The organism is Pandoraea capi (genome assembly GCF_902459735.1).
In the GTDB taxonomy this organism is placed as follows: domain Bacteria; phylum Pseudomonadota; class Gammaproteobacteria; order Burkholderiales; family Burkholderiaceae; genus Pandoraea; species Pandoraea capi.
Genome location: NZ_CABPRV010000006.1, coordinates 230687 through 288224, shown reverse-complemented (window position 1 = coordinate 288224; position 57538 = coordinate 230687). Strand labels below are relative to the sequence as shown.

The 57538-nt window shown below is 63.5% G+C and carries 54 protein-coding genes, 1 tRNA gene and 1 other RNA gene (1 of these 56 only partly in view); 36 read left to right on the top strand and 20 right to left on the bottom strand.

Annotated features, from left to right (window positions below):
- The 5 genes from PCA20602_RS14895 to PCA20602_RS14875 form a co-directional block, all read left to right on the top strand.
- A protein-coding gene (locus PCA20602_RS14895; protein ID WP_150721888.1) for a PQQ-dependent sugar dehydrogenase crosses the window boundary here: on the top strand, positions 1-867 show its 3' portion. Its footprint begins 261 nt before the window's first position; 867 of the gene's 1128 nt are visible here — the last part of the coding sequence; its start codon lies off the left edge, out of view; its stop codon occupies positions 865-867.
- Between the two features lie 214 nt (positions 868-1081).
- Positions 1082-1888: an META and DUF4377 domain-containing protein gene (locus PCA20602_RS14890; RefSeq protein ID WP_174981161.1), complete on the top strand. Its 807-nt coding sequence runs from the start codon at positions 1082-1084 to the stop codon at positions 1886-1888.
- 9 nt (positions 1889-1897) lie between these two features.
- Positions 1898-2347: a TM2 domain-containing protein gene (locus tag PCA20602_RS14885; protein WP_069341764.1), complete on the top strand. Its 450-nt coding sequence runs from the start codon at positions 1898-1900 to the stop codon at positions 2345-2347.
- Positions 2348-2359: 12 nt separating this feature from the next.
- Positions 2360-3292, top strand: coding sequence for a Rossmann-like and DUF2520 domain-containing protein (locus PCA20602_RS14880; RefSeq protein WP_150721886.1), 933 nt, complete (start codon positions 2360-2362; stop codon positions 3290-3292).
- 191 nt (positions 3293-3483) lie between these two features.
- Positions 3484-4653 carry a PA0069 family radical SAM protein gene (locus PCA20602_RS14875; RefSeq protein WP_174981158.1) on the top strand — a complete coding sequence of 390 codons (1170 nt, stop codon included), beginning with the start codon at positions 3484-3486 and terminating at the stop codon, positions 4651-4653.
- Between the two features lie 108 nt (positions 4654-4761).
- Here the strand turns inward: PCA20602_RS14875 and PCA20602_RS14870 are convergent, their stop codons facing one another.
- Positions 4762-5250, bottom strand: coding sequence for an Lrp/AsnC ligand binding domain-containing protein (locus PCA20602_RS14870; RefSeq protein WP_069341766.1), 489 nt, complete (start codon positions 5248-5250; stop codon positions 4762-4764).
- Between the two features lie 104 nt (positions 5251-5354).
- On the opposite strand from PCA20602_RS14870, the gene PCA20602_RS14865 reads away from it, so the two are divergent.
- From PCA20602_RS14865 to PCA20602_RS14825, 9 genes are all read left to right on the top strand, one after another.
- On the top strand, positions 5355-6641 hold the full coding sequence (locus PCA20602_RS14865) for a D-amino acid dehydrogenase (protein ID WP_150721885.1): 1287 nt from the start codon (positions 5355-5357) through the stop codon (positions 6639-6641).
- 96 nt (positions 6642-6737) lie between these two features.
- Positions 6738-7871 (top strand): alanine dehydrogenase, encoded by a 1134-nt coding sequence (gene ald / locus PCA20602_RS14860; protein WP_150721884.1) that lies wholly within the window; start codon positions 6738-6740, stop codon positions 7869-7871.
- A 345-nt stretch (positions 7872-8216) separates the two neighbouring features.
- On the top strand, positions 8217-8915 hold the full coding sequence (gene ubiG / locus PCA20602_RS14855; protein WP_150721883.1) for a bifunctional 2-polyprenyl-6-hydroxyphenol methylase/3-demethylubiquinol 3-O-methyltransferase UbiG: 699 nt from the start codon (positions 8217-8219) through the stop codon (positions 8913-8915).
- A gap of 1 nt (position 8916) precedes the next feature.
- The gene (locus tag PCA20602_RS14850; RefSeq protein ID WP_150721882.1) at positions 8917-9645 is read left to right on the top strand and encodes an HAD-IA family hydrolase; all 729 of its coding nucleotides are present in this window, start codon (positions 8917-8919) and stop codon (positions 9643-9645) included.
- Between the two features lie 114 nt (positions 9646-9759).
- On the top strand, positions 9760-13770 hold the full coding sequence (locus PCA20602_RS14845; protein ID WP_174981155.1) for a DUF748 domain-containing protein: 4011 nt from the start codon (positions 9760-9762) through the stop codon (positions 13768-13770).
- A gap of 30 nt (positions 13771-13800) precedes the next feature.
- Positions 13801-14171, top strand: a transfer-messenger RNA (tmRNA) gene (gene ssrA / locus PCA20602_RS14840).
- A 158-nt stretch (positions 14172-14329) separates the two neighbouring features.
- Positions 14330-14899 (top strand): TetR/AcrR family transcriptional regulator, encoded by a 570-nt coding sequence (locus tag PCA20602_RS14835; RefSeq protein ID WP_150721880.1) that lies wholly within the window; start codon positions 14330-14332, stop codon positions 14897-14899.
- 56 nt (positions 14900-14955) lie between these two features.
- The gene (locus PCA20602_RS14830) at positions 14956-15801 is read left to right on the top strand and encodes an SDR family NAD(P)-dependent oxidoreductase (protein WP_150721879.1); all 846 of its coding nucleotides are present in this window, start codon (positions 14956-14958) and stop codon (positions 15799-15801) included.
- Positions 15802-15852: 51 nt separating this feature from the next.
- Positions 15853-16572 (top strand): Rossmann-fold NAD(P)-binding domain-containing protein, encoded by a 720-nt coding sequence (locus PCA20602_RS14825; protein WP_150721878.1) that lies wholly within the window; start codon positions 15853-15855, stop codon positions 16570-16572.
- On the opposite strand, the gene PCA20602_RS14820 is transcribed toward PCA20602_RS14825, so the two are convergent.
- Positions 16569-17657: a linear amide C-N hydrolase gene (locus PCA20602_RS14820; RefSeq protein ID WP_150721877.1), complete on the bottom strand. Its 1089-nt coding sequence runs from the start codon at positions 17655-17657 to the stop codon at positions 16569-16571. The two genes, PCA20602_RS14825 and PCA20602_RS14820, sit on opposite strands and share 4 nt — an antisense overlap.
- An 84-nt stretch (positions 17658-17741) precedes the next feature.
- Positions 17742-18341 carry a LysE family translocator gene (locus tag PCA20602_RS14815; protein WP_150721876.1) on the bottom strand — a complete coding sequence of 200 codons (600 nt, stop codon included), beginning with the start codon at positions 18339-18341 and terminating at the stop codon, positions 17742-17744.
- A gap of 355 nt (positions 18342-18696) precedes the next feature.
- On the opposite strand from PCA20602_RS14815, the gene PCA20602_RS14810 reads away from it, so the two are divergent.
- Both PCA20602_RS14810 and PCA20602_RS14805 read left to right on the top strand, forming a co-directional pair.
- Positions 18697-19596, top strand: a complete 900-nt coding sequence (locus PCA20602_RS14810; RefSeq protein ID WP_150721875.1) for a LysR substrate-binding domain-containing protein — start codon at positions 18697-18699, stop codon at positions 19594-19596.
- A gap of 79 nt (positions 19597-19675) precedes the next feature.
- Positions 19676-20977: an MFS transporter gene (locus PCA20602_RS14805; protein ID WP_150721874.1), complete on the top strand. Its 1302-nt coding sequence runs from the start codon at positions 19676-19678 to the stop codon at positions 20975-20977.
- Between the two features lie 28 nt (positions 20978-21005).
- Here the strand turns inward: PCA20602_RS14805 and PCA20602_RS14800 are convergent, their stop codons facing one another.
- The 6 genes from PCA20602_RS14800 to PCA20602_RS14775 all read right to left on the bottom strand — a co-directional run bounded on the left by PCA20602_RS14800 (position 21006) and on the right by PCA20602_RS14775 (position 28823).
- Positions 21006-21473 (bottom strand): hypothetical protein, encoded by a 468-nt coding sequence (locus PCA20602_RS14800; RefSeq protein WP_150721873.1) that lies wholly within the window; start codon positions 21471-21473, stop codon positions 21006-21008.
- A gap of 233 nt (positions 21474-21706) precedes the next feature.
- Positions 21707-23113 (bottom strand): c-type cytochrome, encoded by a 1407-nt coding sequence (locus PCA20602_RS14795; RefSeq protein ID WP_425495670.1) that lies wholly within the window; start codon positions 23111-23113, stop codon positions 21707-21709.
- 11 nt (positions 23114-23124) lie between these two features.
- Complete coding sequence (locus tag PCA20602_RS14790) at positions 23125-24900, bottom strand: GMC family oxidoreductase (protein WP_069341780.1); 1776 nt, start codon at positions 24898-24900, stop codon at positions 23125-23127.
- Positions 24901-24903: 3 nt separating this feature from the next.
- Positions 24904-25626: a gluconate 2-dehydrogenase subunit 3 family protein gene (locus tag PCA20602_RS14785; protein WP_150721872.1), complete on the bottom strand. Its 723-nt coding sequence runs from the start codon at positions 25624-25626 to the stop codon at positions 24904-24906.
- A 438-nt stretch (positions 25627-26064) separates the two neighbouring features.
- Positions 26065-27678 (bottom strand): hypothetical protein, encoded by a 1614-nt coding sequence (locus PCA20602_RS14780; RefSeq protein ID WP_174981152.1) that lies wholly within the window; start codon positions 27676-27678, stop codon positions 26065-26067.
- Positions 27679-27908: 230 nt separating this feature from the next.
- On the bottom strand, positions 27909-28823 hold the full coding sequence (locus tag PCA20602_RS14775) for a helix-turn-helix domain-containing protein (protein ID WP_069341895.1): 915 nt from the start codon (positions 28821-28823) through the stop codon (positions 27909-27911).
- 392 nt (positions 28824-29215) lie between these two features.
- On the opposite strand from PCA20602_RS14775, the gene PCA20602_RS14770 reads away from it, so the two are divergent.
- The 6 genes from PCA20602_RS14770 to PCA20602_RS14745 all read left to right on the top strand — a co-directional run bounded on the left by PCA20602_RS14770 (position 29216) and on the right by PCA20602_RS14745 (position 35563).
- Positions 29216-30271 (top strand): porin, encoded by a 1056-nt coding sequence (locus tag PCA20602_RS14770; protein WP_150721870.1) that lies wholly within the window; start codon positions 29216-29218, stop codon positions 30269-30271.
- Between the two features lie 206 nt (positions 30272-30477).
- Complete coding sequence (locus tag PCA20602_RS14765) at positions 30478-30801, top strand: hypothetical protein (protein ID WP_150721869.1); 324 nt, start codon at positions 30478-30480, stop codon at positions 30799-30801.
- A gap of 223 nt (positions 30802-31024) precedes the next feature.
- The gene (locus tag PCA20602_RS14760; protein ID WP_246182175.1) at positions 31025-32173 is read left to right on the top strand and encodes an MFS transporter; all 1149 of its coding nucleotides are present in this window, start codon (positions 31025-31027) and stop codon (positions 32171-32173) included.
- A gap of 93 nt (positions 32174-32266) precedes the next feature.
- On the top strand, positions 32267-33226 hold the full coding sequence (locus PCA20602_RS14755) for a dihydroorotate dehydrogenase electron transfer subunit (protein ID WP_150721867.1): 960 nt from the start codon (positions 32267-32269) through the stop codon (positions 33224-33226).
- Positions 33219-34169 (top strand): dihydroorotate dehydrogenase, encoded by a 951-nt coding sequence (locus PCA20602_RS14750; RefSeq protein ID WP_150721866.1) that lies wholly within the window; start codon positions 33219-33221, stop codon positions 34167-34169. The genes PCA20602_RS14755 and PCA20602_RS14750 overlap by 8 nt, the downstream gene beginning before the upstream one ends.
- Positions 34170-34249: 80 nt before the next feature.
- A complete protein-coding gene (locus tag PCA20602_RS14745; protein WP_150721865.1) occupies positions 34250-35563 on the top strand; it encodes a hydantoinase/carbamoylase family amidase in 1314 nt (437 codons plus the stop codon).
- Between the two features lie 143 nt (positions 35564-35706).
- Here the strand turns inward: PCA20602_RS14745 and PCA20602_RS14740 are convergent, their stop codons facing one another.
- The 9 genes from PCA20602_RS14740 to PCA20602_RS14710 all read right to left on the bottom strand — a co-directional run bounded on the left by PCA20602_RS14740 (position 35707) and on the right by PCA20602_RS14710 (position 43972).
- A complete protein-coding gene (locus PCA20602_RS14740; protein ID WP_150721864.1) occupies positions 35707-37167 on the bottom strand; it encodes a M20 family metallopeptidase in 1461 nt (486 codons plus the stop codon).
- 203 nt (positions 37168-37370) lie between these two features.
- The gene (locus PCA20602_RS14735) at positions 37371-37742 is read right to left on the bottom strand and encodes a hypothetical protein (RefSeq protein ID WP_150721863.1); all 372 of its coding nucleotides are present in this window, start codon (positions 37740-37742) and stop codon (positions 37371-37373) included.
- Complete coding sequence (locus PCA20602_RS25665) at positions 37727-37894, bottom strand: hypothetical protein (protein WP_157112269.1); 168 nt, start codon at positions 37892-37894, stop codon at positions 37727-37729. Before PCA20602_RS25665 ends, PCA20602_RS14735 begins: the two co-directional genes overlap by 16 nt.
- A gap of 1250 nt (positions 37895-39144) precedes the next feature.
- On the bottom strand, positions 39145-39438 hold the full coding sequence (locus PCA20602_RS14730) for a hypothetical protein (protein ID WP_150721862.1): 294 nt from the start codon (positions 39436-39438) through the stop codon (positions 39145-39147).
- A 102-nt stretch (positions 39439-39540) separates the two neighbouring features.
- Complete coding sequence (locus tag PCA20602_RS14725; RefSeq protein WP_246182167.1) at positions 39541-40488, bottom strand: DNA/RNA non-specific endonuclease; 948 nt, start codon at positions 40486-40488, stop codon at positions 39541-39543.
- A gap of 51 nt (positions 40489-40539) precedes the next feature.
- On the bottom strand, positions 40540-40698 hold the full coding sequence (locus PCA20602_RS25660; RefSeq protein WP_174981149.1) for a hypothetical protein: 159 nt from the start codon (positions 40696-40698) through the stop codon (positions 40540-40542).
- Between the two features lie 188 nt (positions 40699-40886).
- Positions 40887-41531 (bottom strand): FMN-binding negative transcriptional regulator, encoded by a 645-nt coding sequence (locus tag PCA20602_RS14720; RefSeq protein ID WP_150721861.1) that lies wholly within the window; start codon positions 41529-41531, stop codon positions 40887-40889.
- Positions 41532-41711: 180 nt separating this feature from the next.
- On the bottom strand, positions 41712-42131 hold the full coding sequence (locus PCA20602_RS14715) for a DUF2501 domain-containing protein (protein WP_425495671.1): 420 nt from the start codon (positions 42129-42131) through the stop codon (positions 41712-41714).
- A gap of 218 nt (positions 42132-42349) precedes the next feature.
- On the bottom strand, positions 42350-43972 hold the full coding sequence (locus PCA20602_RS14710) for a restriction endonuclease (protein ID WP_150721860.1): 1623 nt from the start codon (positions 43970-43972) through the stop codon (positions 42350-42352).
- A 363-nt stretch (positions 43973-44335) separates the two neighbouring features.
- Between PCA20602_RS14710 and PCA20602_RS14705 the strand changes: the two genes are divergently transcribed.
- The 5 genes from PCA20602_RS14705 to PCA20602_RS14685 all read left to right on the top strand — a co-directional run bounded on the left by PCA20602_RS14705 (position 44336) and on the right by PCA20602_RS14685 (position 48088).
- Positions 44336-45055: a phosphatase PAP2 family protein gene (locus tag PCA20602_RS14705; RefSeq protein ID WP_150721859.1), complete on the top strand. Its 720-nt coding sequence runs from the start codon at positions 44336-44338 to the stop codon at positions 45053-45055.
- 139 nt (positions 45056-45194) lie between these two features.
- Positions 45195-45956 carry a sulfite exporter TauE/SafE family protein gene (locus PCA20602_RS14700; protein ID WP_150721858.1) on the top strand — a complete coding sequence of 254 codons (762 nt, stop codon included), beginning with the start codon at positions 45195-45197 and terminating at the stop codon, positions 45954-45956.
- A 144-nt stretch (positions 45957-46100) separates the two neighbouring features.
- A complete protein-coding gene (locus PCA20602_RS14695; protein WP_150721857.1) occupies positions 46101-46763 on the top strand; it encodes a phosphoribosyltransferase in 663 nt (220 codons plus the stop codon).
- Positions 46764-46953: 190 nt separating this feature from the next.
- Complete coding sequence (locus PCA20602_RS14690) at positions 46954-47484, top strand: glycine cleavage system transcriptional repressor (RefSeq protein WP_150721856.1); 531 nt, start codon at positions 46954-46956, stop codon at positions 47482-47484.
- On the top strand, positions 47453-48088 hold the full coding sequence (locus PCA20602_RS14685) for an SRPBCC family protein (RefSeq protein ID WP_150721855.1): 636 nt from the start codon (positions 47453-47455) through the stop codon (positions 48086-48088). The genes PCA20602_RS14690 and PCA20602_RS14685 overlap by 32 nt, the downstream gene beginning before the upstream one ends.
- A gap of 111 nt (positions 48089-48199) precedes the next feature.
- Here PCA20602_RS14685 and PCA20602_RS14680 read toward each other — a convergent pair whose 3' ends face one another.
- The gene (locus PCA20602_RS14680) at positions 48200-48958 is read right to left on the bottom strand and encodes an IclR family transcriptional regulator (RefSeq protein ID WP_069341796.1); all 759 of its coding nucleotides are present in this window, start codon (positions 48956-48958) and stop codon (positions 48200-48202) included.
- 324 nt (positions 48959-49282) lie between these two features.
- Positions 49283-50200, bottom strand: a complete 918-nt coding sequence (locus PCA20602_RS14675; RefSeq protein WP_069341797.1) for an NAD(P)-dependent oxidoreductase — start codon at positions 50198-50200, stop codon at positions 49283-49285.
- 286 nt (positions 50201-50486) lie between these two features.
- Between PCA20602_RS14675 and ybgC the strand changes: the two genes are divergently transcribed.
- From ybgC to PCA20602_RS14630, 9 genes are all read left to right on the top strand, one after another.
- Entirely contained in the window at positions 50487-50969 is a 483-nt protein-coding gene (gene ybgC / locus PCA20602_RS14670; RefSeq protein WP_150721853.1) for a tol-pal system-associated acyl-CoA thioesterase, read from the top strand.
- A gap of 39 nt (positions 50970-51008) precedes the next feature.
- Entirely contained in the window at positions 51009-51683 is a 675-nt protein-coding gene (tolQ, locus tag PCA20602_RS14665; protein WP_150721852.1) for a protein TolQ, read from the top strand.
- 21 nt (positions 51684-51704) lie between these two features.
- Positions 51705-52139, top strand: a complete 435-nt coding sequence (tolR, locus tag PCA20602_RS14660) for a protein TolR (protein WP_046291400.1) — start codon at positions 51705-51707, stop codon at positions 52137-52139.
- A complete protein-coding gene (gene tolA / locus PCA20602_RS14655; RefSeq protein WP_150721851.1) occupies positions 52136-53182 on the top strand; it encodes a cell envelope integrity protein TolA in 1047 nt (348 codons plus the stop codon). The genes tolR and tolA overlap by 4 nt, the downstream gene beginning before the upstream one ends.
- A 101-nt stretch (positions 53183-53283) precedes the next feature.
- Complete coding sequence (tolB, locus tag PCA20602_RS14650; protein ID WP_150721850.1) at positions 53284-54576, top strand: Tol-Pal system beta propeller repeat protein TolB; 1293 nt, start codon at positions 53284-53286, stop codon at positions 54574-54576.
- Between the two features lie 30 nt (positions 54577-54606).
- Positions 54607-55107: an OmpA family protein gene (locus PCA20602_RS14645; RefSeq protein WP_069341801.1), complete on the top strand. Its 501-nt coding sequence runs from the start codon at positions 54607-54609 to the stop codon at positions 55105-55107.
- Positions 55108-55117: 10 nt separating this feature from the next.
- Entirely contained in the window at positions 55118-55861 is a 744-nt protein-coding gene (gene ybgF, locus PCA20602_RS14640) for a tol-pal system protein YbgF (RefSeq protein WP_242559588.1), read from the top strand.
- Between the two features lie 321 nt (positions 55862-56182).
- A complete protein-coding gene (locus PCA20602_RS14635; RefSeq protein ID WP_150721849.1) occupies positions 56183-57298 on the top strand; it encodes a YeeE/YedE family protein in 1116 nt (371 codons plus the stop codon).
- A 106-nt stretch (positions 57299-57404) separates the two neighbouring features.
- A tRNA-Lys gene (locus PCA20602_RS14630) sits at positions 57405-57480 on the top strand.
- Positions 57481-57538: the final 58 nt, after the last annotated feature.

Here is a 57538-nt window from a genome sequence, read left to right as displayed (position 1 = left end):
GTCCGCACGATCGCATCGGGACTGAACATGCCGGTAGGCGTGGCCATGCGTAACGGCACACTCTATATCTCTGCCGTCTCACGCATCCTCAAACTGGATGATATCGAGAACCGGCTGGACAGCCCGGGCAAGCCGGTCACGATCTACGACAAGCTGCCGACTGAAACCCACCACGGATGGCGATACATTGCCTTTGGCCCCGACCAACGCCTCTATGTCGGCGTCGGCGCACCGTGCAACGTCTGCAAGCGAGATGAAAATCGCTACGCCATGATCGGCAGCATGAAGCCAGACGGCACCGATTGGCGCGTCATCGCGCGCGGCGTGCGCAACTCGGTCGGATTCGACTGGCAGCCGGGCACCAATGCCCTCTGGTTCACCGACAACGGCCGCGACCTCCTCGGCGACGATGTGCCCGACGATGAACTGAACCGACTTTCCAGCGTCGGCGAGCATTTCGGATTCCCTTACTGCCATGCGGGCAACGTGTCGGACCCCGACTTCGGGCGCGAAAAGCCCTGCCGCAGCTTCACGCCGCCAAGAGCGAAACTCGGCGCACATGTCGCAGCGCTCGGCATGCGCTTCTATATAGGTAAACAATTCCCGGAGGAGTATCGCGGCAATATCTTCATCGCCGAGCACGGCTCCTGGAATCGCAGCAGCAAAGTGGGTTACCGAGTCGTACGCGTCGTTCTCGATGCGAAGGGTAACGTTGCAAAGCAGGAGGTCTTTGCACAGGGCTGGCTGGACGATGGCGAGACCGTCTGGGGACGCCCCGTCGACCTGCTGACGTTGCCCGATGGCTCTCTGCTCATCAGCGACGACCACGCGGGTGCGATCTATCGCATCACATATCGAAAGCCATGATCTCGCTGCGCACGCTCTCGCGCCGAAACCTCATGCCACATGGGGCGGCCGACCTCGATTGGGAAACATCCCCAACCCTACGCAAGGAACTGACCCTTTGTGCGCTAGGTCAACAACTCATGGTACTCACGGCACCGTTAGAACACACCATCCCCTGTTCAACGCGACATTCCGCCGTCCCTGCCCTCTCCGCAACTACCACCACATAACGATCATGACTCAACGCCTACTCTCGTTCCTACCCTCCTCGCTCGCTACTTACCTGGCGACACTTATCGTTCCGGCGGCTCTGCTGGCCGGCTGCGCCGCACCGTCGGGCGGTGGCGCCAATCCGTCTTCGGGCGCCGACAACACAGCGGCTGCGACCGCCCCAACCGACATTCTGGGCACGTGGCAATTGGTGAAATGGGAAGGTGCAAGCGACGCCCCGAGTCTGCCGGAAGGCCGCGCAATCAACCTGACGTTCAACGATAAGGGAGCGTTTTCCGGCACCGGCGGCTGCAATCGCATTTTCGGTCAATACACGATCGGGCCGGGCAAGGGTCAGGTCAGCCTTCAAGCCCCCGCAGCGACGCGAATGGCGTGCCCGGATTCGATGGCCTTCGAATCCCGCTATTTGAAGACGCTCGCGAGCGTCACCCGCTTCGAGCGCCGCGACACACAACTGACGCTGAGTACGTCGAATGGCGAAACGCTGACCTACGCATCGCAGACACTGCTCAATCGCCCCGTGGCTAACGCAGGAGCAGTGAAGACGGAAGACCGCATCCTCGATGTCGACTCGCAGATGGCCGATTGTGTAGGCGTCGCGCCGCGCAAGTGCCTGCGCGTGCGGACTGCCGACGATTCGGGCAAATCGCAGTGGGAGCTTTGGTACGCCCACATCGATGGCTTCGAGTGGAAGCCGGGCGTAGAATACCGCGTGAAAATTCATGGCGAGCCTGTCGCCAATCCGCCCGCCGATGCTTCGAGCATGCGTTGGACGCTGGTCGAAGTCATTCGCGAAACGCCTGCCCGATAACCATTCCCAATGAACGCAGTCGCCTATAAATCCAAAACCCTGACCGCCGGCCTTGCCATGCTGTTCGGCACGCTTGGCCTGCATCGCTTCTATCTTTATGGTGTTCGCGATCGCTTCGGCTGGGCCCATATCGTGGGCTCGGCCTGCGGCCTGGCGGGTTGGGGACTTCTGGTCACCAGCGAACTGCATTCGCTCGCGGGATGGGTACTGACGATTCTTGGCGCCATCTCGCTGTTTTCGGCCTTTCTCGCCGCCATCGTTTATGGCTTGCGTCCGGACGAGCGCTGGAACGCGCAATTCAACCCTCGTGCCGCAACCCAGTCCCGTTCGGGCTGGATTGCCGTCATCATCGTCAGCCTGTCGCTGTTTGTCGGCGCCATGCTGATGATGGTCGGCTTCGCCGTGGCGTTCCAGACTTACTTCGAAATTCACGACACGCCGAATCGCCTGTCGCAGTAACCCCGGATCGCGATGCCCAACGCCATATCCTCCAACGTCTTGCCAACGCTCGGTTTTGTCGGCGCCGGTCGTGTGGCGCGCGCGCTGGCGATCGCCGCATCTCGCGCCGGATACCACGTAACGGTCGTGGCAAGCCGGAATATCGCCAAAGCGCAACACATCGCGACGGCATTGCCGAAATGCAGCGCACTGTCCATTGATCAGCCCGACGGCATGAATGCCGTTTTCTCGCACGCGGGTCTGGTGTTTCTCACGGTGCCGGACGACGCCATCGCCGACTGCGCGACGCATCTCGCGCCGCGTGCCGGACAAGCGCTTGTCCATTGCAGTGGCGCATCCGAAGTCGGGTTGCTGGATCCGTCGACGAAAAGCGGCGGGCATATCGGCGGGTTTCATCCGCTTTTTCTTTTCGCAGGACTGGACGATGACGCGACCCGCATGCGGGGCAGCGCCATCACCATTGAAGCCGAAGCGCCGCTGAACGAAGTCCTTCAGCGTTTCGCCAGCGATATCGGATGCCGCGCGCTGTCCATTGCGCCGGGCGAACGCATGCGTTATCACGCGGGCGCCAACTACGCGGCCAGTTTCCTGCTTTGCCTGCTCGACGAGGCAACGCACCTCTGGAAGGCCATTGGCATGAGCGAGACCGACGCGCGCGACGCCATCTGGCCGCTCGTCATGGGCACACTCGAAGCAGCTCGCGAGCGCGGGCTTTCCGGCGCGCTTGCCGGCCCCGTATCGCGCGGCGACGTCGGCATTGTCCAACGCCACACCGAGGCCCTGGCGGCCATGGGCGGCAACCATGCGACGCTCTATTCCTTGCTGACGCTTCGCGCCATTCACCTGGCCCGCCAGCGCCCGAACATCGACATAGCGGCGCTCGATACCATCGCCCGGACGATCGCCCCGTACGTGCCGCCGGTCATGCCCCCGCGCGACGCATGACGTCAACCACGACGTCCAGCCCGCCCAGCACATTGCCGCTACGCTGACGGACAAACTGGCAAGTTCGTCAAATACGTATCTCACTGCCGCTCTCCTTGGTCGAAATACTGTATAAAAACACAGTATAATGACAACAACTCCCTGCGCCTGCCCGGCGTTTCTTTCAGGGGGCGTTATTCAGGAGACGCGTCATGGCATCCTCGTTCGTGCCGCCCCCATCCCGTAAGGGCCGGGGCGCTATCGCCAACCTCGAATCCCGCTTCTCCGAATACCGGAGAGAAAGCGACGAGACCCGCCATGAATCGGACGCTGCCCAAGAATGCGAGGTCAAGTTCGTCACGCAGGTCGCGCTGGAGAACGCGCGAACGATCATCTCCCGCAATACTTCCGCGGATATCCCGTTCGATCGCTCGATCAACCCCTACCGCGGATGCGAGCACGGATGCACCTATTGCTTCGCGCGTCCGACGCATGCCTATTTGGGCCTCTCTCCCGGCCTCGACTTCGAAACCCGGCTCTACGCCAAGCACAATGCCGCAGAACGCCTGGACGCCGAGCTACGCAAGCGTGGCTATCAGCCCTCCCTGCTCGCACTGGGCGCAAACACCGATCCCTACCAGCCGATCGAGCGGGAATACGGCATCACACGCAGCGTGCTTGAGGTCCTGGAGCGCTTCGGCCATCCGGTGGGCATCACGACCAAATCGGCCCTCGTCACGCGAGACATCGACATCCTCTCGCGCATGGCGCAGCGCGGACTGGCGAGGGTGTTTATCTCAGTAGGAACGCTCGATGCGGAAATCGCCCGCAAGATGGAGCCACGCGCGAATACGCCACCCAAACGCATTGAAGCCATACGCAAGCTGACGGATGCCGGTATTCCCACGGGCGTTATCGTGGCGCCGATCGTGCCCGCGCTCACCGATTTCGATATCGAGCGGGTGCTGACGACAGCCGCCGAGGCCGGTGCAACCTACGCCGCCTACGTGATGCTGAGATTACCGAGAGAGGTTCACGACGTTTTCGTCGAATGGCTGGAAGCGAATTACCCGATGCGGGCACGTCATGTGATGAGCCTGATCGAGCAGGTTCGTGACGGGAAACATAACAGTTCGGAATTTGGCACCCGCATGCGTGGCACTGGATTGCATGCTGAGCTGATTCGGCAGCGATTTCATCTGGCTGCCCGTAAGTTGGGGCTCAATCAGGCAAGACCACCGCTAAGGAACGACCAGTTTTGCGTGCCCGCGCCGGATCCATCCGAGCAAGGAAGTCCTGCAAAACAACGTATGCCACAACGAGTCAGCACTCCAGCCGCGGAGCCTACGGGAAAGGTCGACCCGCAAATGCCGCTTTTCTGAGTCGCCGAATAACGTACCCGTACAACGCTTGTCGGGTAGTCAGCCCCCCCCCTGCCGCCCTGCAAGACTTGCCGCGACAACGCCACAGGGCGGACGTCCGCCGGCCGCTCACTCCTCGACGTGGACCGTGAGCGTTTCCTTGATTTCCTCCATCACGACATAGCTTTTCGACTGCACGGCACCCGGCAGTTGCAGCAGGATATCGCCGAGCAATTTGCGGTACTCGGACATTTCCCGGATTCGCGCCTTGATGAGGTAGTCGAAGTCACCGGAAATCAGATGACACTCCATGACTTCGGGAATTCGCAGCACCTCCCGACGGAACTGATCGAACATGTTGCCGGACTTGTGATCCAGCGTGATCTCGACGAACACCAGCAACGCCGCCCCCAGGGCTGCCGGATTCACCCGGGCGAAGTAGCCCATGATCACGCCGTCGCGCTCCATGCGCTTCACGCGTTCGATACACGGCGTAATCGACAGGCCGACCTGCTCTGACAGGTCTTTCATCGACATCCGTCCGTCCTGCTGGAGCAACGTCAGGATGCGCCGGTCAAGCCGATCCAGCGTCCGGACCGATTGCTGCTGCACTCTCATGATTTATTCCTGAATTCAGCCCATATACATTAACTAAACCTACGATTCCGAGAATAGCATGCGAATTATTACTGCATAACTATGGTTTTACAGGAGTCAACGCAATGAAGGTCATCGTTCTCGGCAGCGGCGTCATCGGCGTTACCAGCGCCTACTACCTGGCAAAGGCCGGGCATGACGTCACGGTGCTCGATCGTCAGGCTGGCCCGGCGCTCGAAACCAGCTTCGGCAACGCCGGCCAGATTTCGCCTGGATACGCGTCGCCGTGGGCGGCACCGGGGATTCCTACGAAGGCCATCAAGTGGTTGTTCCAGAAGCACGCCCCGCTCGCGATCCGCCCGGATGGCACACTGACGCAGCTCAAATGGCTTTACCAGATGCTGCGCAACTGCACGCCCGAGCGTTACGCCGTCAATAAAGAACGCATGGTGCGGATCGCGGAATACAGCCGCGACTGCTTCCGTGAGCTGCGTGCAGAAACGGGCATCGCATACGAAGGCCGTCAAGCGGGCACGTTGCAACTGTTCCGCACGGAAGAGCAATTGGCGAACGCCGCTCGCGACATCGCCGTGCTCGAGGAAGCCGGCGTGCCGTTCGAACTGCTGGACAGCAAGGCGCTCGCCAGTGCGGAGCCCGCGCTGGCCGCCGTCTCGCATAAGCTGACCGGCGGCCTGCGTCTGCCGAACGACGAAACAGGTGACTGCCAGATGTTCACGACCCGCCTGGCCGCAATAGCCGAGGCACTCGGTGTGAAATTCCGCTACGACATGCCGATCGAAGGCCTTCAAGTCGCGGGCGACAAGATCGAGGGCGTTGTTTGCGCGGGTACGCTGCAACGTGCGGACGCTTACGTTGTCGCACTCGGCTCTTACTCCACGCCGTTCCTGCGCGGCATCGTCGACATTCCGGTGTATCCGCTCAAGGGCTATTCGATCACGGTGCCGATCGTCGACGAATCGCGCGCGCCGGTATCGACGATTCTCGATGAGACTTACAAGATTGCCGTGACGCGATTCGAGGACCGCATCCGGGTTGGCGGGATGGCCGAAGTGGTCGGTTACAACAAGGCGCTCAATCCGGCGCGGCGCGCGACGCTGGAAATGGTGGTCAACGATCTGTATCCGGGCGCCGGCAACACGGCTGAAGCATCGTTCTGGACCGGTCTGCGTCCGATGACGCCGGACGGTACGCCGATCGTTGGCGCCACCGCCCTGCGCAATCTGTTCCTGAATACGGGGCATGGCACGCTGGGCTGGACGATGTCTTGCGGGTCCGGGCAATTACTGGCCGACCTGATGTCCGGACGCCGTCCTGCCATTCTGGCCGACGACCTGTCTGTGGCGCGCTACAGCGGCGCGCCTCACGCACAGGCCGAACCGGCCTTCGCCTGATCTTCGAAACGGCACCTTCGGGTGCCGTTTTTGTTTGTGCTTTACCCATTGTCGTCATCGCTGTTTGCCGTGCCATCACAACAAAGGAGACGCATCATGAAGATCGGTGTACCCAAGGAGATCAAGAACCACGAGTATCGCGTAGGCATGACGCCCGCAGCCGTACGCGAAGTGGTCGCACGCGGGCACGAGGTGTGGATCGAGACGCAAGCCGGGGAAGGCATCGGCATGGACGATACGATCTACGCGGCAGCCGGTGCACGCATTGCGGCGAATGCCGTCGACGTCTTCGATCGAGCCGAGCTGATCGTCAAGGTCAAGGAACCTCAAGCGGTCGAGCGCGCCAGACTGCGGCCTCATCACACCCTGTTCACTTACCTTCATCTGGCACCAGACGCCGATCAGACACGAGATCTGATCAAGAGCGGCGCCACGTGCATCGCGTACGAAACCGTGACGTCCGCGAATGGCGGCCTGCCGCTCCTCGCGCCCATGTCCGAAGTGGCTGGCCGTATGTCGATTCAGGCCGGCGCCACGGCGTTGGAGAAAACGCATGGCGGGCTGGGCTTGCTGCTCTCCGGCGTGCCCGGCGTGGAAGCAGGAAAGGTCGTGATTCTGGGCGGTGGTGTCGTTGGCACTAACGCTGCCACCGTGGCTGTCGGCATCGGTGCACAGGTGACGGTCATCGACAAGTCGGTCGATGCCCTGCGTCGCATCAGCGCACAGTTCGGCGGACGTGTGCAGACCGTTTATTCGACGCAGCACGCCATCGAAACGCATTTAAGGGAAGCCGACCTGGTCATCGGCGGCGTACTGATCCCCGGCGCGGCAGCCCCGAAACTCATCACGCGGGCGATGCTCGGCCTCATGCGCAAGGGATCGGTGATCGTCGACGTGGCCATCGATCAGGGCGGATGCTGCGAAACGTCGCACCCAACGACGCATGCCGATCCGGTGTACGTCGTCGACGGCGTCGTCCATTACTGCGTGGCCAACATGCCGGGGGGCGTGCCCCGCACCTCGACCTTCGCATTGAACAACGTGACGCTGCCGTTCATTCTCCAACTCGCCGATCACGGCGCCGTGGCTGCAATGCGCGCAGACTCGCACCTGCTTGCCGGCCTGAACGTCGCGCACGGCATGGTGACGAATCGCGGTGTGGCCGAGGCGCTGGGTCTCGCATATCACGACCCACACGCCGTGCTGGCGAATTTGCCGGCGGCTGCCTGATCGCCTATCGGCGGCTATGGCACCGCACGCCCGGGGATGCGACGCACCTGTCGCGTAGGCATCCCCTCGGCGTCACGCATGGACGACGTGCGGGTGACGACGCCAGCACACTCTCGCCGCCCGTCCCGTCATGCTCGTTGCACCTCAGCCCCGGCCCCTACCTGACGGCCCGAATGCCTCGCACGCCGACACAAGCACCCCGCCACGCCTCACGCTTTGGACATGGGCGCACTCACTTCGTTATACTTGCCCCATCTCGACGGCGCCCGCCGACCACCCGGTACACAGGGCACGCGCAGCCATGTTGCAAGCCCCCTGCGCCAAGCCGTCAATGTCCATGAGCAAGTGATGAACGCCGATCCGCAAGAACTCAATAAATTCAGTGAACTGGCCCACCGCTGGTGGGATCCGCACAGCGAATTCAAGCCGCTGCACGAGATCAATCCGTTGCGCCTCGACTGGATCGAACAGCATGTGCCGCTGCAAGGCAAGCGCGTGCTGGACATTGGCTGTGGCGGCGGCATTCTGTCGGAATCGATGGCACGCCAGGGCGCTCGCGTGAAAGGCATCGATCTGTCGAAGAAAGCCCTCGGCGTGGCCGATCTGCACAGTCTCGAAGCCGGACTGAACATCGAATACGAAGAAATCGCTGCCGAAGCGCTTGCCGCACGTGAGGCCGGCACGTACGACGTCGTCACCTGCATGGAGATGCTCGAGCACGTGCCGTCCCCGGCATCGATCGTGGCCGCCTGCGCCACGCTCGTGAAGCCGGGCGGTCATGTGTTCTTCTCCACGCTGAACCGCAATCCAAAAGCCTGGTTACTGGCCGTGGTCGGTGCGGAGTACGTGCTGCGTATGCTGCCGCGCGGTACGCACGATTACGCGAAGTTCATTCGCCCCTCGGAACTGGCGTCGTTCGCTCGGGCAAGTGGTCTGGCGGTACGTGACCTGCGCGGGCTGACTTACAATCCGATCAGCAAGCGTTACTCGATCAATCGCGACACCGACGTCAACTACATGATCGCGTGCACACGCGATGCCTGATATGTTCGAGCCCCCCGTTCGAGTCTCCCCATCGTCTCCCGACAGCACCGCGTCGACGCCGCTGCATGGCGACATTCGTGCTGTCCTGTTCGACCTCGACGGCACGCTCGCCGACACCGCGCCCGATCTGGTTGCTGCGGTCAACAAGGTGCGTACCGATCGCTGCTTGCCGCCGGGGCCGTACGAAACCCTGCGCTTGCAGGCGTCGCACGGTGCCCGTGGCTTGATTGGCAGTGCCTTTGGCGTCACGCCGGACGATGCCGCCTTTCCCGCATTGAGAGACGCATTCCTCGCCAATTACGAAGCCGCGTTGTGCGTCCATAGCCATTTGTTCGACGGCATCCCGGCGTTGCTCGCGGCGTTGACCGAACGCGGCATGCCCTGGGGCATCGTGACCAACAAGGCAGCACGCCTGACCAATCCGCTCGTGAAGCTGCTTGGCCTCTGCAACGGTGCCGCTTGCGTGGTTTCCGGCGACACCACGCCGCACAGCAAGCCGCACCCTGCGCCTCTGCTCTATGCCGCCGAATGCATCGGCATTGCGCCCGCAAACATCGTGTATGTCGGCGACGACCTTCGCGACGTGCAGGCGGGCAACGCCGCAGGCATGGCCACGGTGGCTGCGGCCTACGGTTATTGCGGCGACTCGCTCGCGCCTGCCCAGTGGCACGCGGATGCCGTCGTCGAACACGCGGGTGCGATCGCCCCGCTGGTGATGTCGCCGGCATAAGCCGCCGGATCATCGCTCTCCAGAACCGGGGCATCACATACCCCGGCTCTGGGAATGTCCCGCCGCGCTCCAGGGGCGTGGCGTATGCTCCACGGGCTACTTTCGGGAGACCGCATGGCCGAGCAAGCGAACGATCGCAAACCAACAACGGAATCATCCGCAGACGGCAACCGTCTGCAACAGGGACTCGCCCGCGCACAGGCGCTCGGGCGCGATCCCGACGTGCGCCGCCGCGCGCGTAAAACCGGCCTGTGGGCCGCCGGCATCATCGCCGTATTCGGCGTCGTCGGTTACTTCACGGTCCCGGCGGTGCTCAAGCATTACGCCGTCGACAAGCTCTCCGCTTATCTCGAACGACCGGTCAGCGTGGGCGACGTCAGCTTCAATCCCTATACGCTCCGCCTCGATTTGCACAAGGTGCATATCGGCGACAAGACACCCGGCCAGCCGTTCGTGGATATCGGTGAACTGCGTGTCAATGCGTCGTGGAGTTCACTGTTTCGCTTCGCGCCGGTGATCGGTGAGTTGTATCTTGACACCCCCGTCGTCAACATCGTGCGAACCGCACCGCAGCGCTTCAATTTCTCGGACATCATCGATCGGGCAACATCGGGGCCGCCCTCGCCTGAACCGTCCAAGCCCGCGCGCTTCGCACTGAACAACGTCCAGATCAAGAACGGCACGATTCGCTTCGACGACAGCTTCCAGAACGAAAAGCATGTGATCGACAATTTGCAAGTCGGCGTGCCTTTCATCGCGAATCTGCCAGCGGACGTCGACATCTTCGTGCAGCCCCTGCTACAGGCCTCCATCGACGGCTCGCCGCTGCACATCTCGGGTCAGACCAAACCGTTTGCCGATTCGCTGGAATCGACCGTCGACATCAAGCTCGACCGGCTCGATGTGCCGAAATATCTCGGCTACTCGCCCGTCACGGTCCCGGCACAGATCAAGAGCGGTGCCATTAGCACCGATCTGAAGTTGCGCTTCACGCGTGACAAGGACGGCAATCACGTACTGCTCACCGGCACGGCCGGATTAGCCGACGCCGTCGTCAACGAAGCTGACGGATCGCCGCTTGTCGCGGTCAAACAAGTCGACGTGACGCTTGGCAAGGTCGAACCGCTGAACAACGTCTATCACGTAGACAGTGTTCGGATCGACGGTCTGGACCAGCACATCACGATGGAGAAAGACGGCACGATCAATGTCGTGAAGGCGCTCCTTCCGCAACGTCCTGTGCTCAAGGCCGTTGGCAAGGCCGTCGATCAGGCAGCCGCATCGCCTCAGGCCAGCGAGGCCGCCAAGTCGGCTCCGAAGGTTGCCGCGGAGCAAACCGCCCGCCCGGCCACGCCGGCATCGGCCGCTGAAGCGGCACAGGCGAAGGCCGCCGCCGCCGCGCAGCCATTGCCACTCGACCTGTTGGTCGGTGAAGTCGCTCTGGTCAACAGCAAGTTGCGTTTCACCGACGAGCGTGGTGCGAAACCCGCAAGCGTTTCGCTCGAAAACATCCAGATCGGGGTGAAGCAGTTCTCGACGCTGGGTAAAGATCCGGCGACCTACGACGCCTCGCTCGGCATCCAGAGTGGCGGCTCACTCAAGGCGCACGGCCAGTTCAGCCTGCCGGCATACAACGCCAGCGGCGAACTCGACGCTCAATCGATTGCGCTCGCGCCCTTGCTGCCGTTCGCACAGGGCGCGCTGGCCGGTGATCTGAAAAGCGGCACGGTAGGCGCTCATGCCAAGTTCACTGCGGCCTTCGCGCCGGACAAGCAGCCGAACGTACAAATCGAACCGGCCACGGCGACGCTGGAAAAGATCGAATGGCTCACGGGCCAAAAGGGCGATGCACCGCTCAAACTGGCGAAAGCGGAAGCCAAGCTCTCGCACTTCGATCTCGGCGCCCGTCAGGCTATCGTCGACGAAGTGACCGTCAGCGGGCTCGACGTTGCGGCGCGTCGCGACAAGGACGGCAAGATCAACCTGCTCGCGCTAACGGGGGATGGCCAGCCGAAGGCGTCCGTTAGCAACGGCAGTGGTGTCAACGCACGTGTCGGCACGGAGCGCGGACGCCGCACCTCGGCCAGGGCCTCTTCGGCATCGGGTGCATCGGGTGCATCGGGTACGCAGGCCTCGGCCGGCGGATGGCAATGGAAGGTCGGCAAGGTTGCCGTCGAGAACGCAAGCATCGGGTTCGAGGACCGTGCCGTCAAAGGCCGGCCGATCACCGCGAAGTTCGCGCCGCTCAACATCAAGGTGCAAGGTGCGTCGCAGGACATGACCAAGCCTTTGCAGCTCGAAGTCAACGGCACACTCAACAAGAAGGGGTCGCTCAACGCGACCGGGAATATCACGCCGCAGCCGCTGTCCGGCGACCTCCAGGTCAAGACCCAACAACTCGATCTGGCCGCCTTCGATTCGTACATGAGCGACGAACTGAACGCGAGCATTGCAAGCGCCTTGCTGTCCAGTAATGGACGCGCGACGTTCGCGATGAAGGGCGACACGCCACAGGCCACGTACCGCGGTGACGCCACGCTCGGTAACGTCCGTCTGCTCGACAAGGTGACGACGGACGACTTCGTGCGGTGGAATGCCCTGTCGGTGCAGCAGATCAATCTGGCGGTGGGCAGCGGCAAACCGAACGTTCAGTTGGGCAGCGTTGCCCTGTCGCGCTTTTACGCGCGTCTGATCATCAACGCCAACGGGCGTCTGAATCTGGCCGACGTGGTCGGCAACAAGGAAGCGCCCCGCTCGCTCACGCGGGCAAACGAAGGCATTCCGCTGGATGCGGCGTCCGCAGCCAAGCCACCGCTCGATGCGGCCGCATCGGCCGTAGAAGCCGGACAACCGACCGAGGTCGAGAAGAAGGAACAGACGCCGGGTAAGACGACGGCCGAGCGCGGACCGGGCTACGGCACCGGTAAGGCGCTGCCTGCGGACGTCCACATTGGGCGTATCACGCTGCAAGGCGGCAACATCAACTTCACCGACAACTTCGTCAAACCGAACTACACGGCCAATCTGACGGACATCGGGGGACGCATCGGCGCCTTCGGTACGGCAACGACGGACCCTGCCGAGGTTGCGCTGCAAGGCAAGGTCAACCGCAACGCGCCGATCAACATCAACGGCAAGATCAATCCGCTCGCGCCGATGGCGTTCGTGGATCTCGGCGCGAAAGCCGATGGCATCGAACTCACCAATCTCACGCCGTATTCGACGAAGTATGCGGGCTACCCCATCGAAAAGGGCAAGCTCACGGTCGACGTGCACTACCTGCTCGATCAGGCGAAGCTCACGGCCAACAATCACATCTTCATCGATCAATTGACGTTCGGCGACCGCGTGGAGAGTCCGACGGCCACCAATCTTCCGGTGCGGCTGGCGGTATCGCTGCTGAAGAATTCGCGCGGCGAAATCGATGTGGACATTCCGATTTCCGGCTCGCTGGACGATCCACAGTTCAGTCTTGGCGGCGTGATCTTCCGCGCGTTCGTCAACCTGATCGTCAAGGCGGCCACAGCGCCGTTCAGCTTGCTGGCCTCCGCCTTCGGCGGTGGCGATCAGGAACTCGGCTACGTTGAATTCGCCCCGGGCAGTGCGCGTCTGAGCGCAGAGGATGAGAAACGTCTGGAAACGCTGGTCAAGGCGCTGAACGATCGTGAGGCGCTCAAGCTGGACATCGTCGGTCGCGTGGATCCGGCCAAGGACACCGATGGGCTGCGCAGCGTGGCCGTCGAGCGCGCGATCAAGGCCCAGAAGGTCAAGGCGATGGTCGGCAAGGGAGAAAGCGTCGACGTGGACAGCATGCAGGTGAGCCCGGAAGAGCGTAGCAAGTACCTCGCGGCGGCCTATAAGGCAGCGGATTTTGCGAAGCCGCGCAACATGATCGGATTCGCGAAGTCGCTGCCGGACGACGAAATGGAAAAATTAATGGAGACGAACGTCAAGGTCGGCGACGACGATCTGCGTGCGCTGGCGGAGCGGCGCGCTCAGCGTGTCCGGTCATGGCTGGACGGCAAGATCGCATCCGACCGGCTGTTCGTGGTGGCGCCGAAGCTCAACGCCGACGGCATCAAGGACAAGGGGGCAACGACACGCGTGGACTTCGCACTTAAGTGATGCATTTGTGTCATAATCCCCAATTCCACAGGGGCCGACATGGTTTCGACGTGGGTAGCGAAGCGACTCAGGGCATACCGAGGACCCGTCACCTCGTTAATCAATGGGAAAAACGTAACTGCAAACGACGAAACGTTCGCACTGGCAGCCTAAGGGCCGCCGTCCTCTGCCTAGTTCACTGACGGACTAGCGTCGCAAGACCGGTAGCAATACCGCCAGAGGTCATATACGTCAGTTAAGCCTTGGTGGCGTCACGACGCCAAGGTCGAAAATTTAGTGAATCGCTGTTGCGTAGCGTGTTCGTCCGCGACAAGACAGTTAAATTAAATGACAGAACTAAGTATGTAGAACTGGTCGTAGAGTACTTGCGGACGCGGGTTCGATCCCCGCCGGCTCCACCAATATGCTGAATTAACGGACCCTCTCGGGTCCGTTTTTCTTTTTTGCGACGCCCAGCACGCGCGACGGCAACGCCACCTCCTGCCTCCCCCCACTTGCCATCCCTCGACGCCATCCCTATAATTGAGCAATCACTCATTTATAATTCCTGAAAGTTTCGATGGCTCGCCCTCTCAGTCCGGAAAAACGCGATGCGCTCTTGCAGGCAGCCATGAAGGCCGTGGCCGAGCACGGTGTGCTTGCTACCACCGCCGTCATCGCCAGGCGTGCGGGCGTCGCCGAGGGCACCCTGTTCACTTACTTCGAGAACAAGGAAGTGCTCTTTCAGGAACTCTATCTGCACCTCAAACAAGAGATGGCAGCGGCCATGATGCCGGGCTATCCGCGTCAGGCCGATATCCGGCATCGCGTCGAGCATGTCTTTCAGTGCTACGTCGGTTGGGGGCTGGATAACCCCGCCGGGCGCCTCGCCGTCTCACGCTTGCTGGCATCGGGCCGGTTGACGGACGAAACCCGTGCACAAGGCGCCACCCTGTTTCTGGACATCCCGCAAATGATGGAAGCGGCCGTACGAGACGGCACCCTGCTGAACGCGCCGATGGCCTTTCTTTACGCAATCATCGAGCGCATCGCGGACACCACCATCGAATCCATCGAGAAATCCTCCGCCGATGACGCGCATTACCGGCAGATCGGCTTCACCGCGGCGTGGCGCGCAATCACGCCGTAAGTTTTTTTGTCCTTTAATTGCGTGAGTACTCATTCATTTTCTTAAGAGGTGACGTGATGTCGAAGCAAACGTGGTTCATCACTGGCGCGTCAGGCGGTCTGGGTTTGGCGCTCGCGGAAAAAGTACTGGCCGAAGGCCATCGTGTGGTCGCGGCCATGCGTCGCGTCGATGCCCTGCAAGCACTGCAACAAGCCTGGCCCGAGCAGCTTCAGGTCGAATCGATCGACGTGACCGACGTCGCCCGAGTGCAAGCCGTCGCTGCCCGGCATCCAGACGTCGATATCGTCGTGAACAACGCTGGCGGTGCCGTCATCGGCGCCATGGAAGAAATGACCGAAGCCCAGATCGAGCAGCAAATCGCGCTCAACCTGCTCGGCCCGATCCACGTCACGCGCGCCTTTCTCGGCACCATGCGCGCACGCCGGCACGGCACCTTCATCCACATCACGAGCGTCGGCGGACGCACCACTTTCCCCTGCTGCGCGCTCTACCACGCGGCCAAATTCGGTCTGGAAGGATTTGCCGAAGCCGTAAGTCAGGAGACGGCCGAGTTCGGCATCAAGACGATCCTCATCGAGCCCGGCTCGATCCGCACGAACTTCCTCGCAAACATCCAATGGACGACGGAAATCGACGACTACCGCACGGGTGCTGTCGCCAACTTGCGCACCCTCGTCAAAACACACGGGGACGAAGTCGCCTCCGGCGATCCAGTCAAGATGGCGGACGTCATCTACGGCGTCAGTCAGATGGCCGAACCGCCGCTGCGCACCGTGCTTGGCGCAGACGCCTACGCGGTCCTGGAAGGCACCTACGCGCGTAGCCTCGATGCCCTGAAAGCCCAGAAGGACCTCGCCGCCTCCGTGACCCTCGAAGGCCGCGTCGGTTTTCATCCACAATAAGACCGGCTCGTCCACCACCACGCATCTCGATATGAGCAAGGGAGTGAAATCATGCGCATCGTTCTGATCGGCGCGACCGGCATGGTCGGTCAAGGCGTGTTACGCGCCTGCCTGGCCGCCCACGATGTCACCGAAGTTCTGGTGGTCGGGCGACGTCCGCTGCCCGCGGGTTACCGTGATCCGCGTATCCAGGTCTTCACCTTGCCGGATCTCGCAGCATTCAAGGCAGACGATCCGGCGTTCCGTGACGTCGACGCCTGCTTCTTCTGTGCCGGGGTCTCCTCCTTCGGCATGACCGAACCGGCCTATCGTGCGGTGACGTACGACCTCACACTCGCCGTCGCGAAGGCGCTGCTTCAGACAAGCCCCAACATGACGATGGTGTACGTATCGGGCGCCGGCGCCGACAGCAGCGAACAGGGCCGCAGCATGTGGGCACGCGTGCGCGGCGAGACCGAGAATGCGTTGCAGCGGTTGCCGTTCAAGCAGGTGGCCATCTTCCGTCCCGGCGCGATCCTGACGGAAGATGGCGTGGAATCACGCACGGCCCTTTATCGACGGCTGTACGTCGTACTCAAACCGCTGTTGTTGCTGGCGCGCTGGATATCGCCGTCGAGCGTGCTCACGACCCGCATCATCGGCGATGCGATGCTGGGCGTGGTCCGACACGGCGCCCCGCGCGCGATTCTCGCGCCGGCCGACATCCATCGGCTCGGCAGCGCGAACGCGACGAACGCGACGAACGCAGCGACCGAAGCAAACACCGTTTAGGTCGCCTTCCCCGCCGTCAAGCCGAGGAATGGGAACGGCGGCGCGACCTTGAAATCGGCGGACACTTCGCCATTGAACGTGTTGCGCTGATCCTTGCCGAGATCGAGCCGCCTGACGGGCGCACCAGCGGCGAAGTCCACCTTCTTGAGGTCCACCCAGAACGTATTGGGCGTCAGGGCCGACTCGAAGAAATAGAGCATGCGCTTGTGGTCGACCACCGTGCGCCAACGGGTCGACGAGATATTGGGCTCATCCGGGGTGGTGATGCCGTAAGGCACCGAGGCATTGCGAATCACGCTGAATACGCTCGCCAAAGCCTGTACCGGATCCTCGCTCCTGGGAATCGCGTTGATGTAGAACGACGCACGCGCAAAGCGATCGGAAGCGCGGTTCGTCCCCGGCAGGAACGTCGTGCCGCCGATCTGCTTCCAGTACGTATTGAGCGCGAGCTGCTCGTCGAAGATCGGTGAATTCGTCATCACCTGATACTGCTTGCCGTGATGAATCACTTGCCGGCCGTTGATGTACTCGATGATCGCGCTGTCACCCGTTTTGTCCGACATGGACAGATGCAGCGTGGTGAGCCGATCCTCACCCGGCACGTTGTCCGTCACGACCGTGAACGGTTCCTTCGCCAGCGCCGTCACGGCTTCGTCCACCGTCGCAAAGTTATCGAGCACGTACTGCGCCCATGCCGCGATCGTCAGCCCGGGCTTCGAATCCTTGTCGAACTTCGGATATTGCGACTCAACGAGCCACAGCAACTGTGCCGACAGCCCCTTCTCATTGACGCCGTCAGTCGTCGATACGTCGTAGCCCGTGGCCACCACGCTGCCGTACTTTGCCGTCCAGCGAATGGAGTTCGGACCGGCTTCACCGGTGCGCGCAATGCCGCGCGGCAATACGTAGAGATTGGTCGCGACGTCGAGCTTCCAGTCCATCGACCGGGCAGTGATGACGTCATCGTTCGCCCCCAGATAGACGACCCGGGTGCAGGCAAGCGTGGAAATCGGGGAGAGAACGAGCGCGGCAGAAGCGACAGCGGCGACCAGACGGGGCAATGCCCCGGCGAGCTTGGCAGGCATGGCGATACCTCACGTTAGGGGGAAGGATTCGCAAGAACCGTCAGTATAACGATGGGAATGCGCCCAGTCCGCCCGCCCGACGTGTCACTCCACCAGAATCGGATAGAGCGACGCCACGAGTAGCGCCGCCGCCACGCCGTTGAAGATGCGTACCGAGCGCGCATCGGTCAGCACGCGTCGCATCGCAACGCCAAAGCCGGCCCACAGGCCGATACAAGGAGCACCGAGCATGCCGTAGATCACCGCGAGCAGCGCGACGTCCGGCAAGTGTGACGCGTTGGGCAGATAGGTGCTGATCGCCCCCACCGCCATCACCCACGCCTTCGGATTGACCCACTGAAACGCAGCCGCGCCCACGAATCCCATCGGACGCTCACGTCCCCGGCGCTCACCGTCCATCGGCCCCGAGCGGGCCAGATGCCATGCCAGCCACAGCAGATAAGCCGCGCCGACATACTTCAACAACGTATGGATGACCGGAAAGCGTGCGAACACCGTGTGCAGGCCCGCGCCCGTCAGAAACACCATCAAGGCAAAGCCGAAGGCGATCCCCGCCAGATGGGGCAGCGTACGGACAAAGCCGTAGTTGAGCCCTGACGTGAGAATCATCATGTTGTTCGGCCCCGGGGTCACCAGGGTAATGACAGCAAAGGCGCAGAAGGCCAGCAATTGTTCGGTCGTCATGATCGTCGGTCTGAAACGGGTGCCCTAGGCACGGCCTTCGGCAAGCGCATAAGGCAACGCGCGAAGCGGCCCACGGAAAAGCACGCGGAGCCACAGCATAGGCACGCGTATCGCCGCGCACCCGGTACAGTTCGCCGAATCCCTGTGGGCCTGTACCGGACGCCGTCCATGACAGTTGCCGCCGCCCCGTCGACACGAATCCACCCACCCCTGCATTCAAAGGGGTCGCGCTGTCCACAAGCGTCATGGTCATGCGAGAATCGACGCACGCCGTCGACGTCACGCTTCGACGCCATCCCCCGACTCCATCGACACTGCCCGAACGGACGCCTAACGAACGCTCGACACTCACCCGATGCCGCCTCGTCTGCCACCGCTGTCTGCCCTGCGCCTGTTCGAGGCCGCAGGACGCCACCAGAGTTTCAAACGCGCCGCCGCCGAACTCCATCTCACGCCAAGCGCCGTCAGCCACGGCATCGTCGGGCTGGAGCAAACGCTGGGCGTCGCACTCTTCGTGCGCTCACCGCAAGGGCTCACGCTCACGCCCGAGGGCGTGGACTACCTCGCGTACGTCACCGAAGCGTTCTCGCTGCTGCTCACCGGCACCCGTCGCCTGCCCACGCCGGACGCTTCGCGCGCCATTGCCATCACGTGCGCACCGACGCTCGCCTCGCGCTGGCTGCTGCCGCGTCTGGACATGTTCATGCGGCGCATGCCCGGCGTCGACATCACGGTCGACACGTCGCGCCGCCAGGTCGGCTTTCCCACCGACGGCTTCGACTTCGCCATCCGCCTGTCGCGCGCCCCCGTGGCCAGCGACACGTGGCATCGACTCTTCGGCGAACGTTTCGTGCCGGTGTGCAGCCCCGCTTACCACGCAATGCATGCGGACGAAGACGGCAATATCGACCTGCGCACGGCCACACGCATCCACGTGGGCAGCGCCAGCGAGGACTGGCAGGTCTGGGTCGAAAGCGCGGGGATCGACGATTTCGACACGCGCGGCGGCCTGACCTTCGACAGCATTCAGATGGCCTTCGAGGCCGCCATGATGGGCCTCGGCGTCGTGATCGGGCGCCGTCCGCTGGTCGACGAATACCTGGCCAACGGCGTACTCGTGCCCGCACACGGCATCACCACACAATCGCAAGGCGCCTACTGGCTGATCTGCGCGCCGGACATCGAACCGCACCCCGAATGCGTGGCGTTCCGCGACTGGGTCATCGACCAGGCGGGCACCCATCAAGGTGAATAAAATTCACTCGATACCACACACAACTCCTTTGCCAGACGGGGATTTCATTGCGAGACTACGGTGAGGAGGACTCATCACCATGTCGCAAACCCCGATTTCAGCATCGCCCTCGTTGCAGGGCCGCGTGACCCTGATCATTCTCGCCGGCGCGCTGGTACTCAGCGCCGCAATGGGCACCCGACAGACGTTCGGCCTGTTCATCAATCCCTTTTCGTACGATCGCGGCGTGCCTGTCACGCTCGTGGCATTCGCCATCGCATTGCATAACCTCGTGTGGGGCTTCGCGCAGCCGTTCGCGGGGGCCATGGCTGACCGTTACGGGCCGGCGCCCGTCGTCGCAGCCGGTGCGCTCGCCTTCGCCGGCGGGCTGGCGATGGCCGCACTGGCGCCGTCCGGCGTCTGGCTCGTGATCGGACTGGGGGTGCTGGTCGGGTTGGGGATCAGTTGCACGACGTTCGGTGTCGTACTGCCCGCCGTGAGCCGCGCCGTCACGCCCGAGAGACGCACGATGGCCATGGGTCTCGTAAGCGCAGGCGGCTCGCTCGGACAGGTGGCGCTGGTGCCTGTCGCGCAAGGGCTGCGCCAGACGTATGGCGTGTCCACATCGCTTTTCGTACTCGCGCTGGTCCTGTGCTGCGCCGCGCCGCTCGGCCTGTTCATGACGATGCAACGCCGCAGCAAGACCGCAACCGCCGGGACGCCGTCAGGTGTCACGCCCACACCGGCGACGTCGCCCGACGAGGCGCAGGCCGAGCACGTCTCGCTACGCAACGTCCTCCATCAGGCGTGCACCCATCGCGGCTATCAACTCCTGACGCTGGGCTTCTTCACGTGCGGCTTTCAGCTTGCCTTCATCGCCACCCACTTGCCCGGCTATCTGTTGATGTGCCACATGCCTATCGGGCTCGGCGCGACCGCGCTTGCGCTGATCGGGTTGTTCAACATGCTGGGCAGTTGGGCCTGCGGCTGGCTAGGCGGACGCTATCGCCAGCATCATGTGCTCGGCTGGCTGTATCTGATTCGCGGTGCGGCCATCGCCATCTTTTTCCTGCTGCCGAAGACCGACACGAGCGTCGTGATCTTCGCCTCGGTGATGGGACTGACGTGGCTGGGGACAGTACCGCTCACGAGCGGACTGGTTGCGAAGGTCTTCGGCACGCGGCATCTGGGCACGCTCTTCGGTGTGTGCTTCATGAGCCATCAGGTCGGCTCGTTCCTGGGGGCGTGGCTCGGCGGCTTCGTGCTCGACGTCACTGGTTCGTACAACCTGCTGTGGGCCGCGACCGCGATTCTCGGTGCAGTCGCCGCAGCGCTTCACTTCCCGATCGACGACGAAAGCATCGTGCCGCCGCTGCACCAACCGATGCCCGCAGGCGCCTGAGCGAGCCTCAGCGACATCGCAGACGATGTCACAGGCGATGCGCGCTCGCGAGACGGAAGATCTTCGTCCAGCGTTGTGCGAGCGCGCGGCCGGGCATGGGCACACGCCAGCTCGGCTGCGCATTGTGCGCGAGGTCGAGCGTGAGGGACCACTGGCCGCCCTCACTCACGGGATGCGCTGACGTCACATCCGAGAACACGAAGCGTGTCTCGCGACCGTCGACACGCAACGTACCCATCTTGCGGTCGGCGTCGAGCGTGAGTTCACCCCAAGCGCCCGAGACACTCACCAGCCGCTTGCCGTCACGTCGCACGCCATGCACCGCGCGATAACGGCGCACGGCATCGACGGCCAGCCACACCACGATCAGCACGCAAACGACAATCGTCGCAACGGCCGCCAGCGTGCCGAACTGCAACGCCACGGCAGCGTACAGACGCACTGCGCCGTAGACGATGCCCGCCAGTACGACGAGCGCCAGAAGAATGAACGGCACTGCGGCCTTCTCACATCGAAAACGATCGGCAACGAAAAAAGCATAAAAAAGCTCCGCCAGTCGATATGACCGGCGGAGCTTCATTTCATCACAAGCGCGACATCCGTGCCGACGAGCGTCAGCCGGACTTCCCGCCTGGCGCGTCTGTCGCACCTGTCGTGCATCTCACGGCGAGAGACACGACGCGAGATACGACACGAGATACGACACGAGACACCACACGCGTGGCGCGATCACCGTTGCGGCTGCGGCGCGGCGCCGACGTCCTTGCGGACTTTGGCGACTTGCGCGGCCGTCACGGCGGGCGCCTTGTTACCCCAGCTAGAACGCACGAACGTCAGCACGTCGGCCACATCCTGATCGGTCAGACGGTCGTCGAAGCCGGGCATGGCGTAATGCGTCGGCGCCGACTTCGTCCAGGGCATTTCGGCCCCGCGCAGCACGATATGGATGAGCGACGTCGGATCGACCGAATTCACCGTCGAGCTGAGCGCCAGCGTCGGGAATGTCTGCGTGTACCCCTTGCCTGTGCTGCGGTGACACGCCGCACAGTTGTCGAGGAACGTCAGCGCCCCATTGCTCTTGTCGGAACCCGCACGCAGCGCGCGGGCGACGGTGTCGTCGTAGGCAAGCGCCTTGGCGTTCGGATCGACCGGCTTGAGCGTCTTCAGGTACTTCGCGACCGCCGTCAGGTCGTCGTCGTTCATGTGCTGTGTGCTGTGCTGCACCACATCCGACATGCCGCCGAAGGCCGCCGAGTGGTCGTTACGTCCGCCCTTGAGGAACGCCGTAATGTCGCCTTCGCTCCAGTTGCCCAGCCCGTCGGTGACATCGCCGCGCAGGTTCTTCGCGAGGAAGTTGTCGACCACGCCGCCCGACAGGAATGCCGTGCTGTCGTCGGTCAGCGCCTTCTCCTGTAACGCGAAACCACGCGGGGTGTGGCATGCACTGCAATGGCCGAGCCCTTCGACGAGATAGCGGCCCCGCGCGATCGGATCGTTGTCCGTCGATGCGGCGTCGGCGGCGACCGCCGGTGCGAACATCTTGCGCCAGAACGACAACGGCCAGCGCATCGACATCGGCCACGGGATATCCGTCGCCTTGTTCGCCTGTGCGACCGGTTGCACGCCGTTCATGAAGTACGCATAGAGCGCCTTCACATCGGCCGGACGCACTTTCGCGTACGAGGTGTACGGCATGGCCGGGTACAACGTCGAGCCACTCTTGGCAATGCCGTGCCGCACGGCGCGGTCGAAGTCTTCGAGGCTGTAGCTGCCAATGCCGGTGTCCTTGTCCGGCGTGATGTTCGTCGAGTAGATCGTGCCGATAGGCGACGCGATCGGCAGGCCACCCGCGAACGGCTTGCCCTTCGGCGCCGTGTGACAGGCGGCGCAGTCGGCCGCACGCGCCAGATACTCGCCCTGACGGACGAGTTGCGCCTGCGGGTCGTTCGCCGCCGGTGTCTGGGGCTGCGTACCAGCGTCCATCGTTACGGCGGGAACGGCAGGCGTCGGCACCGGCGAGACGGCGGCGCCCGAGGGCGCGGTCGCGTTCTGCGCCCACACGGCAACCGTCGCGAGCGCGAGGGTGCTGGCGGCCAACACACCGACCGAGCGCTTCATCATCGTTTTTTGGATCATGATGGCGCTCCTCAGGCTTGCACCAGCGGGCCGGCGTTCTTGAGGTACTGCTCGCGAATTGCCTTCGCGGACCAGTACGCCAGCGCCGCCACCACGCCCGTGGGGTTGTAACCCATGTTCTGCGGGAACGCCGAAGCGCCCATCACGAACACGTTCGACACGTCCCAGCTTTGCAGATACTTGTTGACCACGCTGTTCGACGGATTCGTACCCATGATGGCGCCGCCCGTCGTGTGGGTGCTCTGATAGATCCGCGTGTCGTAATGCGTCCCCTTCTTGCGGATGGCGCGGAACACCTTCTCCGGGTTCATCGCACGGCCGACTTCTTCCATCCGGTCGCCCATGTAACCGAGCATGTTGTACTCGTTGTCATGCCAGTCGAACGTCATGCGCAGCAACGGCACGCCGTAGGCATCCTTGTACGTCGGATCGAGATCGAGACACGCGTCGCGATACGACATGACCGAACCGGAGATGCCGATGGTCATGTAGCGCTGATACGCGTCGGCAATGCCCGCCTTCCATTTGCTGCCCCAGGCCGGGGTGCCCGGCACGGTCGGCGTCATCTTGATCGGACGTCCGCCATAGCGAATGTGACGAATGCTCGCGCCCCCCACGAAGCCCAGCGGCCCGTGATCGAACTGGTCCCCGTTCAGGTCGTCCATCGACACGCCGCCGGCGCCGGTGCCGACGAACGGATTGAGTTGCGTGCCCTTGGGCAGCAGCACGTTCACGGCGCCGTTCATCTGATACGCGTAGTTCTTGCCGACAACGCCCTCGCCCGTCTTCGGATCGTACGGCTTGCCGATGCCGGAGAGCAGCAGCAGGCGCACGTTGTGCATCTGGTAAGCCGCCATGATGACGAGATCGGCGGGCTGCTCGACTTCGCGACCCTGCGCGTCGATGTACGTCACGCCAGTGGCCTTCTTGCCGTCGCTGTCGAGATTGACCTTGACGACGTACGAATGCGTGCGCAATTCGAAATTCGGCTTCTTGAGCAGCACCGGCAGAATGGTGGTCTGCGGCGACGCCTTCGAATACATGTAGCAGCCGTAGTTCTCGCAGAAGCCGCAGAAGTTGCACGGCCCGAGGCGCACGCCATAGGGGTTGGTGTACGGCTCGGACGTGTTTGCCGCCGGCGCCGGATACGGATTGAAGCCGACCTCGCGGGCCGCCTTCTCGAAGAGTTGTGCGCCGTAGGTGTTCTGCAGCGGCGGCGTCGGAAACTCGCTGGAGCGGGCCCCTTCGCGCGGGTTGCCGCCCGGCACGATCTTGCCGTTAAGGTTGCCCGCTTTACCCGACGTGCCGAACACTTTCTCCGCGAAGTCGAAGTGCGGTTCCAGTTCTTCGTAGCTCACGCCGAAGTCCTGAATCGTCATGCCTTCGGGGATGAATTTCTTGCCGTAGCGCTCTTCGTAATGACTACGCAGCTTCAGCTCTTCGGGCAGGATCCGGTAATGCATGCCGTTCCAGTGAAAGCCCGCGCCGCCCACACCGTTGCCGAGCAGGAACGAGCCGTTCTGACGATACGGCACGGCGAGGTCATCCGGCGTATGACGAATCGTCACCGTCTCGCGCGCCAGCTCCTGAAAGAGCTTGCCGCGCACCGAGTATTCCAGTTCGTCGATGACCTTGGGGTACTGCGCATCGGTGGGGGTGTCGCGCATGGCGCCGCGCTCGAGCGCCACGACATTCAGTCCTGCGTCCGTCAGTTCCTGGCCGAGAATCGCCCCGGTCCAGCCGAAGCCCACGATGACGGCGTCGACCTTATCTTTCTTGATTGCCATGACTTAGCCCCGCTTTCCGGAAATCGACACGGGCCCGTAGGGATATTTGACATTGGGCTGGTCCGCCCAGTCCATGAAGTCGGCACGCGCGCCGGGGAACCCGACGAGTTTCCAGCCGACCATGTCCTTATTGCCGCCGTGAATCGGATCGGAGAGGAAGCCTTCCTTCGTGTTGGCCAGCAGGTAGGAGAAGAAGGTGCGCGCAGGCACGCTGTCGAACTCGATCTTCGCGTGCTCCAGGTCGCCGAGCACGGCTTCCTGCGTGGCGTGATCGAGATCGGCAAACGCCTTGTTGTACTGCTTCTTGCAGTGGGCGTCGCACGCTGCAATGCCATGACGATAGATGTCGCGCGGCACGAGGCTCAGCTGATAGCCCATCTCGGGCGGCTGATCGGTGTGGAACGGACCCTGCATGTACCAGAGTTTGCCGTGGCCGAACGGCGTTTCCATCTGACGATCGATGAACTGCGGCACGTCGGCTTGCAGTGCGCCGGGGCCAAGGTCATCGGCGGGAATCAGACGGTCGACGGCAGCGTTCACGAAACGCCATTCGTCGGCCGTGAAGTATTTGGGTTCGTACGATTTGCCGGAGGCGGCGGCGGGGGCAGCAGTTTCGCTGCTACAGGCGGACTGGGTGAGCGTCGCACCGGTGGCGAGAGTCGTGGCAGGCACGATCGCCAGCACCTGGCGCAGAAAGCGCCGGCGCGGTTCCTTGTCCTGTGACATGGAGTTCTCCGTTTTGTGGGGGACGAATCACGCATGACAGTCAAGCGACAGCACACCATGCGTGAAAAAAACCAGACTGGCTATTCACCTCGCATAGCGGTATTAACAACGCGGCCATTCTACTGACAAGTTACCTACATGGCAAAGAAACGGCAGTCGACGCGCCAATCGCGCAACTTCTTGATTAAAAAGGCTTGCAGATAATTAAAATATTTACTATTACGCGTGCGCGCAGGGTTTCGCGTGACAAAATGGAGCGCGCATCGCGCAGGTTTCGCCGACGACGCAACGCGTCGGCGTCCTGCGCAGGCGAAGTGCGGGGCGTACCAAAAATAAAAAGCCGCCACGAGATTCGTGGCGGCCTGGTTCGGCTGACGAACCGGTCGAAGCATCGGATGACCGAGGGAGATACGTTGCGCCAGATTGCGTCAGATGGCGTCAGGTTGCATCAGGCGGCGAGGGCAGTGGCAACGGCGGCGGCGTCTCCGAAGGCGATGCAACCCGCCGGTGCGTCTTCGGTCGTGCCCCGGTTCTCAACGCCATCGCTTCGGGTGTCTCGACCACTTGCGCACGTGCGTTCGTTGCCAACGTCGCCAACGGCAACGGCACCGATCGCCCACGTGACACCGCCGCCGGTACCGACCCTCGCGACTCTCGCGGCCCGCGTGACGGTTCCGTCTGCGCCAGACGCTCCGCCGAGGGGGAGCCTTCGAGAATCGCGCTCAGGCGTCCCGCTCTGCCCGCCTGCATACCGATGAACTGATCCGCGAACTGGCCTCTGCGTGATGTCAGCGCCCGTCCATGCGATGCGCGCTGCGCCGACGACACGGCTGTCGCTGTCGGCGCCTGCGCACCGAGCGCCCCCGCCTCCTTCGGCATCGTGCGCATCGGCACCGCATCGATCTCGTCTACGCCGGACAACTGCGGCGCCCCATCGATCGCATCGAGACGACTGTCGTCGTGCACCGCGTGGGATGGCGTGACCGGCGCGCCGAGCAGGCGACCGCCGTCCGTTTCGCGGAGGTCATCCTGCAAACCGCGAGCCACGTGCTTCCAGTTGTCGATCTCCAGCGCCCGCATGCCGAGCCAAGACACGGTGCATTCCGGCGATGCCGTCTTCGCGCTGTGCAGCACCGTCGAATATTCGTAAAGGCCGAAGCCACGGTCGCGGATGTCGGACAACGTCACCGGCTGGCCTGCGGGATAGCCGAGCAACAACGCCAGTCGCGCGGCATCGTTACGTGCACGGATGTGGTTCTTCTGGAATCGGGATTTCGACGTCGCAGGCTTGAGGATCAGTCTGCTGCCACGCACCTTGAGCCGAAGGGGTACGTCAGCCCCGCCGTTCGACATCTCGCGCTGGGCCTCGCGCGCCATGTCGTTGAGCGCAATCAGCACATTGCGCTCGGCCTTGAGTTCGTTGAACGTTCGATCGTGCTGCGTCGTCGAGAGCACGAGCATCGTGTCGCGCATCTTCTTCATGTCGTGAAGACTGTGCTGAGCCATCGATTTCGCGGGCCCCTTGGGCACCCGGTCCACGATCACCGTCATACGGTCGATCTCGTCGTTCACATGCGCAATCTCGAGCAGTTGCACGATCACCGGCTCCGGGTCGAAGGTGCGTATGAACGGCCGGGGCTCGGGCGGCACACCGTAGCGCACCTGCCGCATGGCTTCGGTGCGCCCGTCTTCGAACGAGACATCGCGCTCGATCCCGCGCTGAAACATGCTGTGCCAGCGCTCGACACGCTCACTCACCGCATTGGGAACCAGCGGCCGTCCGATCAGATCGTCGGCGATGAGTCGCTCGGCGTCGCGACACGCCTGCCAGTGCCCGAACGACAGACCGTCGGCATCCTGCAGGGTGCGCCGGCGCTCCGGGTACGATTGCCACGGCTTGCCGGAAGCTTCCGTCGTTGTCGTCACCGGCACGGCGCCCAACCGCTCGAAGTCCGATCCGAAGCTCGAACCGCACTCGCAGGGCAGCAACTTTCCGCCGGTGAGGACCGGCGCCGACGCCGCGCCCGATATTGACCCGAACAGTGTTCCCATCATTCATCTCCTATGAGCAAGGCCGGATGGCCTTCGGGCACGGAGACTAGTCAGGATTGCGGTGGGCGGATTTCGATTGTGGGGGATGCCTTCGTTTTGTGGCACCGACTCAGGTGGCGCGGCTACGCGGGTGACGGCACCGCTGGATGCGATGCGGGACGCGATGCTCGAACGGATGCCTGTGCGACGCGTGGCGCGATGCGCCGTCGCAGCCCGCCCTCAGAAGCTCGTCAGAAGCGGGCGAGCAACTGACCGAGCAGGGCGGCGCCCTCTTTGCCCTTGGCCGAATCGGCCCACAGGCGATCGATCATGGCGCGATACATGCCCACGCCGTCGGGCGAGGTGGTGATGGTCGCGATGCCGGTTCGCAGATTCGGCAACTCCCCCAGACGGAACGGCGAGACAGCCACATACGCCTCGCCTTGCGCTTCGAAGATCTGAAACGTCTCATTGGGCATGTTGTCGCTGACGATCCCGATCTGCACACCGGAGGTGTCCGCTTCGAGAAACTCGACGATGCGCGCCACTTCGCGTCGCGCGGCCATCTTCCGCTCAAGCTGCACACCCGGCGGCAGGCCCAGCCGACCGACCAGTCCGTGATGCAGGAACTGCTCGATCTGCCGCAGTCCGATCAGGCTCGTGACCGCCAGACGCTGACGCGAAAAGCTCGACTTGCGATCCTGCAAGATGCCGAGCACGCGATTGATCGTGTTTTCCCAATGCCGGTCGGCGAGCGTCGGCGGAATACTTTCCGCCAGCATGTGACGCAGCCAGACGTCGTAATCGTCGGACGTGAGCAGGAACGAGATGGGATCAAAGTGCGCAACGATGCGCTCGGAACGACTCTCCAACTGGCGCATGCGCTCGAAGTAGCTCACTGCCGAGTCGTGATACTCCACTTCCACGCCGAGCAGGTTGGCCAGCGACACCCCCAGCAGCGCCGCCAGACGCTCCAGCGTGTCGATCTTGACGATCTCGCCGCGCTCCAGCTTATAGATGGCGGCGCGCGAGATATCGAGTTGCTCGGCGACATCCTCACTGCGTAACTCCGCGGCCAGACGATAGGCGCGCAGGCGCTCGCCAATGGCTCGGAAATTGAAACGCGCGCCTCGCGGCGCCCGGGATGTCGTTGCAGCTCGAGTCAAATCGCCCCCTGTCGAAAACCTCTTGGATACCGCGTCTCTGCGCAAGCCGACGATCGTCGCTGAACGTCGCAGGGCGTCGTGGACAGCCTCGGCCCACGTTGCAGTGCCGGGATTATACCGGTCGCGCGCCCCGTCTGACCGGCGTCGCGTCGCGCGTCAACACTCGCCGAAATTCCCCTCCCTCACCGTGCGATGCGCACCACACTTCGGGCGGTCGAATATTTTTCCGGTTGTCTAATTTTTTAGATATCCGCACGATTCCAGACGCGGCTCCCCCGCCGCATGAGAATGCCGTCACTCGCAAACGGCCTCATGGTGCCGAGGGGGATGACCCAACGCGCAGGTGGTGATAGGCTGCGCGCCGTCCAGAAATTTATACAAACAAAGAGGGAATGATGAAAACCTGGCACAAGGTGGCTGGCGCCGCCGCATTGGGAGCGGCCGCACTCACGGGTACCGCGCATGCGCAATCGAGCGTGAACTTCTACGGGTTGGCAGACGCTTACGTCGGTTCGGTAAAGAACCCCGGCGGCAATGCCGCTGCGGTCCAGCAAGGCGGCGGCATGACGACGTCGTACTGGGGCCTGTCGGGCACGGAAGATCTCGGTGGCGGCAACAGCGCCCTGTTCGTGCTGGAGAGCTACTTCCAGCCGAACAACGGCACCTACGGCCGCTTCGCAGGCGACAGCTTCTTCTCGCGCAACGCCTACGTCGGCCTGTCGAACGCCACCTTGGGCACCTTCCGTCTGGGGCGCATCACCACGCCGATGTACCTCGCGACGATTCAGTTCAACCCGTTCAACAACTCGTACACCTTCTCGCCCATGATCTTCCACACCTACAAGGGTCTGGGGACGCAAGGCGTGGTGGGCGATTCGGCCTGGAACAACGCGGCGGCGTACACCACGCCGACCTACGCCGGTCTCGCGGGCACGTTGCTTTACGCTACGGGTAATAGCGCGCAGGACCACAGCGCGAAGAAGTGGGCCGCGGCCCTCACGTATGCCAACGGTCCGTTTGCGGCGGCCATCAACTACCAGTACGTGAACTTCAGCGCGACGCCCGGCGACTTCGGGGCGCAACTCCCCGGCGTGACCGGTCTGACGAACCAGAACACGGTGCAACTGGGTCTCTCGTACGATCTGTCGTTCGTGAAGCTCTTCGCGCAGTACATGCTCGTGGCCAGTCAGGCGGCCAGCGGCAACTTCCACGCGAACACGGGGCAGCTCGGCGCCTCGGTACCGGTCGGCCTCGGCAGCGTGCTCGCCTCGGTGGCCTACACCGGCTCGAACGGTTCGGGTGACAACCAACGCCGTACGACCTGGGCCCTCGGCTACGACTATCCGCTGTCCAAGCGTACGGACGTCTACGTCGCATACAAGTACGACCACATGAGCGATATGTCGACCGGCCAGACGTACGGCGCGGGCATGCGCATGCGTTTCTGAACGCGCCCGACCTCCGCTCATTACCCGGCATCGCGGCGGGTGTGCTTTGCCAGACACCTCCGCGCCTGCCCGCGACGGCATCTCTCTTTACGCCGCATCTCATGGCCGTCGCGGCCTTCCGACATCAGGGTTAGCCCCGATTATTTTCACCTTGCCCACGCTTTCGGGTTCAGTTAGTCTAAATATTTAGACAGATGGAGCACACGATGGATCTGCAACTCGCATGCGCCTGGTTACAGCGCGATACGGTCGGTCTGTCCGACATCGAGGATTTTGCCGCGCGCTGTCTGAATGCCTCGCGCACCGCCACACGTGAATCCGCGGCCTTGCTGTTGCTCGCCCAGGCGGCCCAGACCTTTGCCGAGCGTCAGTCGGGGATGGCCATCAGCGGCGACACCTTCCACGCCTTTCTGGCACGCACGAAAACGTACGCGACGATGTTGCGCGACGCCGCCGCCGAATCCGACGCCAGCTTTCTCGCCACACTCAATCACTTTGCCGCGCAGTCGACGACCGAGGTCTACGCGTGACGTCACGCGTTTTTTTCACTTGATCGTCTAAAAATATAGACAATTTGACGTTTGCCGTCGTGCGAATTCCATCGCAGGTAGACGTCTCCCACGGGAACCGATCATGGAAGCCAACCTGAACACCTCGAGCGCGCGCCCCGCAGGCGCCTCGCTCAAAGGCGCGGACGACACCGTCACGCCATACGCATGGAAAGCGCTCGCGGGCTCGGCCATCGGCTATGCGATGGATGGCTTCGATCTGCTGATTCTCGGCTTCATGCTGCCGGCCATCACGATCGGTCTGCACCTCACGGCAGGTCAGGCCGGTGCGCTGGTGACGTGGACGCTGATCGGCGCGGTCGTCGGCGGCATTCTGTTCGGTGCGCTCTCGGATCGCTATGGCCGCGTGCGCATGCTGACGTGGACGATTCTGCTGTTCGCCGTCTTCACGGGACTGTGCGCGCTGGCGCAGGGCTTCTGGGACCTGCTGGTCTATCGCACGATTGCGGGCATCGGTCTCGGTGGCGAATTCGGCATCGGCATGGCGCTCGCGGCAGAGGCGTGGCCGGCGTCCAAGCGCGCCCGCGTCTCGTCGTACGTCGCCCTCGGCTGGCAGACGGGCGTGCTCGCCGCTGCCCTGCTCACGCCGCTGCTGCTCTCGTACATCGGCTGGCGCGGCATGTTCGTCGTCGGCGTGCTGCCGGCGCTCGTTGCCTGGGTGCTGCGTAACAAGCTGCACGAACCGGAAGTGTTCGTGCGCCGCACCGACAAGACACCGTCGCACGGTAGCTCGAACGCCTTCCGTCTGCTGGTGAAAGACGCGCGCACCACCCGTGTGAGTCTGGGCATCGTCATTCTGTGTTCGGTGCAGAACTTCGGCTACTACGGGATCATGATCTGGCTGCCGACGTTCCTCTCGCAGAAGCTCGGCTTCTCGCTCACGAAGTCCGGGCTTTGGACCGCCGTGACCGTGCTCGGCATGATGTTCGGCGTCTGGGCCTTCGGTCAGTTGGCCGATCGCATCGGCCGACGTCCCACGTTCCTGCTGTATCAGGCAGGTGCAGTTGTCATGGTGATTCTCTACTCGCAACTGACCGACCCGACCGTGATGCTCTTCGCGGGCGCCTTCATGGGGATGTTCGTGAACGGCATGGTCGGCGGCTACGGCACGCTCATGTCCGAGGCGTATCCCACCGCCGCCCGCGCGACCGCGCAGAACGTGCTCTGGAACATCGGACGCGCCATCGGCGGGCTCGGACCGCTCGTCGTGGGCGCCCTCGCCGCGCGCTACTCGTTCCAGATCGCCATCGCACTGCTCGCCAGCCTGTACGTGCTCGACATGATCGCCACGCGCTTCCTGATCCCCGAACTCAAGGGCGCGGAACTCGAATAACCACCAGGGCCGCGACCGGAACGACGACGGCAAGCACAACGCCTTCGCCACGTCCACGCCGTTACGCGCCTTCCCCCACTATTCGGAGACTCCATGTCAGTCGTTTCTCTGACGTCCCCCAAAGCGACCCGCACGATGACGCCGGTGCACTCGGACACGTGTCACCGGCAGGACAGCCATGACACGTGCCGCACCGATGCGACGACATGCAGCGCAGTCGATACGCCCAGCGTCGCCACGCATCGCTGCCGGGTGCTCAGTCACCACGCGGTGAACGCGCGCTATCGCTACCTGCGTTTGCAGGCCGACGCCGACGTCGCGCTCACCACGCGCCCCGGACAGTTCTATCAGTTGAAGTGCCCGGTGACGGACAACGAAGCGCCGTTCCTGCTGCGCCCGATGAGTGTGTACGGCGTCGGTCCCGAGCCGGACACCATCGAGTTTCTCTACAACGTGACCGGCGTCGGCACCCGTGCGCTCGCCACGCTTGCCGAAGGTGCCACGCTCGATATCGTCGGCCCGCTCGGCAATACCTTTACGCTGAATACCGACTGGAAGCGCGTGATGTTCGTCGCACGCGGTGTGGGTCTCGCGACGATGGCGCCGCTGGTGCAACGCGCCGCAGCCGCCGGATTGCAGTTGACGGTCGTGATGTCCGCGCGCAGCGAGGCGGATCTGATGCGCGACGAATTCCTGCGCTCGCCCGAGGCCCGCGCGCTGGCCGACGTGCACTGCGTGTTCGACAGCGACGGCTCGTCGTCCGTCGACGCCCTGGCGCCGCGCGTGCGCGCGCTGCTCGCCGCTACGCCGCACGACGCCGTCTACACCTGCGGCTCGCATCGTCTGCTGATGCTGCTCCAGCGTGTGATCGAGGCACACCCCGGCATGACCGCCGAAGTCGCGATGGAGCAACGCATGGCGTGCGGCATGGGCGTGTGCCTGTCGTGCGTGCGCCTGTTCGATTGCGACGGTGACAAGCAATTCCTGCGCGTGTGCCGTGAAGGCCCGGTTTTCCCGATTCGTGATGTCGTTGGTGAGGTGGACTTTGGCTGATCTTTCCGTTCGCATCGGTTCGCTGACGCTGCGCAATCCCGTGATGCCCGCGTCGGGCTGCTTCGCCGTCGAATACGCCGAAGCGCTCAATCTGAACCGGCTCGGTGCGCTCGTCATCAAGAGCGTGTCTCCCAACTCGCGCGCCGGGAATCCGACGCCACGCGTGGCTGAAACGGCCAGCGGCATGCTCAACTCCATCGGCATTCCGAGCAAGGGGCTCGACGCCTATCGCCGCGACGTGCTGCCCGCCTACACCCGCTTCGACACGCCCGTCGTCGTGTCGGTCTCGGCCGACACGGCGGAATCGTTCGCCGAAGCTTGCGAGACACTGTCGCTGCCGGAAGTCACCGCGATCGAGGCGAACATCTCCTGCCCCAATCTCGAAGCGGACGGCATGGCCTTCGCGATGCAGGCGGAAAGCACGTACAAGGCGGTCAGCGCGATCCGGCGTCGCACGTCGCACCCGTTGTGGGTGAAGCTCACGCCCAACGCCGGGCAGATCGCGCTGATCGCACGTGCGGCGGAAGACGCCGGCGCCGACGCCATCGTCATGGGCAATACGGTGCTCGGCATGGCAATCGACGTGCGCACACGCAAGCCGAAACTCGGCAATGTGATGGGCGGCCTCTCGGGTCCCGCGATCAAACCGCTGGCCGTGCGACTCGTGCATCAATGTCATCGCGCGGTACGCATTCCGATCATCGGCTGCGGCGGTATCGAGACAGCGGACGATGCGGTCGAATTCATGCTCGCCGGTGCGAGCGCGGTACAGGTCGGCACGGCGTCGTTCCGTGATCCCGCCGTCATGGGGCATATCGTCGACGGCCTCTCCGCGTACTGCGACGCCCAAGGCGTAGAGAAGCTCGCGTCGCTCACCGGCGGTGTCGCCCTCGACGCCCAGTTGACCGACCGCTGGCTGCGCTTCGCGCAACAGTCGGGCTGAGACGTTACGCGATTATCCGAACGTCATGGCAAAGCACTACCTGCAACCTCGCACGGCATCACGCGAAAAGAAGCACACTCATGGAACTGAACGCGGAACTGAACGCGGATCTGAACACCGCCCCGAATGCGGAACCGACGCTGGAACCGGACGCACTGGCCGCGCTGGCCGGGCAACTCTTTAGTGACCTGCGTCGCCTCGGCAGCGATGGCGTCGGCATCACCCGCGATAGCTACGGCGACGGCGAAAACGCGGCAGCGGCGTATCTCACGGAATGGGCGGGACACCACGGCCTTGCGGTCACCCGCGACCGCGCCGCCAACCTGATCTTCACGCTGCCAGAAGATACCGGCGACGCCCCTGCCACGTGGATCGGCTCGCATCTCGACTCCGTCCCGCAAGGCGGCAACTACGACGGACTGGCGGGCATCGTCGCCGGTCTGCTGTGCCTCGTCGAACAGCGGCGCAGCGGGCGTCATACCGCGACGCCAGTGCGCGTGCTGGCGCTGCGCGGTGAGGAAAGCGCATGGTTCGGTCGCGCCTACATGGGATCGAGCGCGCTGTTCGGCAAGCTGACGGACGCCGATCTGGCCATGCCGCATCGCACGCACGGCCGCTCGCTCGGCGACTGCATGGCGCAGGCCGGCGCCGACGTCGACGCGATTCGCGCAGGCGAGACGCTCTTCGATGCGTCGCGCGCCAGAACGTGGCTGGAGCTTCACATCGAGCAGGGACCGGTGATGATCGCGCGCAAGATGCCCGTGGCGATCGTGCCCGGCATTCGCGGCAACGTGCGTCACAACCGCGTGTCGTGTGTCGGCGAAGCTGGACACTCGGGGGCGGTGCCGCGCTGGCTGCGTCACGACGCCATGTTCGCGGTGGCCGATCTCATCACGCGTCTGGACGAACACTGGCGTGCGCTGCTCGAGCGTGGCATCGACATGGTCGTGACGACCGGCATCGTCGGCACCGATCCCGCCGAGCACGCCATTTCGCGCATTCCCGGCAAGGTCGATTTCAGCCTCGAAGTCCGCAGCCAGAGCCCCGACACGCTCGACGTCTTCTATGAACTGATGCGCACCGAGTGTCGCGCCATCGAGCGTGATCGCGGCGTGAAATTCGTCTTCGACCGGCGGTTGTCGTCGGCGCCCGCGATCATGGACAAGCACGTGTCGTCCGTACTCGAAGGCGTGTGCCGTTCGTTCGATCTGCCGCAGGAACGCGTGCCGAGCGGCGCGGGACACGACGCCGCGATCTTCGCCAACGCAGGGATTCCGAGCGGCATGGTGTTCGTGCGTAATGCCAACGGCTCGCACAACCCCGCCGAGCACATGGACCTCGACGACTTCATGCGCGGCGTGCAGGTCATGGAGGCCGCGACACACCGACTTTGATCGCTGACGATCCATCTCCCGGCATCGAACGCAAAACGCACAAACGCAAAACGGGCCGCACTTATGCGGCCCGCTTCACATCGACTTCGCATCGACTTGCTTGCGCGCGGTGTACAGGCCGTCTGACCTGCGCGCGCAGTGACTTACGGCGCCAGCGCAATGACTTCCGCCACGGCGGCCGTGAGCTTCTTCGCATACGGCACATGCAGGAACTCGTTCGGCCCGTGCGCGTTCGACTTCGGGCCGAGCACGCCGCACACCATGAACTGCGCCGACGGAAAGCCCGCTTGCAGCGTGTTCATCAGCGGGATGGTGCCGCCCTGCCCGATGTAGGCCACATCCGCCCCGTAGTGACGTTGCGACGCGGTGTTCAGCGCGGAAGTCAGCCACGGCGCGACGTCCGGCGCATTCCAGCCCGAAGCCGCGCCGGCATCGGACTTGAACGTCACCTTGGCGTTGTACGGCGGATCGACTTCGAGCAACGCCTTGAGCTCCTGCACGGCCTGCGCGGCATCGATGAGCGGCGGCAGGCGCAGCGACAGCTTGAACGCCGTGCGCGGGCGCAGCACGTTGCCCGCGTCGGCCAGCGCCGGCAGCCCGGCCGCGCCCGTCACCGACAGCGACGGACGCCACGTTGAATTGAGCAGCGCTTCCTGCGGGTCGGTCGTCGTCGGCAAGACCGACAGGCCGTCCTGACCGCAAGCCCACGGCATCTTCTTCCAGACGTCGTCGCCGAGGATGTGCGCCGTGGCCTCCGCCTCCTTCAGACGTTGCAGCGGAATCGGGCTATGAAAGCCTTTCGGCAGTACGGTGCCGCTGCCCGCGTCTTCCAGACGCTCGAACAACTGGCGCATGATCCGGAAGCTCGACGGCGCAATGCCGCCGTAACCGCCCGAATGGATGCCTTCGTCGAGCACCTGCACTTCGAGGCTGCCGGAGATCAGGCCGCGCAGCGAAGTCGTCAGCCACAACTGGTCGTAATTACCCGCGCCCGAGTCGAGGCACACGACGAGGCTCACCCGGCCAAGACGCTCGCGCAAGGCGTCGACGTACGGCAGCAAGTCGTAGCTGCCCGACTCCTCGCATGTCTCGATAAGTCCCACGCAGCGCGGACGCTCCACGCCCTGCGCGTCGAGTGCGGCCAGCGCCGTCACGCTTGAATAGATCGCGTAGCCGTCGTCGGCACCGCCGCGACCGTAGAGCTTGCCGTCTTCGAACTTGGGCGTCCACGGCCCGAGGTCCTTGCGCCAGCCGTCGAACTCCGGCTGCTTATCCAGATGGCCGTAGAGCACGATCGTCTCGGTGCTGCCCGAGCGCGTGGCCGGCGCTTCGAAGAAGATCACCGGCGTGCGGCCCTCCAGACGAATCACTTCGAGCTTCAGCCCCTTCACGGGTTGGCGCTCGGCCCACTGTGCGGCGTCGCGCACCACACGATCGATGTAACCGTTGCGCGCCCAGTCGGCGTCGAAACCCGGGCTTTTGGCGGGCACGGCAATGTAATCGGTCAATGCGTGCAGGATTTCGTCGTTCCATTTGCGTTCGACGAATTCACGCAATGCCGCCGTGTCGAGCGACGGCTGAGTCGGAGTGACGGTATCGGTCATGGGAATGTCCTGGGGGATGGGCTTCGGGGGATGTCTGGATAACGGCGACAGGTCGCGCGCCAATATGTCGTCATGATAGCCATTCCGACCGCGTGTGGCGACCGGACGGCAAGACGCCGGGAGCGTGTCGCCGTATCAAGGCACGAGCCGCTGCACAGCCGTACAGCGCTCGACGTCGGTCGAAGAACGGAGGGATGGGGTTGTCAGTTACCGGTGCCCGGCGGCCCGAAGCGGAACACGATCTCGCCCGCTGCCCCGCTGGCCTTGACGCACATTGCCGACTGCGTGCCCTTGCCGGACACGTCTACCGAATGTTCGGCGTCTGCCGCGTTGCAGCGCCAGTAAAACGTCACCGGTCGTTCGCAACGGTTCGTCACTTCGTACCGGTAGTCGGTGACATTCGCGGGTAGCGCACGTATCGCGCCACACGGCTGACCGGCGGTGTCGAGCGGTTCGGTCGGCATCGACGCTGTCTGCGCATGCACAGACCCGCTCGCCGCAACGGCGAGGAGTACCAGCAAGCCAGCCATCCCCGAGTGATGCTTCGCGTTCGCGCGCATCAGATCCAGCGCCATGCGATGGCGATGGCGCCGATGGCGACGCCAATCGAGATGACCACGCCAAACCATGCCAACTGTGCACGCCGCGCCCGGCGGCGGCTGGATTCCGAAGTATCGTAGAAACGACCCAATCCGCCCGAGTACAGCTTTTCCCAGCGAATTTCCATGGCGCACCTCACAAATCAATCAAACCGGCCCGCACTGCTTGTTCTTTTCTTCTTTATCGAAACTTTTGAGGCGCAAGACAATTCGGATAAATCCGGGCAAGTCAGGTAACCCGCAACACCCGAAATCTTCCTGAAATTCCGACGCCACGCTTTCACCTCAAGATCGCACTATTCTTCTGGAATTGCAATAGCGTGAACTCGTAGAATGCGACGCAGAAACCACGAGAGACCACGTCATCGACGATGGATATCGACGCGTAAAGTGTGCTTTATCGTAAAGCACCGCCTGTCTTTAACGAGGGATTTTGAACGATTCAGGGAATTTTGCCCGAACAGTATTTAGGGCAGAAGAATCGGTCTGTAACAAAACGTTTCAAATGCGGGATGGACGCTCGTTCTAATCGCCCGATTGAAAGCGCAAATCGAGGCGTGCCGCGACGCTTGCAAAGCGCGTGCCGCAGGGGCGTTCGAAGATGATGATTCAGAAGCGAATCATGGGAATCGTGAAAGGCAACGTAGCGCGGCAATCCGCCGGAGGCGGCGCCGCGCACGAAAAGGAAGGGGGTGTGACTTTAGCGTCCCAGGAAGGCCGCACCTACTGACAACAGGACGAAACCGCCGACGCTACAGGCGATTGCGATTGCCAACAGGCGTTGAAAGAGTTGCTCGCGCTCACTCGCGCTGCGACGGGAACGGGGTGCATCGTGATGAATCGTTCCCCAACCACTCGAATACACTTTTTTCCAACGGATGTGCATAGAAAACCTCGCGTTGTTTAGTGTTCGTAGCCTTGCCGGTCATCGATTCACATGATCGGAATCGACGAGACGCAGGGCTAGTATGCGCTTTGTCTGCGCACGGTAAACCCCCTATCCGTGCTGCGTCGCCGCAAGCAAAACACGCGATTCGTATGGTTTTCGAGACGTGAAGATGGCACGGCAAAAACCGTCACCGTGACGCGATTCGTAATTTTTGTCGGAGGGTGTCAATGCGACAGAATGTCGCAGGTGCGACAAGTTGTCGCGCAACCCGCATGAACCGTGGAATTAGCAGAATTCGGACGGGCATTACGCGAGGCGTGTCGCAGGCCACTCATGCCCGATAACGCGGGCGGTCAAAACAGGCGTGAGGGAATCGGCGCGGCACGGAAAGGGTTTCGTGCAGCGCAACATCGATTCTTTAAATAAGCGACAGATTCGGGGTAAATCCCGGGGCACGGGGTGTGCCCCACCCCATGTCGCCCATGTCAGTCAGGATTCGAACGGATTCCTGACCGGCTTGGCGGTCGTCCCGGCTGGGGTTTGCCCCTTTTCGGGCAGATCCGCGCTCGCTAACGTTGCCACGATGGCATCGACAACCGCCTTGAGCGCCTGCGCCTGGCGCAGCCCTTCGGCGTCGCGGCGCAGCTCGAGATTGCCGAAGATGGCGACGTGATCGGTGTGGTTTTCGACGTTCAGTTCACCGAGCGTTATGGCATCGGCGTCGTTGGCGAACGGTGCGAAACCGGCCGCAGCCGAAGCGGAAGCAGAAGACGAGGTCGACATGGAAAACTCCTGAATCGGGGGGGAAATCAGTCGTGAAAAGGCTTGAGCGGCAGGTCGCCCGGCAACGTCCAGCGCGCCCCGCCCCGAACACTACCGTGACGCTCAGCGAATGATCGTACGCAGGAAGTCGAGCACCGTCTGCACCTCCCGATACGTCGGCACGTCCGGCTCGCGCTTGCGCTTGCTGCCACCGCCCGCGGCTTTCGGTGCGGGCAGCGACATCGCTGTTTTCTTCACGTTCGCGGGCATGCCGGGGAAGAAATCGATCCCGGCCAATGTCTCGAGTTCAGCCACGCTCACGACCGAATAATCGCCCGTGGCTTCATTCGCGACAAGATACGCGCCCGCCTGCTTGCGCTTCGGGTCGTACACCACCTTGAACAACTGCGTGGGCACCATCACACGATCACCGACCTGCGTGATCGTCTTGCCCTTGAAAAGCGGCCCGGTGATGACGAACAACTCGCCGCGATCCTGCGCAAGTTTGCGCACGCTCGACTCGATCCCGGCCCACAGGTAGCGATTGTTCTCGCTGTTCTGCGGCACCATGTTCGACAGCGAAAAGCTCTCGGACTGCGCTTGCGCATCCGGCATGTCCGCCGACGGCGCCATATGCCCCCGGTCGTAGCCCGAACGCACGTAATCGCGCAACTCGGCGCGCTCACTCGGCGGTAGCTGCGCTTCGGCGTGGAAACTGTTCACGCGCGAGATCTGACGGGCATCGCTCAGGTTGGCGCGCGTGAGATGCTCGGCCGACCAGAGCGGCGTGCGCGTAACACCCGAGTGCATGACGCCGAATGCGCTGAAGCACACCTCTCGCGCCGCGCGCGTCATGGCGCTGTTCGTGATGTCCGGCGCGGTGCCGGACCAGTAGTGATTGCCGCACGCGCTCGCGGCGGCCTGGGCGTCGCGCGGCGCGGCGGCCTGGGCGTCGCGCGGCGCGGCGCCAAGGGCCGCGACAGCGACTGCGGTGGAGATAACCAACTGCCCGGCCATCGCGCGCAAGCGGCTTGCGCGCACTGCGGTGACCGTCCATCGAGACTGCTTCATCGCACTGCTTAGGGGAAGACGTAAGGGGGGGCGATTGTAGCGGATGAACGGCTATTCGGGGACCAGGTTCCCCGCGCCATAGGCAGCGCACTGCAACGTCTGTGCGGGGCCGAGGTTGTCGCACTCATCCGCCTGCGCGCTCGGCAACCATGCCTGCTCGAGAAAGAGCAGGCAGAGCATCAGCGCGAGCACGAGGAGCAGCGTTTTCATTGCGGCATCCGAGTTAGGTTGCCGCATTGTATGCGGGGATCGCAGCGCGAAACCGGTCGCCGTGAGACGGAATTGTTTCGTTTCGTTACCGACGCTCCGACGCTCCGGCATGACGACACGCGGCCCGCGCGAACCGACGCCCGTCACGGCGCCGCCCCGCTTGCACACTCGCCCACGCGCTCAGGCAATCACGCGCCGGGCACCTCACCGCGTTGTGCGACGAGCGCCGCCAACGCTTCGCTCGACGGCCCTTCGGCACGCAGGCCGTTGACTACGCCCACACGATCGGGCATCGGCCGGTTCTGCGACATCTTGAACTTGCCCTCGATGCGTCGAATCGGAATCTCCACACCGACGATAGCGCGCAGCATGCTATCTACGTAGTCCGCCGGCGCATCCTCCACAGCCCACGGTGCCGGACGCCCCTGCTCCTGCGACTGCGTGAGATCACCAACGAGACGCCGCAACCAGGCCGCGTCGTCGATCACGCGCGGTGTGCCCCACACGTGCACGGCGGCATAGTTCCACGTCGGCACGACCTTGCCATGTTCGGCCTTGGCCGCGTACCACGATGGCGTGATGTATCCCTGCGCGCCGATGAACGCGACCAGACACTCATCGACGTCGCGCAATGCCGCGCCATGCGGATTGGCGCGGGCCAGGTGTCCGCGCAGCGTACCGAACTCACCCTCCTGCGCGTACATCAGGAACGGAATCGAATCGGCGATCAGCCCCTGTGCGCCCGCACTCACCAGCAGGCCAAGCGGATGCTGGCGAATCAGATCGTGCAGGACTTCGGGACGATCTTCAGTGAAAGCGGCAGGCTGATACATCGATGACTCCGGTCAAAGGCGGCGGGTGGGGAATGACGCTTAGCGTACGTCCGGGCGTGGCCCGGCGCAAAGACCCAATCGATGGAATTTTTTTGATGCCATGAAGGCAAGCGACGCCGCCGAGGGACTTATGAGACGGACCACCGGCGTGGCCCGCCTCACAGGGCGTGATGCCCGTCGTCAGAGGAAAGACTTGGCCTGATCGAGCACCTTGTCACAGACCTTGCGCGTGAGCTGTTCCTTGAGGCCACCGCCGTTCAGGTCGACGGTCTTGCCGTCCGGCGACGACAGCATGCCTTTGACACCGTCGAGATACCCCGGGCTGGCGGCAGCCGATCCTGACTGCGTGCCGATCTTGCCAAGCAACTTGTCTTTCACGTCGGTCGCGGAGTTAAGATTCGCGCCGCCGAGATAGTTGTTCTTGATGCAGAACTGGAGCACGCCGGTCGCATTGCCGATGCTGCTCGACGTCAGCGATCCCGACGACGCCAGCCCGCCCAGTCCACCCGGCAGCCCACCGGCGCTACCGCTGGAGGTGCCGCCAGAGGTGCCGCCACCTACGGCGTTCTTCAGCAGATCGAGCTGGGCGTGTGCCGACATCGGAACGCCCAGCGCCGTTACCAGCGCGAAGCCGATCGCCCCTATTCGTGCACCTCGTGCACCTGTGCGTGCCCATCGAGTGAAACCAGTGCGGGTCGGGTTGACGGTGCGCGCCTTGCATTCCATGCCTCGGGACATACGATCCTCCGTGATGTGAATGACGTGGGGTCAGGTCGGACCACTATAGCAGGCCGCCCATCACGCACCCCGGACATCCCTCAAAACAGGACGGCGGTCGTATCGATCGTTTCCGGTATCACGACGCTCGCGTCGACCCCGGCATTTTCCTTGAGCAGGAACACGAGATGATGGCCGGAGAGCAATTCGATGCGCCGATCGCGTGCGAACTCCTCGACGCCCTCGTCGAACTCGCCGGTCGTGATCAGCATGCCGCGCGCCGCGCCGATCTGCTGCATCTCGGCGAGCATGGCGCGGGCCACCGCGACCTCCAGTCGCGCCGTGCGGTCCATCACGCGGAATATCTGGACGACGACATCGCCCCCGAAAATCGGATGCGGATCCCACGCGCGGCAGGTCAGCATGCCCTCCTGCTCGCCCGGCAACAGTGGCGGACCTTCGAAGCCATGCGAGCGCAGCAGGTGGAACATCACCTGCGTGAAATCCTTGTCGCTGAGCGTCATCAGATTGAAGCGGCGATCGACGGCGACGTCGGCATCGGTGACGACCTGCGTCATGTCCACGCCCGCGACGGGCGTCACCGCGAGCAACGCTTCGGGACGCGTCGACACCCGTGCGCCGAGCGTCGCCAGATGTGCCGCAGCGTCCCCCTCCGTCAGCACGAGTGCCGCGAAGTCGGCACGCGCCACGTGCGCGCTTGCGAGGCAGACACGCTCGCCCCCGTCGCTCGCATACACGTTGAAGACGATGGCGCCCACATGACGCAGCGGGTCGGCCGAGAACAATTCATGGAGCGAGCGCAACACGATCTGGCGCAACGCACTGGCATAGACCTGCGCACGCATCGCCTCACCCGCCGGCACGCCTTGCACGGTCGCGTCCGCCGCGTTGTAGTGGTAATCGAGGGCAATGGGCACGGCGGCATCGAGCGTCGGCACGTCGTAGCCAATGGCCAGCAACTTGTGCGTCTCGACGTAATGCGCGGCGAGTGTCTGCGTGAAGGCTTCCGGATATGGGCTTCGGCTGAGCACGATGCGTGCATAGCCAGTCACGGCCGCCGCTTCGCCGCGCAGCAAAGCGCCCTCGAAGTCGGCCACCGCCGCGTTGTGACGCGCACTCTCGGCTCGCGCAGCCTCGGTGGCCTTTTGCTGCGCGATCTGGAGAATCATCGATCCTTGCGTGCGACGGATCTTCGATGCTTCGTACTCCCGTTCGGTATGCACGAATTCGCTACGCGCCTTGGCGACGGCCTGCTCATAACGGCCAGACGCTCCCGGCATGGCCAGCGCCAACCGCCCCGGCTTTTCGGGCGCAAAGGCTTCCCACTCGGGTTTGGGCAGGACTTTCGGGAGATGGCGCGTGTCGAGCACCGGCGGCGTGTTGCGCGCCCGCAGATCGGCCGGCGGAATCCGCAGGTCGCGAGCAAGGCCGTCGGCCAGCAAACGCTCCAGCCTCGCCATTTCGAACCTGGCGCGAGCGCCCTGCGCAGCCGCCTCCGCCTGACGCCAGGCCAGATGCAGACGCTCGCCTGCCGCCGCGTCGCCCGCAGGCGCTTCTTCCCAGGCGCGCTGCGCCTGATCCAACGCACGGACTTCCGCCAGCGAACGCGCCTGCGATTGCGCGTGCTGCTGCTCGCGCAAGTGCGCGGCGCGCCAGAACTCGCGCGCCAGTCGATCGATGATGCTCTCGAATCCCCGGTTCACTACTGCCCCCGCATGCAATTTTGATTTTGTTTTGTCCCGCGAACTACCATCCAACCCTATCCGACATTTATGTAGGGGACGATTGTAGGACGTTGCCCCACTTTGCCGCAAAAAAATCTTTGATTCTCAAGACATCCGGACATGTTACGCATACAACGCTCTGCGCTTCGCCGTCATCAAATCGCCATCGCCGCGGCGCACGATGCGCACGACGGTCACGCCGCTCGGTTCATCTGTCGAACCGCGCTCAACGCTGCGTGGACGCCCGGACTTTGGGATCGGGACATCCACCACGCATCGATGACGACTACCATGACGCCGGCTCATCGCATGTTGATTCCCCCCATTTCCTGAAATCGCGTCATGACTGAACTCGCTCCGAACGCCGCGTCACCGACACCGCCGACACTCCCATCCCACCGGACCGCCCCGAACCCGACCTCCACGCCCTGTCTGCGCACCGCCCTGTGGAGCGCGCTGGGGTGCCTGCTGCTCGCACTCGTTGCCATCCCCTGGGTTGACCGGCCTGTCGTCGACTTCGCCCATGCCCACACGCAGGGCACGCCCTGGATTCAGCACATCGCCGAGTTGCCGGCACCGCTGTTCGTCGCGGCATGGCCGGCGTTTCTGATCATCGGTGCGGTGCTGTTCTTCCGTCGTCGGCTGCCGTCATGGGCCGTGTCGCTGTGGCTTGCGGCCGGTGCCGTCGGCGTGAGCAGCCTGGCGAAGCAGGCCTTGAAATACGTCTTCGGCCGCACGTGGCCCGCCACGTGGATTCATGAGAATCCGTCGTATCTGCGCGACGGCGTTTTCGAGTTCAAATTCTTCGCGAGCAACTACGCCTATGCGTCGTTCCCGTCGGGACACCTCACCGTGATGCTCGCCTTCACGACCGTGCTCGCGCTGCGTCACCGCGTGCTTCGCGTGCCTTGCGCGATCGCCATCGCGCTCACGACTTTCGGCCAGCTCGCCTCCGCCTATCACTGGACGAGCGACGCGCTGGCGGGTGCCGCACTGGGCATCACCGTAGGCGCATTGTTCGTGGCGGCGTGGCAGTGCTGGCAGGCGGGACATCACGCCTGAGCCGTCAATGAGCGGTGCATAGGGTCGCGGTGGGCCGCCCCATCAGGGCGCCCCACCTGCCGTACGCATCATCGGAAGCACGGCGCCCGTTCATCTCGCGACGGGATCGCCGCATAATGTCGGCGGAAAACAAGAAACCATGACCGTCGATCCCTCGCTTCATTTCATTCCCCTGATTCTCGGCGCCTGCATCGCCGGCTTCGTGCAAGGCCTGTCGGGCTTCGCCTTCAGTCTCGTCGCCCTGTCCTTCTGGGCGTGGTCGCTGCCGCCCACGCTGGCGGGTCCGCTCGCGGCTTTCTGCTCCCTCATCGGTCAGTTGCTCGGGTTGCGGGCCGCGCGTCGCGCCGTGCCGTTGAGCCGACTCGCACCGTTCGTGCTTTGCGGTCTGGTCGGCGTGCCTGTCGGCGTATGGATCCTGCGCTACCTCGATCCGGTGTGGTTCCGGGCCGGCATCGGCGCGATCCTCGTGGTCTACTGCACGCTGCTTTTGCTGGCTTCGCGCCTGCCACGCATTCAACATGGCGGACGCGCGGCAGATGGCGTCGTCGGCTTCGTCGGCGGGGTGATGGGCGGCATCGGCGGGCTCGTGGGCGTGGTGCCGACGCTGTGGTGCACGCTGCGCGGCTGGGACAAGGACATGCAGCGCGCCGTCATGCAGATCTTCTTCATCGTGATGCACACGCTGACCATCACGCTCTACGCCGTGCATGGCGTAATCACCGCGCAGACGCTGCACGTCTTCGCCATTGCCGTGCCCTCGATGATCCTGCCCACACTTGCGGGCGCATGGGCCTACCAGTTCCTCTCGGATCATGCCTTCCGGCGCATGGTGCTCGCACTGCTGGCCTGCTCCGGCGTGACGCTGCTCGTCGGTACGGTGCCGGAACTGTTCTCGCGCTGAAGGCATTCCGGCCAAGCCAGCGCATACCGGCACAAGCCAGCACAAACGGGCATCAGGGTCCGGCGTTAGGATGGCGATTGTGGATGGGAAACGTCCCAGCCGCGCTCGCCAACTCATCCGCCGGGCTTGCCCCCGCCCCTTGCCATGGCTGCCGTTGCCTCGTTTCTCGATCGTGCTGCCGCAGGCAATGCGCTGGCCGAAGTCCTCGCCGCCCATGAACTACTCGCGCGCTGCGCCCCGCCGCTTGTCCTTGCCATTCCGCGCGGCGGCGTACCGGTGGCCATGCCCATCGCCCGTCAGCTCAATGGCACGCTCGACGTCCTGCTCGCGCACAAACTGCGCGCGCCCCATCAGGCCGAACTGGCGGTCGGTGCGGTCGATGAGTTCGGCGGCATCTTCCTTGCCGACCATGCGCTCTCGCTCGGCGCGACCGGCACATACCTCTCGCATGAAAGCGCCCGGCAGCGCGCGTTGATCCAGCAGCGGCGCCAGGCCTACACCCCGGGACGCGGTGCGCCGCACGTGGCGGGGCGTCCGGTCGTGCTGGTCGACGACGGCATCGCGACCGGCGCCACCATGACAGCGGCGCTGCGGGCGATGCGGCGTCTGGGTGCGACGCCTCTCGTCGCATGTGCGCCGGTCGGGGCGCGTGAGGCCATCGCCCGCCTCGCCAAGCTCGCCGACGCCGTCGTCTGCCTCGAAACCCCGCAACCGTTCTATGCCGTCAGCATCGCGTACAGCGACTTTGCGCAGACGGACGACGCGACGGTCATTGCCTTGCTCGCCATGGCGGCGGACCGCCCCTGACGCGTCGTCGGCCCATGCCGGCGAGGGGCATCGTCGCCAATGGCATCCGCTGGCGATAGCGCTCACGCCGGCCGTAGCGGCACACCCTGCGATTGCACTACACTTGAGCCTGCTGCACGCCACGGCCCACGCCGGGGACTCACGTGCCGTTTGCGCCGCCTCTTGCCCATCAGTTTCGACGGAGCTTGTGATGACGACGTCCCTCATTCTCAACGTGATCGGTCCGGATCGCCCCGGTCTGGTCAATGCCATTGCCGATCGTGCCACCGCTGCCGGCGCCAACTGGCTCGAAAGCCGTCTCGCCAATCTTGCCGGCCAGTTCGCCGGCATCATCCATCTGCAAGTCCCGGACAATCAGGCCGACGCGCTCACGCAAGCCATGCACGGGCTGGAGACGCAAGGCCTGCAAATCTCCGTGACGCGCGCGCAAAGCGCCGCTGCGGATCCGGCGGCCCGCATGCTTCAGCTCGATCTCGTCGGCCAGGACCACCCCGGTATCGTCAAGGAAATCTCTCACGTGCTCTTCACGCGCGGCATCTCCATCGACGAACTCGCGACGGAATGTGTCGAGGGGTCGATGTCGGGCGGCACGCTCTTTCGTGCGACCGCGCGGCTTCATGTGCCCGCCAGCGTGAGCACCGAGTCGCTGCGCGAAATTCTCGAAAGCCTTGCCGACGACCTGATGGTCGATGTCGAACTCGATTCGCCTGCCGGTGCGTGAGCGCGCACCGATGAAGCGAGCCTTCCTGATTCTGCTGGGGGCGGTGGCGATCATCGCCCTGCTCTCGTTGCTGCCGCTGCCGTTCGAGCGCAAGACCCACGTCGTGAGCGTGGCCACGTTGCGCGCGCCCCCACAAGCGGTCTACGACTACGCCACCACACCGGCGAACTGGCCGAAGTGGCATCCGGCGTCGCTGGCCGTGCAAGGCGAAACCGATCATCCGCTAAAGCTTGGGGATGAAGTGGCGGAAGAGTTTCGGCTCGCGGGCCGTCACGGCATTCTTCACTGGCGGGTGGTCGAGGCGAAGCCGCCGTACGAATGGCGTATCGAAGGCGAGATGAACCGACGCCCGTCGGGAGAAGTGCGCTACAAGATCACCCCGGACGGCACCGGCACCCGCTTCGAGCGCGACTTCATCTATCGCACGCCGAATCTGCTGTTCCTGATTCTCGATCCGATTTTCATCGGACCGCGCATGCGTGCCGAATCCGCGCAGGGCGCGAAGCAGCTCGAACAGATCTTCGAAGCGCTCACGCCGGCCGATCCCTCTGCACCGTTACCGGCTTCGCGCGAGGGTGCCGCGAGCGCAGCGACGGCGCAGTGACGCAACAGCGCGGTAGCGCAGATGCGGCGCACCGGTGGCGCGGCGCGGGCATCGGCACAGTCTTCACCGTGCCGGCGTCCGCCCCTGCGCTATGCCATCGCTGACGCGTTCTTACTCGTTGAAGGTTGCCGCCATCGTCTCGGCGGCGTCCCGGAGTTCGGGCAGGAAGGTCATGAGCTTGTCGAGCGTGCAGTGCTGCGCGCTCGCCTGCACCGCGATGGCGGCGCACGCACGATTGCGATCGAGCATCACCGGTACGGCGACGGCGATCATCCCCGGCACGTGCTCCTCGTTGTTGGTCCCCACGCGACGCTTGCGTGTCTCGCCCAACTCATCACGCAAGTCTTCCAGATCGGTGATGGTGTTCTCCGCGCGCGGCCGCAACGGCAGGTGCGCGATCAGCTTTTCGCGTCGCGCCCGGGGCAGGAAGGCGAGCAGCAACTTGCCGCTGGCCGTGCAGTGCAACGGCACACGCGAGCCGGGCGACAGCTTGAGCTGGCGCGACCAGTCGGTCTCCACGCGGTCGAGGTAGACGAGGTCGTCGCCCGAGAGCATCGACAGGTTACAGGTTTCCCCGAGCTTGTCGACCAACTGCTGAAGCACCGCATGACGTGCTGCCGCCGGCCCCACGTGCATCAGGGCATTGACGGCCATCGCCCGTACCCGCGAAGACGGCTCGTAGTGACGGCTCCCCGCCTCGCGCGTGACGAGCCAGGCGGCTTCGAGCTGCTTGAGAATGCGATGCACCGTCTGCTTGGGCAGACCGATCGCGGCGACAATCTCCGCGAGTGTCATCGGCGCGCCAGAGGCGCTGAGAATTTCCAGAATGCGAAATGCGCGGACGGCCGCGGCGTTCGACTGATTGCTCATGTCGGTTGGATCTCGGGTTCGAGTTGTGTTCTAGATCGTTATCGATCGCGGCAGCCTCCCTACACTCCTACGTCGACACGCCACCGCCCCAGCCCGCTCCCAAGCTGCCACGCCGCCGTGCCGCCGCGCCATATCACCGCGACGTCCCGTTTTCCGCATTCTAGTGCGAATCGTCTATTCCGACGATTGCAGACAAACCCGGAGATATTCCGAATATTTGATACCTCAGCCGCATAAACAAAGACGGGCGGACGGGGCCGGCACATTGCCGTCCGCCGTCCGCCCGCCTTCGCGGGTTCCCGCCGATGTGTGCTGACAACGGGCTTATGCCTTGCCCGACAGCACGCGCAGGCGGTGAATCAGGCTCGACGTGTCCCAGCGCGATCCGCCCAGCGCCTGAACGTCGCCGTAGAACTGGTCGACGAGCGCCGTGACCGGCAGTGATACACCGTTGCGCTGCGCTTCGGCCAGACACAGCCCTAAGTCCTTGCGCATCCAGTCCACGGCGAAACCGTAGTCGAACTTGCCGTCGATCATCGTCTGACCGCGGTTATCCATCTGCCAGCTCGCGGCCGCGCCCTTGTTGATGACGTCGAGCACCAGCGGCATATCCAGCCCGGCGCGCTGGCCGAAGTTGATCGCCTCCGACAGCCCCTGCACCAGACCGGCGATGCAGATCTGATTGACCATCTTGGCCAACTGACCGGCACCGGCCTCGCCAATGCGGGTGACGGCACGCCCGTACGCGCCGAGCGTGGCCGCCACGCGGTCGAACGCCGGCGCATCGCCGCCGCACATGATCGTGAGTACGCCGTTCTTGGCGCCGGCTTCGCCGCCCGAGACCGGGGCGTCGACGAAGTGCAGTCCCTTCTCGCGGGCGACGGCATAGAGTTCGCGTGCCACGTCGGCCGAGGCGGTGGTGTGATCGACGAAGACGGCATCCGCCTTCATCCCTGCAAATGCACCATGCTCGCCGAGCACGATGCTGCGCAGGTCATCATCGTTGCCCACGCAGGCGGCGACGATGTCGGCGTCGCGCACCGCTTCGGCCGGCGTGGCCGCCGCCGCGCCACCGTATTCCTTGGCCCATTGCTGTGCCTTCGCAGCCGTGCGGTTATAGACCGTAACCGTATGACCGGCGCGTTGCAGGTGACCGGCCATCGGATAACCCATCACGCCGAGACCGAGGAAGGCGACGCGAAGGGAGACGGGCGCGGAAGATTGCGTTGTAGGGGAAGTCAATTCAGGGGCCTCGCAGGTGGATGCATGGTGGGAGGCCGCAGGGCACGCACTGCGTCGTGCGCACACGGCGGTCTCGTCTGAAATACAGGGGGCTTGCGAGCCGTCATTATAGAGATGGGCCACGCGCCCACGCCAGCGCAATCCCCCGTCACACGGGGCATCGGCGACGTTTCGCCCCAGTTTGGTGCGCCACTGGGGTTTCAATAATCGCTCGTAAACATTCATTGTCCCGCCGGTTTGAAAAATTGTGTTTCCGTGACTGGCGTTACTGCTCCGTTCCGATACAATGCGCGGCATGGCTGATTTTGATACCAGTTGGTCAATTCGCGTTTACTACGAGGACACCGACGCCGGCGGCGTCGTCTTCTACGCCAACTATCTAAAATTCTTCGAACGGGCCCGAACCGAGTGGCTCCGTTCGCTTGGCATCGAGCAACTTGAACTGGCCCGCAATACCGGAATGATCTTTATTGTGCGCGCCACGGCACTCGATTACATGAGCCCTGCCCGCCTCGACGATCTCGTTGTCATCAAGAGCCGCATCGAGCGCGTTGGCGGCGCCTCCGTCGACTTCCTCCAGGAAGCCTGGCGCGACGCCCCCGACGGCACCAGCGAACTGTTGGCGCGCGGCAGCATCAAAATCGGCTGTGTGACCGCGCAGACGTTGCGCCCCGGCAAGATTCCGCCGCACGTTCGTCTCGCCATGCAGTCGGCCGCTACGGCGGCCAACGCCTCGGCCCAGGTGCCTGCCCGTCCGGCAGCCGCCTGAAGCCAGGGATAAAAATTCCGGTCAGTCAATAACCACACCATGCCCGATCAAGACCTTTCCATCATTTCGCTGGTCATGCATGCCAGCGTGCTCGCCCAGGCAGTCATGGGCCTGCTGCTGCTGCTCTCGCTGCTTTCGTGGACGCATATTTTTCGCAAGATCTTCGCGATCCGGCGCGCCCGCACCCAGACCGAGCGTTTCGAGCGTGATTTCTGGTCGGGTGGCGATCTTCAGGCGCTGTATCAGAGCGCCCTGAACAACCGTCATCAGACGGGCTCGCTCGAACGCATCTTCGAATCGGGCATGCGCGAATACATCAAGGCAAGCGAAAAGGGTCTGAACGACCCGCACGCGATTCTCGATGGTGCACGCCGTGCCATGCGCGCCTGCTATCAACGTGAAATGGACGCACTCGAAGCCAATCTGCCGTTCCTCGCGTCGGTCGGTTCGGTCAGCCCGTACATTGGTCTGTTCGGGACGGTGTGGGGTATCATGAACGCATTCCGCGGCCTCTCGAACGTGCAGCAAGCCACGCTCGCCAATGTGGCGCCGGGCATTGCGGAAGCGCTGGTGGCCACGGCCATCGGTCTGTTCGCCGCTATCCCTGCCGTGGTTGCCTACAACCGCTTCGCCACCGACATCGACCGGCTGTCGATCCGCTTCGAAAGCTTCGTCGAAGAATTCTCCAACATCCTGCAACGGCAGATTCACTAAGCACTCCGGGAGCGCCGAGACATGGCAGGTTCTATGCGCAACGCTCGCCGCGGCCGTCGCGCCATGGCGGACATCAACGTCGTGCCGTACATCGACGTGATGTTGGTGCTGCTCGTCATTTTCATGGTGGCGGCCCCGCTGGTCGCGCCGTCGATCGTCAATCTGCCGAGCGTCGCCAACGCGAGCCCGCAGCAGCAGACGCCGCCGGTGGTCGTCAATATCGAAGCGGACAATCGCATGCTGGTGCGCTACAAGGATGGTGAGAACACCATCGAGCAGCGCATGAGCGCGGGCGATCTAACCGGGTTCCTGCAAGGCCGTCAGGCCGCGAACCCGGATCAGCCGGTCGTCATCGCCGCCGACAAGTCGGTGCGGTACGAAATCGTCATGAACGTGATGTCCGATCTCAAGGCTCAGGGCGTGAAGCGCGTGGGCCTGCTCGTCAAGCAGAAATGAGTCGCACCGTCTCCCGTCAGGGCCGTCCCGATCGTCCCATCGGTCCGCACAATAGCGAACGCGGCACGGGGCGGGCTTTCCTCCTCGCGCTGCTCATGCACGCGCTGTTGTTCGCGCTGCTTTTCTACGGCATGCGCTGGCAGAACAGTTCGCCCGCCGGTTCCGAAGCGGAGTTGTGGACGCCCTCCGAAGTGGCCGAACCGACCCCGCCGGTCGTGACGCCGCCGCCCACACCGGCGCCGCCGGCCGTGGCCGCCCCCACGCCGCCGGCCGAAGACGCCGACATCGCCCTCCAGCAAAAGAAGCGCAAGCAGGAACAACAGGCCGCCGAACAGGCTCGGCTGCTTGAGGCACAGCAGGAAAAAGCCCGTCAGGAAGCGCTCAGGCAGAAGCAGCTCGCCGAGCAGCAGGCCGCCGCCGAACTGGCGCGCAAGAAGGCCGCCGACGAGGCCGCTCGCCAGCAGAAGCTGGCCGATCAAAAGAAGGCTGACGATCAGAAGCGTCAGAAGGAAGAAGAGGCCAAGAAGGCCGAACAGCTCAAGCAGCAGCAACTGGCGGACGCGCAGAAGAAGGCCGACGCCGAGAAGAAGGCTGCCGAAGACAAGGCAGCCAAGGCCAAGGCTGCGAAGGAAGCGGCAGCGCAAAAGGCGGCAGATGCGGCACGCGCCGACCGTCTGGCCTCGTTGCGCGGCATGGCAGGTGGCACGCCGGGCGCGACCGGTAACGGTCTGGGCTCGCAGGCAGGCGGTACCGGCTCGGGCGCCGGCGGCACGGCATCGGCGGGCTACGCCGATCGCGTGCGCGCCAAGGTCAAGCCGAATATCGCGTATGGCGGCGACACCGAGGGCAATCCCACGGCTGTCGTTGCAGTGCGTCTTGCTCCGGATGGCAGCGTACTTTCGATGCAGCTGGTCAAGTCCAGCGGCAATCCCGCCTGGGATGCCGCCGTGCAGGCCGCCATCACCAAATCCGATCCGTTGCCGCGCGACACGAACGGCAAAGCCCCCCCGAGCGTCAACCTGCGCTTTAGCCCGAAAGGCTGAGTGTGTTGTCAAACGGGAACGAAAACCGAGCAGTGCGAGTCCATTTTCATTCGAATGTGGTAAAAATGCCCCTTGCACCGCGTAACTGACCAATCGAACGCATGCGAATCTCCAGTCAATATGCATGGCGTGCGCTGGTGGCCACCTGGCTCACCGCGGCTTGCACGATCGCCCATGCGCAGACACCGCTGACCGTCGACATCACGGGTGTCGGTTCCAACCGCTACCCGATCGCCGTGTCGAACTTCAAGGGCACCGCGCCGACGGACATCGTCTCCGTCGTCAAGGCTGACCTGAGCAACAGCGGCCGCTTCAACCAGATCGACACGGGCGGCGCAACCGTCGGTGTCGACGATTCGGTCGATCTCGGCACGTGGCGGGCCAAGGGTGCGAACGCCTTCGTCTCCGGCACCATCGTTCCCCAGGGCAACGGCAACTTCCAGGTCAGCTTCCGTCTCTACGACGCCGTGAACGGCCAACCGCTCGGCGGGCTGGCCCTCACCTCGTCGCAGGCGAACCTGCGCCTGACCGCGCACAAGATCGCCGATTACATCTATCAGAAGCTGCTGGGCGACCGGGGCGTGTTCGCCACGCGTCTGTCGTACGTGCTGCATAACGGCCCGAACTACCAGTTGCAGATTTCGGATTCGGACGGTCAGGACGCGCGCGTCGCGCTCAACAGCCGCGAGCCGATCATCTCGCCGGCCTGGTCTCCGGACGGCACCAAGGTGGCCTACGTCTCGTTCGAAAAGCGCAAGCCGGTCGTGTACATCCACGATCTGCCGACCGGCCGCCGCGCCGTGCTGGCCAACGAGAAGGGCAACAACTCGGCGCCGTCCTGGTCGCCGGACGGCAGCAAGCTCGCCGTGGCCCTCTCGCGTGACGGCAACACGCAGATCTATCAGGTCAACGCCAACGGCGGTGGCCTCAAGCGTCTGTCGCGCAGCGGCGCGATCGACACCGAACCGCAGTATTCCCCGGACGGCAAATGGATTTTCTTCACGAGCGATCGTGGAGGTGGTCCGCAGATCTACAAGATGCCGGCCGGTGGCGAGAGTGAAGGCGCCGCGCAGCGCGTCACCTTCAAGGGGAGTTACAACGTCAGCCCGCGAATCAGTCCCGACGGCAAGTTGCTCGCGTTCATCGCGCGTCAGGGTGGCGGATTCAAGCTGTGCGTGCAGGATATGAGTACTGGCGATGTTACGGCTCTGACCGACACCAGCCACGACGAGTCACCGAGTTTTGCCGCAAACGGCAAGTACATTCTCTATGCAACGCAATCGGGGGGCCGAAAGGTCCTCGCGGCAGTCTCGGTGGACGGGCAAACCCGGCAGATTCTTCAGGTTCGGGGAGGGGAAGTTCGCGAACCCTCCTGGGGCCCTTTTATGCAATAACATCAACAGCAACATCACTCGGAGGCTCACATGAGTTCCCTGCTTCGTAATATCCTCGCCATCTCTTCGCTGGCCGCTCTGGCCGCTTGCTCATCGGGTGTGAAGCTTGACGACCAGGCTAACGCCAACAAGGGTCAGACCACGACCGACGCCCGCGCTGTCGCCCCTGTCGACGCCTCGGCCGACGAACTGAACAACCCGAACGGCCCGCTCGCCAAGCGCAGCGTGTACTTCGGTTTCGATTCGTACAACGTCGATTCGCAATACACCCCGCTGCTCCAGGCACACGCTGGCTTCCTGGCCAAGTACTCGCAACGTCACGTGCTGCTCCAGGGCAACACCGACCCGCGCGGTACGAGCGAGTACAACCTGGCCCTGGGTCAGAAGCGTGCTGAAGCCGTGCTGAAGGCCATGACGGCACTGGGCGCCAACACCAACCAGATGGAAGCCGTGTCGCTGGGCAAGGAAAAGGCTACGGGTACCGACGAAGCCACCTGGGCTCAAGACCGTCGCGTCGATCTGGCTTATTGATTGAATCGTCATGACGTCTCGTTTGCTTAAAAACATGATCTGCGCGGTGACGCTCGGCACTTCGGTGCTGAGCCCGCTCGCGCATGCCGGATTGTTCGACGACGACGAGGCGCGCAAAGCGATCCTCGATATCCGCAGCCGTCTGGATTCGGACAAGCAGCGGATCGAGGGGCTCACGCGCAACGTGCTGGATTTGAACAACCAGATCCAGCAGTTGCAACGTGATCTGGCCGACCAGCGCGGCCAGAACGAGGATCTGAAGAACCAGCTTGCGAACCTGCAACAGAGTCAAAAGGATTTCTACACCGACCTCGATGGTCGTCTGAAGAAATTCGAACCGCAGCAGATGACCGTCGGCGGCGTGACAGGCACCGTCCAACCGGGCGAGAAAGATGTCTTTGACGCCGCGCTGACGAAATTCCGCAACGGTGACTACAAGGGTGCGCAAACGGATTTCCGGACCTTCTCGGCGAAGTATCCCGCCAGCCCGTATCAACCCGAAGCACAGTTCTGGCTTGGCAATGCGCAGTATGCCAACAAGGATCTGAAGGGGTCGACTGCGACGCTGCAAGGGATCGTGACGAAGTACCCGACGAGCCCGAAGGCTGCCGAGGCCATGCTGGCAATCGCCAGCAACCAGGCGGAATCCGGGCAGACTGCGGCAGCGAAGAAAACGTTGCAGGATTTGGTGGCCCGGTACCCGGACAGCGAATCGGCAGCGGAGGCCAAGAAGCGTGCGGCCAAGCTGAAGTAAGACGCCCTGCGGGAGGTTGCGCGAACCAATCTTCCGTATGAGGTCACTCGTCAAACGAACGACGCCGCCTTTGGGCGGCGTTGTCGTTTCTGGCGTCTCGCGAGACCTCAAGTAGAATACGGACTTTCCAAACGTTCGAGGCGCGGCGTCTCAGGGGATGCGTGTGGGCGCACAGTCGCCGGCACGTCACGGCGACCGCACCCGCGATGTGATCGTGCACTGGCTGCGCGGCACGTCTGATAACAACAAAGCCGGCGGCGCCCCGCTGCCCGCGACAATGCATCGAACGGCCGGGCACGGCCGCTATCGTCTTCTCGCCTCATGACCGACGTCGATCTCACCGCCCTCTCCCACACTGTCGTGTGGCTCACCTTCGGCCTGGCCTTCGTGTTCGGTGCCGTGCTCCAGCGCACGCACTTCTGCACGATGGGTGCGCTGTCCGATATCGTCAACATCGGCGACTGGAACCGCATGCGCATGTGGTGGCTGGCCATCGGTGTCGCCACCATCGGCACCGGCGTCATGGCGTCGCTCGGCATCATCGATCCGGTCAAGGCGATATACACCACGCCGCGCTTCACGTGGCTGTCGTACCTCGTCGGTGGATGGTGTTTCGGCGTGGGTATGGTGCTGGCCTCCGGGTGCGGCAGCAAGACACTGGTGCGGATCGGCGGCGGCAATCTGAAGTCGCTGCTCGTCTTCGTGATGATCGGCGTATCGGCGTACATGACGCTCAAGGGCTTGTTCGCCGTCTTCCGTGTTGCGGCGCTCGACAGCGTGCAAACGACATTCGCCACGTCGCAGGATCTGCCGACGTTGCTGGGGGGCCTGTTCGGTGGCGATGTGCACCGCGCGCAGCTCATCCTCGGTCTGGTAATCGGCGGCGCGTTCGTGATTGCGGCTGTCGGGCGTCGTGAGTTCTGGACGTTCGACAACTGGCTCGGCGGGTTGGTCGTGGGTGCGATCATCGTCGCGCTCTGGTATGTGTCGGGCAAGATCGGTTACGTGGCGGAGAATCCGAACACGCTCGAAGAGAGTTTCGTTGCGACGAACTCGGGCAAGATGGAAGCCCTGTCGTTCGTCTCGCCGCTGGCCTACACGCTGTACTGGCTGATGATGTGGAGCGACACGAGCAACGTCATCACGCTGGGGATTTCGAGCGTGCTGGGCGTGATTGCCGGATCGTTCGTGTACGCGCTGGTGTCGCGCAACTTCCGCTGGGAAGGTTTTCAGGGAACGGAAGACACGGCGAACCACATGGTCGGTGGCGTGCTGATGGGTTTTGGCGGTGTGACGGCGTTGGGCTGCACCGTGGGTCAGGGATTGTCGGGCGTATCGACGCTGGCGGTCGGGTCGTTCGTCGCGATTGCGGCGATTCTGGCGGGCGGCGTCTGCGCGTTCAAATATCAGATGTGGCGCATTGAGCGCAGCGTTTGAGCGAAATTCGCGCGCAACTGCGTGAAAAGCCCCGGAAACGGACACATCTGCGTCACAGAAGTCTTGACACTATAACGACTGCGACGCTATAATCTTTTTCTTCGTTGGGTCGTTAGCTCAGTTGGTAGAGCAGCGGACTTTTAATCCGTTGGTCGCAGGTTCGAATCCTGCACGGCCTACCAGAATACAGAAGGGGTTGCGAGAAATCGCAACCCCTTTTCGTTTTCCGCAATCCATGCG

Coding starts and splice junctions, on each gene's coding strand:
- PCA20602_RS14740 (WP_150721864.1), bottom strand. CDS start 37,167: ATGACCGATACCGTCACTCCGACTCAGCCGTCGCTCGACACGGCGGCA.
- PCA20602_RS14865 (WP_150721885.1), top strand. CDS start 5,355: ATGAAGGTCATCGTTCTCGGCAGCGGCGTCATCGGCGTTACCAGCGCC.
- PCA20602_RS14690 (WP_150721856.1), top strand. CDS start 46,954: ATGACGACGTCCCTCATTCTCAACGTGATCGGTCCGGATCGCCCCGGT.
- PCA20602_RS14825 (WP_150721878.1), top strand. CDS start 15,853: ATGCGCATCGTTCTGATCGGCGCGACCGGCATGGTCGGTCAAGGCGTG.
- PCA20602_RS14810 (WP_150721875.1), top strand. CDS start 18,697: ATGCCGCCTCGTCTGCCACCGCTGTCTGCCCTGCGCCTGTTCGAGGCC.
- PCA20602_RS25665 (WP_157112269.1), bottom strand. CDS start 37,894: ATGGAAATTCGCTGGGAAAAGCTGTACTCGGGCGGATTGGGTCGTTTC.
- PCA20602_RS14805 (WP_150721874.1), top strand. CDS start 19,676: ATGTCGCAAACCCCGATTTCAGCATCGCCCTCGTTGCAGGGCCGCGTG.
- PCA20602_RS14875 (WP_174981158.1), top strand. CDS start 3,484: ATGGCATCCTCGTTCGTGCCGCCCCCATCCCGTAAGGGCCGGGGCGCT.
- PCA20602_RS14780 (WP_174981152.1), bottom strand. CDS start 27,678: ATGGGAACACTGTTCGGGTCAATATCGGGCGCGGCGTCGGCGCCGGTC.
- PCA20602_RS14815 (WP_150721876.1), bottom strand. CDS start 18,341: ATGACGACCGAACAATTGCTGGCCTTCTGCGCCTTTGCTGTCATTACC.
- PCA20602_RS14885 (WP_069341764.1), top strand. CDS start 1,898: ATGAACGCAGTCGCCTATAAATCCAAAACCCTGACCGCCGGCCTTGCC.
- PCA20602_RS14730 (WP_150721862.1), bottom strand. CDS start 39,438: ATGTCGACCTCGTCTTCTGCTTCCGCTTCGGCTGCGGCCGGTTTCGCA.
- tolA (WP_150721851.1), top strand. CDS start 52,136: ATGAGTCGCACCGTCTCCCGTCAGGGCCGTCCCGATCGTCCCATCGGT.
- PCA20602_RS14715 (WP_425495671.1), bottom strand. CDS start 42,131: ATGTCGGCACACGCCCAGCTCGATCTGCTGAAGAACGCCGTAGGTGGC.
- PCA20602_RS25660 (WP_174981149.1), bottom strand. CDS start 40,698: ATGAAAACGCTGCTCCTCGTGCTCGCGCTGATGCTCTGCCTGCTCTTT.
- PCA20602_RS14635 (WP_150721849.1), top strand. CDS start 56,183: ATGACCGACGTCGATCTCACCGCCCTCTCCCACACTGTCGTGTGGCTC.
- PCA20602_RS14755 (WP_150721867.1), top strand. CDS start 32,267: ATGTCAGTCGTTTCTCTGACGTCCCCCAAAGCGACCCGCACGATGACG.
- PCA20602_RS14685 (WP_150721855.1), top strand. CDS start 47,453: ATGTCGAACTCGATTCGCCTGCCGGTGCGTGAGCGCGCACCGATGAAG.
- PCA20602_RS14830 (WP_150721879.1), top strand. CDS start 14,956: ATGTCGAAGCAAACGTGGTTCATCACTGGCGCGTCAGGCGGTCTGGGT.
- PCA20602_RS14695 (WP_150721857.1), top strand. CDS start 46,101: ATGGCTGCCGTTGCCTCGTTTCTCGATCGTGCTGCCGCAGGCAATGCG.
- PCA20602_RS14790 (WP_069341780.1), bottom strand. CDS start 24,900: ATGGCAATCAAGAAAGATAAGGTCGACGCCGTCATCGTGGGCTTCGGC.
- PCA20602_RS14700 (WP_150721858.1), top strand. CDS start 45,195: ATGACCGTCGATCCCTCGCTTCATTTCATTCCCCTGATTCTCGGCGCC.
- PCA20602_RS14760 (WP_246182175.1), top strand. CDS start 31,025: ATGGATGGCTTCGATCTGCTGATTCTCGGCTTCATGCTGCCGGCCATC.
- PCA20602_RS14820 (WP_150721877.1), bottom strand. CDS start 17,657: ATGCCTGCCAAGCTCGCCGGGGCATTGCCCCGTCTGGTCGCCGCTGTC.
- PCA20602_RS14745 (WP_150721865.1), top strand. CDS start 34,250: ATGGAACTGAACGCGGAACTGAACGCGGATCTGAACACCGCCCCGAAT.
- PCA20602_RS14680 (WP_069341796.1), bottom strand. CDS start 48,958: ATGAGCAATCAGTCGAACGCCGCGGCCGTCCGCGCATTTCGCATTCTG.
- ald (WP_150721884.1), top strand. CDS start 6,738: ATGAAGATCGGTGTACCCAAGGAGATCAAGAACCACGAGTATCGCGTA.
- PCA20602_RS14870 (WP_069341766.1), bottom strand. CDS start 5,250: ATGAGAGTGCAGCAGCAATCGGTCCGGACGCTGGATCGGCTTGACCGG.
- tolR (WP_046291400.1), top strand. CDS start 51,705: ATGGCAGGTTCTATGCGCAACGCTCGCCGCGGCCGTCGCGCCATGGCG.
- PCA20602_RS14720 (WP_150721861.1), bottom strand. CDS start 41,531: ATGTATCAGCCTGCCGCTTTCACTGAAGATCGTCCCGAAGTCCTGCAC.
- ybgF (WP_242559588.1), top strand. CDS start 55,118: ATGACGTCTCGTTTGCTTAAAAACATGATCTGCGCGGTGACGCTCGGC.
- tolB (WP_150721850.1), top strand. CDS start 53,284: ATGCGAATCTCCAGTCAATATGCATGGCGTGCGCTGGTGGCCACCTGG.
- PCA20602_RS14850 (WP_150721882.1), top strand. CDS start 8,917: ATGTTCGAGCCCCCCGTTCGAGTCTCCCCATCGTCTCCCGACAGCACC.
- PCA20602_RS14770 (WP_150721870.1), top strand. CDS start 29,216: ATGATGAAAACCTGGCACAAGGTGGCTGGCGCCGCCGCATTGGGAGCG.
- PCA20602_RS14880 (WP_150721886.1), top strand. CDS start 2,360: ATGCCCAACGCCATATCCTCCAACGTCTTGCCAACGCTCGGTTTTGTC.
- PCA20602_RS14835 (WP_150721880.1), top strand. CDS start 14,330: ATGGCTCGCCCTCTCAGTCCGGAAAAACGCGATGCGCTCTTGCAGGCA.
- PCA20602_RS14765 (WP_150721869.1), top strand. CDS start 30,478: ATGGATCTGCAACTCGCATGCGCCTGGTTACAGCGCGATACGGTCGGT.
- PCA20602_RS14785 (WP_150721872.1), bottom strand. CDS start 25,626: ATGTCACAGGACAAGGAACCGCGCCGGCGCTTTCTGCGCCAGGTGCTG.
- PCA20602_RS14735 (WP_150721863.1), bottom strand. CDS start 37,742: ATGGCGCTGGATCTGATGCGCGCGAACGCGAAGCATCACTCGGGGATG.
- ybgC (WP_150721853.1), top strand. CDS start 50,487: ATGCGCGGCATGGCTGATTTTGATACCAGTTGGTCAATTCGCGTTTAC.
- PCA20602_RS14845 (WP_174981155.1), top strand. CDS start 9,760: ATGGCCGAGCAAGCGAACGATCGCAAACCAACAACGGAATCATCCGCA.
- tolQ (WP_150721852.1), top strand. CDS start 51,009: ATGCCCGATCAAGACCTTTCCATCATTTCGCTGGTCATGCATGCCAGC.
- PCA20602_RS14890 (WP_174981161.1), top strand. CDS start 1,082: ATGACTCAACGCCTACTCTCGTTCCTACCCTCCTCGCTCGCTACTTAC.
- PCA20602_RS14795 (WP_425495670.1), bottom strand. CDS start 23,113: ATGATCCAAAAAACGATGATGAAGCGCTCGGTCGGTGTGTTGGCCGCC.
- PCA20602_RS14645 (WP_069341801.1), top strand. CDS start 54,607: ATGAGTTCCCTGCTTCGTAATATCCTCGCCATCTCTTCGCTGGCCGCT.
- PCA20602_RS14705 (WP_150721859.1), top strand. CDS start 44,336: ATGACTGAACTCGCTCCGAACGCCGCGTCACCGACACCGCCGACACTC.
- PCA20602_RS14725 (WP_246182167.1), bottom strand. CDS start 40,488: ATGAAGCAGTCTCGATGGACGGTCACCGCAGTGCGCGCAAGCCGCTTG.